The 56,119-nt window shown below is 70.4% G+C and carries 54 protein-coding genes and 1 pseudogene (1 of these 55 cut by a window edge); 36 read left to right on the top strand and 19 right to left on the bottom strand.

Features of this window, described 5'->3' with window-relative positions:
- From Q9G87_RS48745 to Q9G87_RS48710, 8 genes are all read left to right on the top strand, one after another.
- Positions 1-1,144 carry the 3' portion of an alpha-L-fucosidase gene (locus Q9G87_RS48745; RefSeq protein ID WP_305923501.1) on the top strand. Its footprint begins 167 nt before the window's first position, so only the last 1,144 of its 1,311 coding nucleotides appear in the window; its start codon lies off the left edge, out of view; its stop codon occupies positions 1,142-1,144.
- A 25-nt stretch (positions 1,145-1,169) separates the two neighbouring features.
- Positions 1,170-2,588, top strand: a complete 1,419-nt coding sequence (locus Q9G87_RS48740) for an ABC transporter substrate-binding protein (RefSeq protein WP_305923500.1) — start codon at positions 1,170-1,172, stop codon at positions 2,586-2,588.
- Positions 2,585-3,475, top strand: coding sequence for a carbohydrate ABC transporter permease (locus Q9G87_RS48735; protein WP_305923499.1), 891 nt, complete (start codon positions 2,585-2,587; stop codon positions 3,473-3,475). The genes Q9G87_RS48740 and Q9G87_RS48735 overlap by 4 nt, the downstream gene beginning before the upstream one ends.
- A gap of 8 nt (positions 3,476-3,483) precedes the next feature.
- Positions 3,484-4,386 carry a carbohydrate ABC transporter permease gene (locus Q9G87_RS48730; RefSeq protein WP_305923498.1) on the top strand — a complete coding sequence of 301 codons (903 nt, stop codon included), beginning with the start codon at positions 3,484-3,486 and terminating at the stop codon, positions 4,384-4,386.
- A 49-nt stretch (positions 4,387-4,435) separates the two neighbouring features.
- Entirely contained in the window at positions 4,436-4,732 is a 297-nt protein-coding gene (locus Q9G87_RS48725; RefSeq protein ID WP_305923497.1) for a cupin domain-containing protein, read from the top strand.
- Positions 4,729-5,613 carry an aldo/keto reductase gene (locus tag Q9G87_RS48720; protein WP_305923496.1) on the top strand — a complete coding sequence of 295 codons (885 nt, stop codon included), beginning with the start codon at positions 4,729-4,731 and terminating at the stop codon, positions 5,611-5,613. Before Q9G87_RS48725 ends, Q9G87_RS48720 begins: the two co-directional genes overlap by 4 nt.
- A gap of 79 nt (positions 5,614-5,692) precedes the next feature.
- The gene (locus Q9G87_RS48715; RefSeq protein WP_305923495.1) at positions 5,693-6,175 is read left to right on the top strand and encodes a hypothetical protein; all 483 of its coding nucleotides are present in this window, start codon (positions 5,693-5,695) and stop codon (positions 6,173-6,175) included.
- Positions 6,176-6,283: 108 nt separating this feature from the next.
- Entirely contained in the window at positions 6,284-8,014 is a 1,731-nt protein-coding gene (locus Q9G87_RS48710) for a cytochrome c oxidase assembly protein (RefSeq protein WP_305923494.1), read from the top strand.
- Here the strand turns inward: Q9G87_RS48710 and Q9G87_RS48705 are convergent.
- The 3 genes and pseudogenes from Q9G87_RS48705 to Q9G87_RS48700 all read right to left on the bottom strand — a co-directional run.
- Positions 7,996-8,082, bottom strand: a complete 87-nt coding sequence (locus tag Q9G87_RS48705; RefSeq protein WP_371825939.1) for an arginine deiminase family protein — start codon at positions 8,080-8,082, stop codon at positions 7,996-7,998. The genes Q9G87_RS48710 and Q9G87_RS48705 overlap by 19 nt on opposite strands.
- A 96-nt stretch (positions 8,083-8,178) precedes the next feature.
- Positions 8,179-8,556, bottom strand: coding sequence for a zinc ribbon domain-containing protein (locus Q9G87_RS60995; RefSeq protein ID WP_452452119.1), 378 nt, complete (start codon positions 8,554-8,556; stop codon positions 8,179-8,181).
- Positions 8,557-8,564: 8 nt separating this feature from the next.
- Positions 8,565-9,443, bottom strand: a pseudogene (locus Q9G87_RS48700) (RNA-guided endonuclease InsQ/TnpB family protein); the annotation flags it as partial.
- A 22-nt stretch (positions 9,444-9,465) separates the two neighbouring features.
- Here Q9G87_RS48700 and tnpA point away from each other — a divergent pair.
- Complete coding sequence (gene tnpA / locus Q9G87_RS48695) at positions 9,466-9,882, top strand: IS200/IS605 family transposase (protein ID WP_305923493.1); 417 nt, start codon at positions 9,466-9,468, stop codon at positions 9,880-9,882.
- 51 nt (positions 9,883-9,933) lie between these two features.
- On the opposite strand, the gene Q9G87_RS48690 is transcribed toward tnpA, so the two are convergent.
- Positions 9,934-10,290 (bottom strand): amino acid permease, encoded by a 357-nt coding sequence (locus tag Q9G87_RS48690; RefSeq protein ID WP_305923492.1) that lies wholly within the window; start codon positions 10,288-10,290, stop codon positions 9,934-9,936.
- A gap of 141 nt (positions 10,291-10,431) precedes the next feature.
- Between Q9G87_RS48690 and Q9G87_RS48685 the strand changes: the two genes are divergently transcribed.
- Positions 10,432-11,253, top strand: coding sequence for an SAM-dependent methyltransferase (locus Q9G87_RS48685; protein ID WP_305923491.1), 822 nt, complete (start codon positions 10,432-10,434; stop codon positions 11,251-11,253).
- 127 nt (positions 11,254-11,380) lie between these two features.
- Here Q9G87_RS48685 and Q9G87_RS48680 read toward each other — a convergent pair whose 3' ends face one another.
- Both Q9G87_RS48680 and Q9G87_RS48675 read right to left on the bottom strand, forming a co-directional pair.
- Entirely contained in the window at positions 11,381-13,114 is a 1,734-nt protein-coding gene (locus Q9G87_RS48680) for an RNA polymerase sigma factor (RefSeq protein WP_305923490.1), read from the bottom strand.
- 156 nt (positions 13,115-13,270) lie between these two features.
- The gene (locus Q9G87_RS48675; protein WP_305923489.1) at positions 13,271-14,722 is read right to left on the bottom strand and encodes a hypothetical protein; all 1,452 of its coding nucleotides are present in this window, start codon (positions 14,720-14,722) and stop codon (positions 13,271-13,273) included.
- Between the two features lie 225 nt (positions 14,723-14,947).
- Between Q9G87_RS48675 and Q9G87_RS48670 the strand changes: the two genes are divergently transcribed.
- Together Q9G87_RS48670 and Q9G87_RS48665 are read left to right on the top strand one after the other, a co-directional pair.
- Entirely contained in the window at positions 14,948-15,403 is a 456-nt protein-coding gene (locus Q9G87_RS48670; protein WP_305923488.1) for a hypothetical protein, read from the top strand.
- Between the two features lie 11 nt (positions 15,404-15,414).
- Positions 15,415-16,959, top strand: coding sequence for a multicopper oxidase family protein (locus tag Q9G87_RS48665; protein ID WP_305923487.1), 1,545 nt, complete (start codon positions 15,415-15,417; stop codon positions 16,957-16,959).
- A gap of 14 nt (positions 16,960-16,973) precedes the next feature.
- Here Q9G87_RS48665 and Q9G87_RS48660 read toward each other — a convergent pair whose 3' ends face one another.
- Entirely contained in the window at positions 16,974-17,906 is a 933-nt protein-coding gene (locus Q9G87_RS48660) for a sulfite exporter TauE/SafE family protein (protein WP_305923581.1), read from the bottom strand.
- A gap of 68 nt (positions 17,907-17,974) precedes the next feature.
- Between Q9G87_RS48660 and Q9G87_RS48655 the strand changes: the two genes are divergently transcribed.
- A complete protein-coding gene (locus Q9G87_RS48655; protein WP_305923486.1) occupies positions 17,975-19,336 on the top strand; it encodes a sensor histidine kinase in 1,362 nt (453 codons plus the stop codon).
- Between the two features lie 186 nt (positions 19,337-19,522).
- The gene (locus Q9G87_RS48650; RefSeq protein ID WP_305923485.1) at positions 19,523-21,190 is read left to right on the top strand and encodes an HAL/PAL/TAL family ammonia-lyase; all 1,668 of its coding nucleotides are present in this window, start codon (positions 19,523-19,525) and stop codon (positions 21,188-21,190) included.
- Positions 21,191-21,252: 62 nt separating this feature from the next.
- Here Q9G87_RS48650 and Q9G87_RS48645 read toward each other — a convergent pair whose 3' ends face one another.
- From Q9G87_RS48645 to Q9G87_RS48635, 3 genes are read right to left on the bottom strand one after another with little or no spacing between them, the layout of a single operon-like run.
- The gene (locus Q9G87_RS48645) at positions 21,253-22,080 is read right to left on the bottom strand and encodes a carbohydrate ABC transporter permease (RefSeq protein WP_305923484.1); all 828 of its coding nucleotides are present in this window, start codon (positions 22,078-22,080) and stop codon (positions 21,253-21,255) included.
- Entirely contained in the window at positions 22,080-23,033 is a 954-nt protein-coding gene (locus tag Q9G87_RS48640) for a carbohydrate ABC transporter permease (protein ID WP_305923483.1), read from the bottom strand. Before Q9G87_RS48640 ends, Q9G87_RS48645 begins: the two co-directional genes overlap by 1 nt.
- A gap of 7 nt (positions 23,034-23,040) precedes the next feature.
- Positions 23,041-24,321: an ABC transporter substrate-binding protein gene (locus tag Q9G87_RS48635; RefSeq protein WP_305923482.1), complete on the bottom strand. Its 1,281-nt coding sequence runs from the start codon at positions 24,319-24,321 to the stop codon at positions 23,041-23,043.
- A gap of 144 nt (positions 24,322-24,465) precedes the next feature.
- On the opposite strand from Q9G87_RS48635, the gene Q9G87_RS48630 reads away from it, so the two are divergent.
- Together Q9G87_RS48630 and Q9G87_RS48625 are read left to right on the top strand one after the other, a co-directional pair.
- Positions 24,466-25,509: a LacI family DNA-binding transcriptional regulator gene (locus Q9G87_RS48630; protein ID WP_305923481.1), complete on the top strand. Its 1,044-nt coding sequence runs from the start codon at positions 24,466-24,468 to the stop codon at positions 25,507-25,509.
- A 109-nt stretch (positions 25,510-25,618) separates the two neighbouring features.
- Positions 25,619-26,233 carry a helix-turn-helix domain-containing protein gene (locus tag Q9G87_RS48625; protein WP_305923480.1) on the top strand — a complete coding sequence of 205 codons (615 nt, stop codon included), beginning with the start codon at positions 25,619-25,621 and terminating at the stop codon, positions 26,231-26,233.
- A 75-nt stretch (positions 26,234-26,308) separates the two neighbouring features.
- On the opposite strand, the gene Q9G87_RS48620 is transcribed toward Q9G87_RS48625, so the two are convergent.
- The 3 genes from Q9G87_RS48620 to Q9G87_RS48610 all read right to left on the bottom strand — a co-directional run bounded on the left by Q9G87_RS48620 (position 26,309) and on the right by Q9G87_RS48610 (position 29,580).
- Positions 26,309-27,124, bottom strand: coding sequence for an IclR family transcriptional regulator (locus Q9G87_RS48620; protein ID WP_305923479.1), 816 nt, complete (start codon positions 27,122-27,124; stop codon positions 26,309-26,311).
- Between the two features lie 134 nt (positions 27,125-27,258).
- Positions 27,259-28,602, bottom strand: a complete 1,344-nt coding sequence (locus Q9G87_RS48615) for an MFS transporter (RefSeq protein WP_305923478.1) — start codon at positions 28,600-28,602, stop codon at positions 27,259-27,261.
- 168 nt (positions 28,603-28,770) lie between these two features.
- The gene (locus tag Q9G87_RS48610; protein WP_305923477.1) at positions 28,771-29,580 is read right to left on the bottom strand and encodes an SAM-dependent methyltransferase; all 810 of its coding nucleotides are present in this window, start codon (positions 29,578-29,580) and stop codon (positions 28,771-28,773) included.
- A gap of 182 nt (positions 29,581-29,762) precedes the next feature.
- On the opposite strand from Q9G87_RS48610, the gene Q9G87_RS48605 reads away from it, so the two are divergent.
- Positions 29,763-30,590, top strand: a complete 828-nt coding sequence (locus Q9G87_RS48605; protein WP_305923476.1) for an intradiol ring-cleavage dioxygenase — start codon at positions 29,763-29,765, stop codon at positions 30,588-30,590.
- 103 nt (positions 30,591-30,693) lie between these two features.
- Here the strand turns inward: Q9G87_RS48605 and Q9G87_RS48600 are convergent, their stop codons facing one another.
- The 3 genes from Q9G87_RS48600 to Q9G87_RS48590 are packed head-to-tail and all read right to left on the bottom strand — an operon-like array spanning position 30,694 to position 33,394.
- A complete protein-coding gene (locus tag Q9G87_RS48600; RefSeq protein WP_305923475.1) occupies positions 30,694-31,413 on the bottom strand; it encodes a maleylpyruvate isomerase family mycothiol-dependent enzyme in 720 nt (239 codons plus the stop codon).
- Complete coding sequence (locus Q9G87_RS48595; protein ID WP_305923474.1) at positions 31,413-32,249, bottom strand: fumarylacetoacetate hydrolase family protein; 837 nt, start codon at positions 32,247-32,249, stop codon at positions 31,413-31,415. The genes Q9G87_RS48600 and Q9G87_RS48595 overlap by 1 nt, the downstream gene beginning before the upstream one ends.
- Positions 32,246-33,394 (bottom strand): cupin domain-containing protein, encoded by a 1,149-nt coding sequence (locus Q9G87_RS48590; protein WP_305923473.1) that lies wholly within the window; start codon positions 33,392-33,394, stop codon positions 32,246-32,248. Before Q9G87_RS48590 ends, Q9G87_RS48595 begins: the two co-directional genes overlap by 4 nt.
- A 106-nt stretch (positions 33,395-33,500) precedes the next feature.
- On the opposite strand from Q9G87_RS48590, the gene Q9G87_RS48585 reads away from it, so the two are divergent.
- Positions 33,501-34,277 (top strand): IclR family transcriptional regulator, encoded by a 777-nt coding sequence (locus tag Q9G87_RS48585; protein ID WP_305923472.1) that lies wholly within the window; start codon positions 33,501-33,503, stop codon positions 34,275-34,277.
- A 40-nt stretch (positions 34,278-34,317) separates the two neighbouring features.
- Here Q9G87_RS48585 and Q9G87_RS48580 read toward each other — a convergent pair whose 3' ends face one another.
- On the bottom strand, positions 34,318-35,169 hold the full coding sequence (locus tag Q9G87_RS48580) for a glutamate ABC transporter substrate-binding protein (RefSeq protein WP_371825935.1): 852 nt from the start codon (positions 35,167-35,169) through the stop codon (positions 34,318-34,320).
- Between the two features lie 253 nt (positions 35,170-35,422).
- On the opposite strand from Q9G87_RS48580, the gene Q9G87_RS48575 reads away from it, so the two are divergent.
- The 11 genes from Q9G87_RS48575 (at position 35,423) to Q9G87_RS48525 (ending at position 45,228) form a co-directional block, all read left to right on the top strand.
- Positions 35,423-35,770 carry an NADH-quinone oxidoreductase subunit A gene (locus Q9G87_RS48575; RefSeq protein WP_305923470.1) on the top strand — a complete coding sequence of 116 codons (348 nt, stop codon included), beginning with the start codon at positions 35,423-35,425 and terminating at the stop codon, positions 35,768-35,770.
- Entirely contained in the window at positions 35,761-36,846 is a 1,086-nt protein-coding gene (locus tag Q9G87_RS48570; protein WP_305923469.1) for a hypothetical protein, read from the top strand. The genes Q9G87_RS48575 and Q9G87_RS48570 overlap by 10 nt, the downstream gene beginning before the upstream one ends.
- Positions 36,839-37,714 (top strand): complex I subunit 1 family protein, encoded by an 876-nt coding sequence (locus Q9G87_RS48565; protein WP_305923468.1) that lies wholly within the window; start codon positions 36,839-36,841, stop codon positions 37,712-37,714. Before Q9G87_RS48570 ends, Q9G87_RS48565 begins: the two co-directional genes overlap by 8 nt.
- The gene (locus tag Q9G87_RS48560; protein WP_305923467.1) at positions 37,714-38,223 is read left to right on the top strand and encodes an NADH-quinone oxidoreductase subunit J family protein; all 510 of its coding nucleotides are present in this window, start codon (positions 37,714-37,716) and stop codon (positions 38,221-38,223) included. The genes Q9G87_RS48565 and Q9G87_RS48560 overlap by 1 nt, the downstream gene beginning before the upstream one ends.
- Positions 38,220-38,525 carry an NADH-quinone oxidoreductase subunit NuoK gene (gene nuoK / locus Q9G87_RS48555; protein ID WP_305923466.1) on the top strand — a complete coding sequence of 102 codons (306 nt, stop codon included), beginning with the start codon at positions 38,220-38,222 and terminating at the stop codon, positions 38,523-38,525. Before Q9G87_RS48560 ends, nuoK begins: the two co-directional genes overlap by 4 nt.
- Positions 38,522-40,315, top strand: coding sequence for an NADH-quinone oxidoreductase subunit 5 family protein (locus Q9G87_RS48550; RefSeq protein ID WP_305923465.1), 1,794 nt, complete (start codon positions 38,522-38,524; stop codon positions 40,313-40,315). The genes nuoK and Q9G87_RS48550 overlap by 4 nt, the downstream gene beginning before the upstream one ends.
- Positions 40,312-41,775, top strand: coding sequence for a complex I subunit 4 family protein (locus Q9G87_RS48545; RefSeq protein ID WP_305923464.1), 1,464 nt, complete (start codon positions 40,312-40,314; stop codon positions 41,773-41,775). The genes Q9G87_RS48550 and Q9G87_RS48545 overlap by 4 nt, the downstream gene beginning before the upstream one ends.
- Positions 41,772-43,148, top strand: coding sequence for an NADH-quinone oxidoreductase subunit N (locus Q9G87_RS48540; protein WP_305923463.1), 1,377 nt, complete (start codon positions 41,772-41,774; stop codon positions 43,146-43,148). The genes Q9G87_RS48545 and Q9G87_RS48540 overlap by 4 nt, the downstream gene beginning before the upstream one ends.
- A gap of 89 nt (positions 43,149-43,237) precedes the next feature.
- The gene (locus tag Q9G87_RS48535; protein ID WP_305923462.1) at positions 43,238-43,636 is read left to right on the top strand and encodes a VOC family protein; all 399 of its coding nucleotides are present in this window, start codon (positions 43,238-43,240) and stop codon (positions 43,634-43,636) included.
- 18 nt (positions 43,637-43,654) lie between these two features.
- Positions 43,655-43,993 (top strand): YciI family protein, encoded by a 339-nt coding sequence (locus tag Q9G87_RS48530; protein ID WP_305923461.1) that lies wholly within the window; start codon positions 43,655-43,657, stop codon positions 43,991-43,993.
- Between the two features lie 8 nt (positions 43,994-44,001).
- Positions 44,002-45,228 carry an RNA polymerase sigma factor gene (locus Q9G87_RS48525; RefSeq protein WP_305923460.1) on the top strand — a complete coding sequence of 409 codons (1,227 nt, stop codon included), beginning with the start codon at positions 44,002-44,004 and terminating at the stop codon, positions 45,226-45,228.
- A gap of 10 nt (positions 45,229-45,238) precedes the next feature.
- Here Q9G87_RS48525 and sigJ read toward each other — a convergent pair whose 3' ends face one another.
- Positions 45,239-46,126, bottom strand: a complete 888-nt coding sequence (sigJ, locus tag Q9G87_RS48520) for an RNA polymerase sigma factor SigJ (protein ID WP_305923459.1) — start codon at positions 46,124-46,126, stop codon at positions 45,239-45,241.
- Positions 46,127-46,208: 82 nt separating this feature from the next.
- On the opposite strand from sigJ, the gene Q9G87_RS48515 reads away from it, so the two are divergent.
- The 7 genes from Q9G87_RS48515 (at position 46,209) to Q9G87_RS48485 (ending at position 54,881) form a co-directional block, all read left to right on the top strand.
- Positions 46,209-46,661 carry a nuclear transport factor 2 family protein gene (locus tag Q9G87_RS48515; protein WP_305923458.1) on the top strand — a complete coding sequence of 151 codons (453 nt, stop codon included), beginning with the start codon at positions 46,209-46,211 and terminating at the stop codon, positions 46,659-46,661.
- Positions 46,658-47,203 (top strand): YceI family protein, encoded by a 546-nt coding sequence (locus Q9G87_RS48510; RefSeq protein ID WP_305923457.1) that lies wholly within the window; start codon positions 46,658-46,660, stop codon positions 47,201-47,203. The genes Q9G87_RS48515 and Q9G87_RS48510 overlap by 4 nt, the downstream gene beginning before the upstream one ends.
- Positions 47,204-47,512: 309 nt before the next feature.
- The gene (gene kdpF, locus Q9G87_RS48505) at positions 47,513-47,602 is read left to right on the top strand and encodes a K(+)-transporting ATPase subunit F (protein WP_305923456.1); all 90 of its coding nucleotides are present in this window, start codon (positions 47,513-47,515) and stop codon (positions 47,600-47,602) included.
- Complete coding sequence (gene kdpA / locus Q9G87_RS48500; protein WP_305923455.1) at positions 47,602-49,263, top strand: potassium-transporting ATPase subunit KdpA; 1,662 nt, start codon at positions 47,602-47,604, stop codon at positions 49,261-49,263. The genes kdpF and kdpA overlap by 1 nt, the downstream gene beginning before the upstream one ends.
- 3 nt (positions 49,264-49,266) lie before the next feature.
- Positions 49,267-51,498 (top strand): potassium-transporting ATPase subunit KdpB, encoded by a 2,232-nt coding sequence (gene kdpB / locus Q9G87_RS48495; protein WP_305923454.1) that lies wholly within the window; start codon positions 49,267-49,269, stop codon positions 51,496-51,498.
- A complete protein-coding gene (locus Q9G87_RS48490) occupies positions 51,499-52,353 on the top strand; it encodes a potassium-transporting ATPase subunit C (RefSeq protein ID WP_305923453.1) in 855 nt (284 codons plus the stop codon). It abuts the gene before it with no gap.
- Complete coding sequence (locus tag Q9G87_RS48485; RefSeq protein WP_305923452.1) at positions 52,350-54,881, top strand: DUF4118 domain-containing protein; 2,532 nt, start codon at positions 52,350-52,352, stop codon at positions 54,879-54,881. Before Q9G87_RS48490 ends, Q9G87_RS48485 begins: the two co-directional genes overlap by 4 nt.
- A gap of 20 nt (positions 54,882-54,901) precedes the next feature.
- Here Q9G87_RS48485 and Q9G87_RS48480 read toward each other — a convergent pair whose 3' ends face one another.
- On the bottom strand, positions 54,902-55,882 hold the full coding sequence (locus Q9G87_RS48480; RefSeq protein ID WP_305923451.1) for a threo-3-hydroxy-L-aspartate ammonia-lyase: 981 nt from the start codon (positions 55,880-55,882) through the stop codon (positions 54,902-54,904).
- Positions 55,883-56,119: the final 237 nt, after the last annotated feature.

Below are 56,119 nucleotides of genomic sequence, written 5' to 3'. Positions count from 1 at the left end.
GGACGAGCAGTATCAGCCGTACTTCGACCATTTCGCCCCCGACCTGTTCGACCCGGACGCGTGGGCGGAGGCGGCGGCCGGCGCCGGCATGCGCTACATGGTGCTGACGACGAAGCACCATGACGGCTTCTGCCTGTGGGACTCGGCCTACACCGACTACTCGGTCGCGCACACGCCGTACGGCAAGGACCTCGTCGGCCCGATCGTGGAGGCCTTCCGCGCCCGCGGGCTCGGGGTGGGCTTCTACCACTCGCTGATCGATTGGCACCACCCGCACTTCCCGATCGACGGCCTGCACCCGGCGTACGTCGAGGGTGCGACTACTCCCGATGACCGAAATATCGGGCAATACCAGTCCTATTTGCACAACCAGGTTGAAGAGCTGCTTACCCGCTATGGCCGAATCGACACTATGTGGTTTGACTTCTCCTACTCGAAGCGGGTCAGGAACGGCACGCGCACACCCGGCGGCAAGGGCGCCGCGGACTGGCGGTCGGAGGAGCTGGCGGCCATGGTCCGCAGGCTGCAGCCGGACATCCTGATCAACGATCGCCTGGAGATCCCCGGCGACTTCACCACGCCCGAGCAGTTCCAGCCGCCCGCCCCGCCGGCCGAGGTCTGGGAGGCCTGCCAGACGCTCAACGGCAGCTGGGGCTACGACCGCGACAACCTCGACTACAAGCCGGTGGACCTGCTCGTGCGCATGCTGATCGACACCGTCGCCAAGAACGGCAACCTGCTGCTCAACGTGGGGCCCAACGGGCGCGGCGCGTTCGAGGCGCGGGCGCTGGAGTCGCTGCGCGGCATCGGCGCGTGGACGCGGCTGCACGGCCGCTCCATTTACGGCGCCGGTCCGAGCACGTACGAGGCGCCGCCGGACTGCCGCTACACCCAGCGCGGCGACCGGCTCTACGTGCACCTGTTCGCCTGGCCGTACAAGCATCTGCACCTGCCCGGGCTGGCGGGCAAGGTGCGCTACGCGCAGTTGCTCAACGACGCCTCGGAGATCCGCGTCCTGGCCCCCGACCCGGCCGTGGACAGCGGGCACACGAAGCTGGGCGCGCTGCCGCCCGGCACCCTGACCCTGCAGCTCCCGGTGCAGCGACCCGACGTGGCCGTGCCGGTGCTCGAGCTCTTCCTGTGAAAGACCCCCCCACGGAGATGACCCCATGGAGATGAACCGTCGGCAGATGCTGGCCCTGGCGGTGGCCGCCGCCGCGCTGTCCGCCTGCGGCGACAGCCGCCAGCAGAAGCAGGCCGCGGCCCCGGTCAAGTCCGGCGCCCAGGTGATCGACCCCAACCGTCCCAGCAGCGACGACTGGCCGTTCGAGGAGGCCGAGCAGCTCAACAACTCGCTGACCTGGCCGAAGACGAACGTCCCCGACCCGGCGTCCAAGGTCGTGATCACGCTGGCGTTCACCACGGACGCCGTCACCGAGGTACGCAACGCGCAGTTCGACTTCTTCTTCAAAAAGCGCCATCCGAACATCGAGATCAAGCGCGAGTCGGCGACGTTCGATCAGTTCCTCACCAAATACATGGCGCAGGCGGCCGGCGGCACGCTGCCCGACGTGCTCTACAACCACTACTCCTGGACGCAGAACCTCATCGCCAACAAGGTCCTGCAGCCGCTGGACGACTACATCGCCAAGACGCCCGATTTCGACATGGACGACATCCCGCAGCGCGGGCTGGGCTACTTCCAGCGGGACGGCGCGCTGTACGGATTGCCCACCGACATGGCGCCCAAGCTGCTCTTCTACAACAAGGACCTGTTCGACAAGGCCGGGCTGGACTACCCGGACGAGACCTGGACGTGGGACAAGCTCTTCGAGACGGCCAAGAAGATGACCAGCGGGTCGGGCGTGGAGAAGATCTACGGCGTCTCGCCGATGCCGAAGCCGTCGCCCGACCTGAGCTCCGTTTACCTGCTGCCGTTCGGCGGGCGGTTCCTGGACGCGGCCGAGTCGAAGGTGACGATCGCCGAACCGGCCGCCAGGGACGTCATGGCCCGCTGGCTGGACCTGCTGCTCAAGGACAAGGCGACGCCGAGCCTGGCCGAGCTGCAGCTGCTGGAGAAGGTCGATCCGTTCAAGTCCGGGCACGCGGCCCTGTTCGTCAACGGCGCGTGGGTCATGCTGGAGCTGTCCAAGCAGAAGGCGTTCAAGTGGGGCGCCACGCAGGTGCCCAAGGGGCCGGAGGGCCGCACCACCCCGGCCGTGGGCAGCGCGCTGGTGATGGCGGCCTCGTCGCAGAACAAGGACGCCGCCTGGATCTACATGCACGAATACCTGTCGGCCTCCGGCTACAAGTTCCGCCAGATCGCCGCGCCGGCCCGCCAGTCCGCGTGGGAGGACACCGCCAAGGCGCTCGGCATCCCGGCGGAGGAGGCGGACCTGGTCAAGAAGATCATGGCCGACTACGCCTCCGACGACGGCGTGCTGCGGCTGCCGGCCAACAAGAAGGTCGTGGACACCGCCCTGCCGATCTGGGAGCGGGCGCAGCTCGGCAAGATCAGCGTGGACGACGCGCTGAAGGAGATGGTCGACAAGGTCACGCCGGTCCTGAGCGAGAACAAGATCGCATGACCGCCGTCAGCCCGCTGGCGCGTCGTGAGGCCCGGCGTTTTCACCTGTTCGTCTCGCCGTGGCTGATCGGGTTCGTCCTGTTCAGCGCGGGCCCGATCGTCGCCGCCGTGGTCCTGAGCTTCATGAAGTGGAACCTGCTGCAGACGCCGGCGTGGGTGGGGTTCGGCAACTACGAGCGCATGTTCAACGATCCCGAGTTCTGGGAGTCGATCGAGAACACGGTGCAGTACGGCCTCGGCGCGGTGGCGCTCGGCGTGACGTTCACGTTCGTGCTGGCATTGCTGCTCAACCAGCCGCTGCGGTTCCAGGGCCTGTTCCGGACCGTGATGTACCTGCCGTCGGTGGTGTCGGGCCTGGCCACCGCGCTGCTGTGGATCAACATCCTGCACCCCGACTACGGGCTGATCAACAAGCTGCTGGCCTCGGTCGGCATCGACGGACCCGGCTGGCTGGCCTCGCAGGAGTGGGCCATCCCCGGGCTGGTGCTGATGAGCGTGTGGGGCGCGGGCAACACCATCGTCATCTACCTGGCCGGCCTGCAGGGCATCCCGAAGACGTTGTACGAGGCGGCGGAGATCGACGGGGCCGGGTGGTGGCGCAGGTTCTGGAACGTCACGGTGCCGATGATGTCGCCGGTCATCTTCTTCAACGTGGTGACCGGGTTCATCGCCGCGTTGCAGAGCTACGTGCTCATCCTCGTCATGACCGAGGGCGGACCCGGCAACGCCACCATGGTGCTGGGGCTCTACATCTACCGGCAGGCGTTCGTCTACTTCGACATGGGCTATGCGGCCACGCTGTCGTGGGCCATGTTCGTGCTGGTCATCATCGTGACCGCGATCCAGTTCAGCCTGGCCAGGCGCTGGGTGCACTACGAGTTCAAGTGAGGTCCCCGATGCTCCTCGAGACCGCGGCCCGGCCCGCGCGTACGAAGCCGGGCCCGTCCCTGACGTCCGAGCAGGCCGAGCACATCAGGCGGATCCGGCGCAGCGGGGCGTACGTCCTGCTGATCATCAGCTCCGCGGTGTTCCTGCTGCCGTTCTTGTGGATGCTGACGACCTCGCTCAAGTCCGACGCCGACAACCTGGCCTTCCCGCCTCAATGGCTCCCGGACTCCTTCCACGTCGAGAACTACGTCAAGGGCTGGACGGGGTCGCTGCCGTTCACCAGGTTCCTGCTGAACACGATCCTGATCACCGCGCTGTCCATGGCCGGGAACCTCATCTCGTGCGTGTTGCCCGCCTACGCCTTCGCGCGGATGCGGGCGCGGGCGGCCGGCATCATGTTCACGGCGCTGCTGGCCACGATGATGATCCCGCGTGAGATCACGCTGGTGCCGAAGTTCATCATGTTCTCGAAGCTCGGCTGGGTGGATACGTATCTGCCGCTGGTCGTGCCGGAGTTCTTCGGCGTGGCGCTCTACATCTTCCTGCTGCGGCAGTTCTTCACCACGATCCCGCAGGAGCTCATCGACGCCGCCCGCATCGACGGGGCCTCGGAGCTGCGCATCCTGTGGAGCGTCATGCTGCCGCTGGCCAAGCCCGCGATCGCGGCGATCTGCCTGTTCTCCTTCGTCGGCAACTGGAACCAGTATCTGGAGAACACCCTTTACCTGCGCTCGATGGAGAAGATCACGCTCGCGCAGGGCCTGGGCATGTTCAGCGGCCAGTACGTCACCCAGTACAACCAGATGATGGCCGTCGCGCTGCTGTCGATGCTGCCCATCCTCATCGTCTTCTTCCTGGCTCAGAAGACGTTCATCCGGGGCGTCACGCTCACGGGTATCGCAGGAAGGTAATCCGACGACCTCACCGCCATCGACCAAACCGCGAAGGAGACGGACGTCCATGCGTAGGAGCACACTGGCGGCCATGGGAGCAGGGCTGTCCCTGCCCGGGTACCGAGTCGAGTCCGGCGGGGTCTCAACGATGCCGCCCGGCCGGATCAGCCACGCCAAGGGCCCGCACACCCATCCGGATCCGGAGATCTTCCTCATCCTCTCCGGCACCGGAAAGATCCACATAGACGGTGAAATTTCGGATTTCGCCGGGGGTGATGTGCTCATCGTGGAGGCCGGTGAGGACCACCACCTGGAGGCGCTCTCGGACGTGGTCACCGCCTGGCTGCACGTGGAGCCCGCGTGACGTCGCCCGTCCCGCTCCCCCGCGTCGGCCTGGGCGGGGGCCCGCTCGGCAACTACCTCCTGACCATCTCCGACGCCGAGGCCCAGGCGGTGATGGACACGGCCTGGGAGTGCGGCATCCGGTACTACGACACCGCTCCGTTCTACGGGCTCGGGCTGTCGGAGCGGCGTATGGGCCGCGCGTTGCGCGAGCGCCCACGTTCGGCGTTCATCCTGTCGACCAAGGTCGGACGGCTCGTACGGCCGGGGCCGGGCGACAACGGCGGCTTCGCCGTGCTCGGCGACCGTCACGTCGAGTGGGACTTCAGCCGCGACGGAGTGCTGCGCAGCGTCGAGGAGTCCCTGGACCGCCTGGGCCTCGACCACGTGGACATCCTGTTCATCCACGATCCCGACCGCCACTGGCCCCAGGCGCTCGACGAGGCCTATCCCGCGCTGGCGGAGCTGCGGTCGCAGGGCGTCGTCCACGCGATCGGCGTGGGCATGAACCAGTCGCCCATGCTGGTGGACTTCGTCAAGCTCACCGACCTGGACCTGCTGCTGGCCGCCAACCAGGCCACGCTGCTGCGCCGGACGGCATTCGACGAGCTCCTCCCGCTCTGCCAGGACCGCGGCATCTCGGTCATCGCGGCGAGCCTCTTCCACCGCGGGCTCCTGGCCGCCGCCGAGCCGCCCGCGGACGCTCCCGCCGAGGTCCGCACCCTGGCCGCGGCGTGCGCCCGGCATGACGTGCCGTTGCCGGCCGCGGCCCTGCAGTTCCCGCTGCGGCACCCGGCCGTGCACACGGTCCTCGTCGGCGCCCACGCCCCGGCGCAGGTCACCGCCAACCTCCAGGCCCTGGACCGGCCCGTCCCCGTCGCCCTCTGGGACGAGCTGGGCTGATCTCGCGCGGGGACCTGACCTTCAGACCGCCTGAAGCTTGCGCTAGGCTTCAGGCGAACTGAAGGTTGGAGGAGTTCCCATGGATCATGTCCTGCTGTCGATACACGTGCTCGCAAGCATTGTGTTCGTCGGCGGCTCGGCCGTCGCCGCGAGCCTGTTTCCTCGCTACGCGCCGCTCGCCCCGGCCGCGGGCCCGCCGGATGAGCCAAGTCCGGCCGCGGGCCCGCCGGGTGAGCGGAGTCCGGCCGTGGCCGCCTTGCTGCACCGCATCACCGGCGGCTACGCCGCCTTCGGCCTCATCGTCCCGGTCGCCGGGATCGCGCTGGCCCTCGTCCAGGGCCGGATGGGCGAAATCTGGATCAACGTCGCCATGGTCCTCACCATCGTGGCGGGCGGCCTGCTGGCCACGCAGATCTACCCGCGCCAGCGCGCGGCGCTCAGCTCGCCCGATGACGGCCGGAGGCTCCGGACGCTGTCGATGCTCGCCGGCGTCTACAACGTCGTGTGGGCGGTCGTCGTGGTCCTCATGATCGTCCGCCCCGGCGCGGCGCCGCCCGCCTGACCCGCACGCAGCACACCTCCGCCCCTCTCCGAACGATCCGCGCCACCGCCGTGGGCGGGTGAACCGGCGGGGCCGGCCCTGCGTACCCCTCGTATGCGGTGGAAGACGGTGTATGCCGGGTTCGCGGTCGGTGTGGTGGTCGCGGTGCTGCGGTTCGGCGGCGGCGCGGGTGCGCCGGCGATCCCCGGCCTGCCCACGGCGGGTCCGCTGACGGACTGGGGGCTGCCGCTGACGCGGTTCCTCCACGTCGTGTGCGCGGTCGCCTGCGTGGGCACGCTGCTGGCCGCCGTGCTGGCCCCCGCCGGGTCGGCCGAGCCTGCGCGGTGCCTGCGCGCGGCGGGCTGGTGGGCGCTGGGCTGGGCGTTCACCACGCTGCTGAGCTACGTCCTGACGTTGTCGAGCTTCATCCCGATGCCGGTGGCGGAGCTCCTCGCCACGCCCGGCCGGCTGAATATCGGCACGCTGCTCCCCCAGACCCAGGCCCTGCTGGTCGTGCTGGGCGTGACCTTCGTGGTGGCGGCGGCCACGTACGCACGGCGGCTGCCCCGGTGGATCCCGCTGGCGATCGCCGTGTTCGGGCTGCTGCCGCCCGCCTACGTGGGCCATGCCGCCTCGGCCGCCGACCACGACCTCGCGGTGTCGGCGCTGATGGCGCATCTCGTGGCGGCCTCGTTGTGGGCCGGCGGCCTGGGCGCGCTGCTCGTCCACTTCCGCCGCTCGGACGACCTGCCGGTGGTGCTGCCCAGGTTCAGCACGATCGCCTTGTGCTGCTTCGCCGCGGTGGCCTTCTCCGGCCTGGCCGGCGCGTGGGTGCGGCTGGGCGCGCCGTCCGATCTGTGGCGGACCCCGTACGGCCTGCTCCTGCTGGCCAAGGTGGCCACGCTGGCGGTGCTCGGCTGGTTCGGCTGGAACCACCGGCGCCGCACCGTCATGGGCGTCGCCGACCGCGGGGTACGCGGCACGTTTGTCAGGCTCGCGGCAGGTGAGGTCGTTGTGATGGCGGCGGCGGCGGGCCTGGCCGTGGGCCTGTCACGTACTCCCCCGCCGGCAGGCGGCGAAGGATCGGGGCATGGCGCGCTGGGGTACGACCTCGCGCCGTTCTCCCCTGGCGCGCTGATCAGCGAGGTGCGCCTGGACGCGTTGATCATCCTGCTGCTGGCGTTGCCCGCGGCCGCGTACCTGGTCGGCCTGCGCAAGGTTGCGGCGTGGCCGTCCGGCCGCACGTTCGCCTGGTACGCCGGGCTGGCAATGGCCGCACTGGTCCTGGTCGGCGGGGTCGGCGGCTACGCGCGGGCCATGATGTCGGTGCAGGCGCTGCAGCATGTCGTGCTCGCCGTCGTCGTTCCGCTTCTGCTGTGCGCGGGCGCGCCTGTCACGCTGGCCGGCAGGACCGTCATGGGCTTCAGCAGGCCTGCCGTTCTGACGGTCGCCTACCCGGCGCCGTTCCTGCTGCTCTACGCGACGGGGTGGCTGCCCTGGTCGCTGGACGAGTACGCCGTGCACCTGGCCACCGGTCTGCTATTCCTCGGGCTCGGGCTGGCGGTGTCGTGGGTGCTGGCCGGCGCGGACCCGTTGCCCGGATCGCTCTCCTGGGCGGCGCGGGTCCGGCTGCTGGCGGTGGTGGCCGGCACGCACCTCGTTGTCGGGACGTACCTGCTGGCCGGGCCGCCGATCGCGGCGGACTGGCTCACCCTCGCGGCCCCGCCGGGCGCGCCGGACCTCCTCGCCGACCAGCGCCTGGCAGGGGCGGTCTACCTGCTCGTCCCGCTGCTCGCCCTCACACCGGTGGCGGTGCGGCTGGGCGCGCGGGCGCGGGCGTCTCAGATGGCGTCGCGTTGAATCGGGCAGGTCATGCAGTGGGTGCCGCCGCGCCACTTGCCGAGTTTGAAGCACTCGATCTCGATCACCTCAACGCCGTGCTCGCGGAGTTTGCGGTGAACTGGTTCTTGTGTTGACGCGCTCCTCGGTCTGAAGCCCGGGGATTCGGCCTGCGCCTTCGCCGTTCAGGCGGCGGCGCTTCCGTGGCTTCCTGTTTCATCGACCGTGCCCCACCGTCCACGCCGAAGTGTGGATGGCGGGGTCTTACCGGTCTCCGCAGGCGTTTTGAGTCCCCGCTTCCCGCCCGTCTCAGGTGCGGGTTTCCGTCCAGCGGCGACCAGCCGTCTGCCCTCCTGCTGGAGGTTGATGGCAGAGTTGACGTCCCGGTCGTGGAGGGTGACGCATGCGCTGCACGTCCACGATCGGACGTGCAGCGGCAACGCGGCGACCACGGTGTGGCAGGCCGAGCAGCGTTTGCTGGAGGGGAAGAACCGGCCGGCCTTGACCAGCGTCCGCCGTGCAGCTTGGCCTTGTACTCCAGCATGCCGACGAACTGGCCCCACCCGGCGTCGTGCACGCTCTTGGCCATCTTCGTGCGGGCCAGTCCCTTGACCGCCAGATCCTCCACGTAGATCGCTTGGTTTTCGCGGATCAACGTCGTGGACAACTGGTGGTGGAACTCGCGGCGCGCGTCGGCGACCTTGGCATGCTGGCGGGCCAGCGCGTCCCGGGCCTTGGCCCGGTTGGCCGAGCCTTTCTCCTTCCTGGACAGCGCCCGCTGCAGGCGCTTGAGCTTCTTCTCCGCGCGGCGCAGAAACCGCGGAGAGTCGATCTTTGTGCCGTCCGGCAGGACCGCGAAATGTCCCAGCCCCAAGTCGATGCCGGCGTCTGCCTCCACCGGGGGCAGCGGCTGGGGGGCGGCCTCGACCACGAACGAGGCGAAGTACCGACCGGCCGCGTCCTTGGTGATCGTCACCGACGACGCCGGCGCGGGCAGGTCCCGGGACCAGCGCACCGCCACCTCGCCGATCTTCGGCAGGCGCAGCCTCCCGCCTGCCGTGATCTTGAACTTGGCGTTCTTGGTGAAACGGATCGCCTGCCGGTTGTCCTTGCGGGACCGAAACCGAGGCGGCCCCAGCTTCGGGCCCTTGCGCCGACCGGCCAGCGAGTCGAAGAAGTTGCGGAACGCGGTGGTGCAGTCGGCCAGCGCCTGCTGCAGCACCACCGCCGACACCTCACCCAGCCAGGCCCGCTCCGGCGTCGCCTTCGCCTTCGTGATCACCCGCACGGACAGTTCGGCGTCGGTGATGAACGGCTCCCCGTTCTCGTACGCCTGGTTACGCAAAGCCAGAGCGTCGTTGAACACCACCCGGGCGCACCCGAACGCCCGCGCCAGCGCGATCCGCCGGCTTGGGGTCGGGTCGAGCCGGTAGGCGTAACACAGCCGCACACCATGCTCCTATCATTGGTTTATGGCCGAAGATGGAGACATCAGGACCGGTAGGCACTGCATTTTCGTACTCCACGCACATTTGGTCTTCATCACCAAATACCGGCACCAGGTGTTCACCCGAGCCCACCTGGAACGCATGGAGCAGATCATGCGGGACGTGTGCGCCGACTTCGAGACCGAACTGGCCGAGTTCAACGGCGAGGCCAACCACGTGCACCTGCTGGTGACCTTTCCACCCAAGGTCGCCATCTCCCGGCTCGTCAACAGCCTCAAGGGCGTCTCCTCCCGCCGGATGCGGCAAGAGTTCCCTGAACTGACCCGCCACTACTGGCGGGCCAACAAGCTCTGGTCAGGCTCCTACTTCGCCGGATCGGTGGGCGGGCCCCCGCTTTCGGTCATGCGCCAGTACATCGAGCTGCACAACCGGCCAGTGTGATCCGCGCGGACGCCGTTCCGCCTTGGTTGCGCAACGGCTGTTCGTGCCCGGCTACGCGGGCCGGTCCGCTTCACGCCCGGCCTGAAGCTGAAGGCCGGAGCACTGCGGACGATCCCGGTACCCGAACACTGAGAAGAAGCCGGGGAACTGGCCGAACCCGGCCTTGGCGTAGGCATACACGCCGGCGTCCAGCTGCGGCTTGCGTACGGCGAGCGTCTGGAACACCAGGGCCAGCATGAGCATGCCGACGCCGGCGATCAGCCACGCGACCAGAGTCCCGAGGACGCCGGTGGCCTGGGCGAAGTCACGCGGCAGCGAGAACACCCCGGCGCCGACCATCGACCCGACCACCATCGCGGTCAGCACCGGCAGCGGCATCTTGCGTACGGCCTCGGTCTGCGTGGTCACCTTCGCGGCGTACCCGGACACAAACGACGAGAGTGTCGGGAAACCGTCAAGTTCCTCTCTGCCGGCGCACCTACCAGATGCACCCATGGAGTCCGCGCTATCTTGAAAGCCCGCAAACGCCGTATATGAGGTGGAGCGCTCGTGACGGAAGACTCGTCCCCTCCGGACCCGGACCTGCTCGCCAGGATCGACACCACCCGGCCGCATCAGGCCAGGGTCTGGAACTACTGGCTGGGGGGGAAGGACAACTATCCGGTCGACCGGGAAATGGCCGCCAAGCTGAAGGAGGCCTACCCCGGCATGGAGGACATCGCCCGGCACGCCCGGGCGTTCCTCGGGCGGGCGGTCCGGTTCCTCGCCGGCGAGGCCGGCATCCGGCAGTTCCTGGACATCGGCACCGGATTGCCGACCGTGGACAACACCCATGAGGTGGCGCAGGGCGTGGCCCCGTCCAGCCGCGTCGTGTACGTCGACAACGACCCCCTCGTGCTGGTGCACGCCCGCGCCCTGCTCACCAGCGACCCCCAGGGCGCCTGCGACTACATCGAGGCCGACGTGCGCGACCCGGACGCCATCCTGGCGGCCGCGGGCAAGACGCTGGACTTCGCCCAGCCGACGGCGGTCATGCTCTTGGGCGTGATGGGCACCATCATGGCCGACGATCAGGCATACGCGCTGGTGAAGCAGCTGATGGACGCGCTGCCGTCCGGCAGCTACCTGGTGTTCGAGGACGGCACCAACGTCATCAAGCCGGAAGCGGCGGCCGAAGCCGAGCGGCTGCGCGAGCGCGGCGAGGGTTACCAGTACCGGCTGCGCTCCCCCGCCGAGATGGTCCGGTTCTTCGACGGGCTGGAGCTCGTGGAGCCGGGCGTCGTGTCCGTTTCCCGCTGGCGGGTGGAGTCGGACGTGTTCGGCTTGCCCGCCGAGGTGGACGCGTTCTGTGGGGTCGCCCGCAAACCGTGACGGCCGCGCAGGTCACCGCCGTGGCGTGGCCCGCTTCCTCCCCCGTCGGAAGCGGGCCACGCGGACGGTCAGGCGGCCGTCGTCACAGGAGACGTCCGGCGGAGGTCGCGGATAACACAAAATCGGGTCATCGGCTCGTCGAGACCTGGCTGCGCTGCGGAACCAGGGCCGGATCCGCGGGTCGTTTCCTGGTGACGTACTGCGGGACGGGGGCTCGATCGTCGCCGGTGTCGCGGGTCAGGCCGTAGCGGAGGATCCCCCTGGCGCGGTCAGGCTTGGCCGAGAGGTCGGCCCAGACGTCCTCCCAGGTCTTGGGCACGACGGTGAAGTCGACGTCCGCGTTACCGCCGCCGGCGTCGTTGTTGTGCACGGTGACGCTGCCGTCGATGTAGTAGAACTCGTTCTGCCATCTCTGCTGGTGTCCGCTGGGCAGCTGGACGTAACCGGTCTGCGGGGAGCCCATCCAGGTGACGCCCGGCGCCTGTTCGTCATCCATGCGGCGCCCGCCGCCCGAGGCCACGTGGAACAGCTTGCCCTTCAGCCCGGTCCAGGTGACGGGCGGGAAGGGGCCGACCCGGTTGTGGTAGAGGATCCCCAGGCGGACCAGGAAGTAGCCCCTTCCGGTGATCGTGAGGTAGTGGCCCCGCTTGGTCAGCCCGGGTCCGCCGAACCGGGCATGCCCGTACTCGCCGGCGAAGGCGACCTGGCCGGCGCGGCGCCGGGGCAGCGGGGCCGGGGGGCGGTTCTTGGGCGGGGCCTGATCCACCGCGTCGACGGTCCTGCCGTACGCGGCGGCCGGAGGGCTCGGCGTCGGCTTCGGGCTGAGCGGGCGCGCGGAGACCGCGGGCGCCGACGGGCCGGTGGTCCGCGGGGCGGTCGCGGGCGACGACGTGGCGATCACCGGCGCGGCCCGCTCGGGAGCCTCGGGCCTGATGGTCTGGACGACCATCGCTCCCCCGGCGATCACCGTCGCGCCGGCGGCGGCGACCGCGACCGGCTTGGCCGCCAGCAGGGAGCCGGCCGCCGCTTTGCCCTTGGCCAGCAGGCCGCCCTTCAGCGCCGGCACGGCGGCGGTGCGGGCGAGCTCGACGAGGCCGATCACGGTGCCCGCGGGGATGGTCACCAGGCCGATCCCGGCCAGCAGCCGGTCGGCCGGCACCAGATCGGACGCCTGGGCGCTGCATGCCGGGCATTCACGCACGTGCCGGAACAGCCGCTTGCGCCACAGGTCGGACGGCGCCCCGTCCCAGCGCGCCGCCGCCGCGGCCAGCTCCGGGCAGGTGCCGGTGAGGGCGCGCACCACGGCGCGGGCGCTCTCCAGGCGGCGTTTGGTGCGCTGCACGCGGACGGCGGCGTGCTGCTCGTTCGCTCCCAGCCCGGCGGCCAGCTCGGCCCTGGTGAGCTCCCCCGCGACCTCCAGCCACCACAGCGCGAGCACCTCGCGGTCGTCGGCGTCGAGCCAGCGGGCGGCCTCCGCGGTCTCCCTGCGCTGCCCGGACAGGCGGAGGCGGGTGATCGTGACGGCGGCGAAGTCGGCGCCCGGGTCGGGCAGGCCCAGGGCCTCGTCGAGGGCGGACAGGGTGGCGGCCGTGGCCCGGCGCCACTCCCGTACCTGGTTCATGGTGATGGCGACCAGCCAGGAGCGGTAGCTCTCCGGGTCGCGCAGCCCGGACAGGCCGGTCACGACCCGGGCCATCGTCTCCTGGACGACGTCGTCCACGTCCGGATGGCCGTTCATGGCCCGGCCGGCGATGTTGTACACAAGCGGCAGGTGGCTTCTGACCAGCTCGTCGACGGCGGCGCGGTCGCCCGCTCGGGCCGCGAGCACCGTTTCGATCTCGTACGTCGGCCGTGCGTACATCCATTACCTCGATCCGGAGCCTCCGTAGCTCCGGATAGGAGACGGGAGAATCACCACTCGCATAACACAAACACGAAATTGTTCCATTCGTCGCTTATGATCGGGTCCGGCCTGGATCAGCCGGCGATGTGTTTCCGCTCACCCACCGCGCCGGGCTTACGAGTGCGGCGGGGGCAGGTACGCCTGCCACGTACCGGGCCGTGCCTCCGGCAGCGGCCTCCATTCCCAGTCCAGCAGGAAGGGCGCGGCGGTCTGCCGGCCCCTGTCGACGGCGACCACGTGTTTGCCCGCGCTCTGGGCGGCGCGTATCGGGGCGGGCGCCGCCGACTGCTGCGGCCAGCGCAGGATCGTGTACGACTCGCAGCCCACCCGGTAGGCGATCATCGCCGCGTGCTCGCCGTACACCAGGCAGGGCGGGCGCAGGTCCAGGGCGCTCAACGCGCGCGCGACCTCGACGTCGGCCTGGCGTTTGGCCAGCCTGGGGGCGACGATCTTGTCCAGCGTGAGCCCCTGCAGGGTGAACTGGGCGAGGAAGCCCGCGGCCACGAGGCCGGCAAGGGCCCGTCGCGCCCGGTGGTCCAGCAGCCGGAGGACGCCGTACGCGATCGGCAGCGCCAGCAGCGCGTACGCGGGAAGCAGGAAGCGGGGCGCCGCGTACCCGACCAGGAAGACGTAGGGCAGGCCCATCAGCAGGCCGGCGAGGGCCGGCACCGCGCAGGCGGTCAGGTGTCCGCGCCGCCGGGCCGCGTACAGGCCGAGCAGGACGAGAACCGGGATCGCGCTTGCCCACAGCAGCCAGGACGGCGGGACGGGCCCGCAGTGCGCGGGAGGGCGACAGAGCAGCGGGCCGTTGAGGGCGCGGGCGTGTTCGAGCAGGGTGACATGCAGACCGGTCTCGTTCGCCGCGCCGGCGGCCTGCCAGCGGGCGGCGAGCCCGCCGAAACGCGCGTACGCCTCGACGATCCAGTCAGCCCAGCCCACGACCAGCCCCGCGACCAGGGCGGCGGTGACCTTGGCCTGCCGCCACGCCGGCCGGGCGAGTGCCGCCGCGAGCGCGAGCACGAGCCACAGGCTGTCGGGCGGCCGCAGCAGGGCCACCGCGGCCACGCTCAGCGCCAGTCCGATCACCGGGCCGCGCCCGCTGTCCGGCCGCACGCAGCGCAGAAAGCAGCCGACGGCGGCCACCGCGCCGAAGGCGACCCACAGGTTCGGCATGACCTGGCCGCCGTAGAACAACGACAACCACAAGGACGCGAACAGCAGGGCGGCGAGCGGCGCCATCGCCCCGGCCCGCACCCGCAGCCAGATCCCGAACGACGCGTACAACGCCAGGGCGGACAGCAGGCAGAGGTAGACCCGCAACGCCTCCGTCGAGGAGGTGACCAGCACCACCGGAGCGACCAGCAAGGTGATCCCCCGGGCGCGGGGCGCGATGAACTCGGCCGCGGGCGCCCGCGGATCCACCTGGCTGACATAGATCGACTCGTCCCACCCCAGCCCCATCCCGGGGGTGACGACGATCAGTTGCGCGATCCCGTAGCAGCAGGCCACCAGGATCAGCAGCGCCCGCCACGGATCGGCGCGCCACCACGACATGTTCGATGCCACCGGATCTTCTTAGCGCGCCCGCCCCGAGCGCGCGGGCGACCCCACGACAACTTGCCGGAAGGTATGCCCGCCCGTGAAGCTCGGCCACGGTCGCGACTTCCCGGCTCGCCGACGCGACCGGGGCCCCCGCGCCAAGCACGTTCCAAGTCGCCCACCATTCCTCCCCAAGTGGCGCTCCCTACCGTGACACGCGAGACAAGCGGTCTCTTGAGAGGGGAGGGCGTGATGAAACACGTCTACAAGGTCTTGGCCTACCTGGTGGCGATCGAAGTGGCCGTGCAGGCGGCGGTCATGGTCTGGGGTGACGCCGGGATGGGCAAGTGGGTCAGCGAGGGCGGCGTGCTCGACAAGACGCTCGGCGAGAGCGGCGAAATGCCGTTCCCCGAGTTCGTCGGCCTCATCATCCACGGCATCAACGGGATGATCGCCATCCCCGTCATCGCGCTCCTCCTGCTGATCAGCTCCTTCTGGGCGAAGGTCCCGGGGGCCGTGAAGGCGGCCGGCCTGGTGGTCCTGCTCGTCGTCCTGCAGGTCACGTTCGGCATCCTCGGCCACGACATTCCCCTGATCGGCGCCGTGCACGGGCTCAACGCGCTGCTGCTGTTCACCTCCGCGCTCTACGCGGCACGTCGCGGCGCGGCGGTGCGCGCTCCGGAACCGCAGCTCGCGGCTCGCGGGTGACGGCGGGTTCCATGCAGCGCAAGGGCTGGAGCGGTGGCCGCGTGCGCCTGGCCGTCGCGGGCGCCGCGACCCTGGCCGTGCTGGGGCCGCTGATCTGGCTGTGGCAGGACAGCCTGCTGCCGGAGACGTACGCGGTCACGGACATGGGGCACGCCGACTACGGCGGCGGGCCGCGCGGCGCCATGGAGCACGCGGAAGAAGGCGTCTCGGCCCATGGTGCACACGCCGGCCGGGGGGCCTCGGCCCAGGGAGCGCACGCGGGCGCGAGGCGGGACGTCAGGCGGCTGGTCGCCGACCCGGGCCGCCGCGCCGACGTGGCAGTGACCATGGTCGCCCGAAAGCAGCGGTTCCTGCTGCCCTCGGGCCGCGCTTTCGAGGGGTATACGCTCAACGGCCAGTCGCCGGGGCCGGTCATCAAGGCCACCAAGGGCCAGCTGGTGCAGGTGCGGCTGATCAACGAGTCGGTGCCCGGCGGGATCACGCTGCACTGGCACGGTGTCGACGTGCCCAACGCCGCGGACGGTGTCGCCGGGGTCACCCAGGACGCGGTCGGCGTCGGCAAGGAGTTCACCTACCGCTTCGTCGCCGACCAGGCGGGCACGTTCTGGTATCACTCGCACCAGATGTCGCACGAGCAGGTTCGCGGGGGCCTGCTCGGGGCGCTGGTGGTCGCGCCGGTGACGCAGGAGAAGGCCACGGACGTCGTGGCGCTGGTGCACCTGTACAACGGGGTGCGCACCGTCAACGGGCGTGAGGGCGACGTCCCCGTCCAGGTGCCACCCGGGGCGCGGGTGCGGGTCCGGGTGATCAACACCGAGTACGGCCTCATGCCGACCTGGGTCAGCGGTGCGCCGTACCGGCTGGTGGCCGTCGACGGCACGGAGATCAACGGGGCCGCCCACGTCCAGGACAAGGCCGTGGCGGTGGCCGCGGGAGGACGCGCGGACTTCGAGGTGACCATGCCCGCGGACGGCTCACCGGTCCGGATCCACCTCGGCGGCCCGACCGGCGTCGTGCTCGGCTCCACGTCGCACGCCTTGCCTCCGGTCCCCCGGCCGGGGCCGACGCTGGACCTTCTCACGTACGGCGCCCCTGCGCCGCTCGCCTTCGATCCCGGCAGGCCCGATCGGCGGTTCGCGTACGACATGGGACGCCGCCCCGGCTTCCTCGACGGGGTGCCCGGGTTGTGGTGGACGATCAACGGGCACCTCTATCCCGACGTGCCGATGTTCCACGTGGCCGAGGGCGACGTGGTGCGGATGCGGATATCCAACGACAGCGGCGAGGCCCACCCCATGCACCTGCACGGCCACCACGCGGTGGTGCTCAGCCGCGACGGCGTGGCCGCCTCGGGCAGCCCCTGGTGGGTGGACTCCCTCGAGGTCGCCGCCGGCGAGTCGTACGAGATCGCCTTCGTCGCCGACAACCCCGGCATCTGGATGGACCACTGCCACAACCTGCCCCACGCCTCGGAAGGGCTCACCGCCCACCTGATGTACGAGGACGTCACCACACCGTTCACCGTGGGAGGCCCCGCCGCGAACGAGCCGGAGTGAGCCGCCAGCGGCCCTCATGCGGAGGCCTGCTCCTCCTCGGGGGTCCGGCCGCGTAGCTCGGTCTCGACCGCCTCGACCGACTCGGTGGCCTTGTCGCGGCGGTATTCGCGGACGGAGTAGGCGATGGCGGCGGCCCAGACCACGGCGATGGCGATGTAGGCGACGGTCTGAACACCACCGGAGGCGTCGATCCAGTCACTGCGCAGCAGGGTCCGCACGTTCGTCAGGATGATCACACCGCCCACGGCCGAGCCGAGGATGCGTGGCGGGATGTGGCGGACCAGCCAGGCCGCGATCGGCGCGGCGATGACGCCGCCGAGCAGCAGGACGGCGACCCACGCGAAGTCGATGCTTTCGGAGCCGATGCCGACGAAGAAGCCGACGCTCGCGGCGATCGCGACGAGGAACTCGCTGGCGTCGACGGACCCGATCACCTTGCGCGGCGCCAGCCGGCCGCTGGCCAGGATGGCGGGGGTGCCGACCGGCCCCCAGCCCCCACCGCCGGTGGCGTCGACGAAGCCGGCCAGGACACCGAGCGGGGCCAGGAAGCGCCGGCGCAGCGGCTTGCCGAGATTGCCGCGCGGCAGCCCGAAAGCGGTGAAGCGGACCAGGATGTACGCGCCCAGCACCAGCAGGATGATCGACATGACCGGCGCGGCGATCTCGGTCGACAGGCTGGACAGGAACGTCGCCCCGGCGAAGGCGCCGACGGCCCCCGGGACGCCGATCCTGGCGACCACCTTCCAGTCCACGTTGCCGAAGCGCCAGTGGGAGATGCCCGAGGCGAGCGTGGTGCCGATCTCGGCCAGGTGCACGGTGGCCGAGGCCGCGGCCGCGTTGGTGCCGACGGCCAGCAGCAGCGTGCTGGAGGTGACCCCGTAGGCCATGCCGAGGCTGCCGTCGACGAGCTGGGTGGACCGGCCTTCTTGCCTTCTGGTCGTATTTATTGGGGAATCTCCCAAAGTTAGCGGCGAGCGCGACAACCGTGATCTTCTGATCGCCGGGGGGAAGACGCGTGAGAGCACGCTTGCGCCGTTCACTGCGGACGCGGCTGGCACTGCTCGCCAGCATCGCCATGGTCCTGCTGAACATCGTCGTCAGCGCGTTCGTGCTGTACGGCACGCGGGACGAGGCCCGGGACATCCGGTCGCTCGAGGTGTCCGGCAAAGCCCTGCGCGTGCTCATGCTGGTCAAGAAGTACCAGTTGCCCCGGCTGCTGGAGCCGGACGGGCTCGACGGCATCCAAGTGATCGACCCGGACGGGCATCCGGTCACCTGGACGCAGAGCCTGGCCGGCGCGCCCCGCCAGACCACCGCGATCCCCCGCCCGGACCAGGCCAACGACGACGCGGAGCTCTGCGATCTGCCGGCCTTTCCCGGCACGTGCAAGATCGTGGTCGCCTTGCGCGCGTACCAGCCGGACGGCACCTGGGTCATCTACGCCTTCGAGCCGACCGTGCCCTGGTACGTCAGCCCGCAGGTGATCCTGTTCCTGCTCGGCATGACGGCCGGGCTGGCCGCGGTGACCTGGTTGGGGGTGTCCCGGGTCGTGCACCGGACGCTCGCGCCCGTGGGCAGCATCACGACGCGGCTGGCCGAGATCACCGCGGGCGGCGGCGGGATGCGGGTTCCCGTGCCTGACACCGACGACGAGCTCAGGGCACTGGCCGAGACCGCCAACGAGACGCTGGAGCGGCTGGAGGCGGCGATGCGGCAGCAGGAGATCGCGATAGAGCGGCAGCGCAGGTTCGCCGGCGACGCCTCGCACGACCTGCGCAGCCCGATCACCGCGATGCGTACCCAGGTCGAGGAGGCGATGCTCCACCCCGAGGACACCGACTGGCAGGCGACGGGCACGGAGGTGCTCGCCAGTCTGGACCGGCTCCAGGCCATCGTCTCGGACCTGCTCACGCTGACCAAGCTGGACGCCGACGCCCCCAGCCGCCGAGAGCACGTGGACCTGGGCGAGCTCGTCGTCACCGAGACCACCAGGCCGCGCACCAAGCGCGTCATCACCCACGCGCAGGAGAGCGTGGTCATCATGGGCGACCGCCTGCAGCTGGTCCGCCTGCTGACGAACCTGCTGGACAACGCCGAGCGGCACGCCGAGACGCGGATCGACGTGACGGCGCGGCAGGAGGGCGGGGAGGCCGTGCTCGAGGTGCTCGACGACGGCGCCGGCATCGCCCCCGCCCAGCGCGAACTCGTCTTCGAGCGCTTCACCCGCCTGGACGACGCGCGTAGCCGCGACATCGGCGGCACCGGGCTCGGCCTGCCGATCGCCCGCGAGATCGCGACGGCCCACCAGGGCACCCTGACCATCGAGGATTCCGACACCGGCGCCCGGTTCGTGCTGCGCATTCCCGTCTCGGGATGACGGAGCCCGCTGCCCTCTGGCACAGAAGGGGCATCGCACTGCATAGGACCGGTCGAGACCAGGTCAGCACTCGTCTCTGCGGTGTCGAGCCGTCCCCGGCCCTGTCTGGCCCCACCGCTATAACGGAGCAGCATCGCTCTTGATCGCGAGGGCAGGGGGACCACCTTGATGACCACCATCGGACGAATGGCGACCGTCGTCGGCCTGCTGGCCGCCCTGTGCGCGCCGGGGCAGGCAGTCGCCGAACCCGCCCCGCCCCCTGCGGCAGCGGCGCCTGCGCCGGTGCTGAGCCTGGTGCTGGACGGCGGTTCGCTCTCCCTCCAGGACGCGCTCGCCATCCTCGATGGCCGTCCGGTCTCCGCCCAGCTCGCGCCGACCGCGCGGGCGAACATGATCACCACGCGGGCAGGAGCGCTGAAGGCCCTGGAGAACCAGCGGGTGTACGGCTGGAACCAGGCGCTCGGGCCGCTGAAGGACCGTCCGCTCACACCCGAGCAGGCCGAGCAGTTCCAGCGCAACGTCCTGCGCTCGCACGCCGCGGGCGTCGGCGAGCCGCTGCCCGACGACGTGGTCCGGCTGGTCATGATCCTCAAGGCGAACCAGATGGCCAGGGGAAAGGTCGGGGTACGACCCGAGGTGCCCCAGCGGCTGCTGGACATGGTCAACGCGGGCGTCGTGCCGCGGATGCCGCAGATCGGCTCACTGGGCACCGGGGACCTGCAGCCGCAGGCGGCGGCCGGGCTGGCGATGATCGGCGAGAACGCGCCGGTGCGCTACCAGGGGGTCGAGGGGCCGGCCTCCGAGCTGCTGCCGAAGGCCGGGCTGCCCAGGGACTTCACCCTCCAGGCCGGGGAAGCGCTGCCGATCGTCAGCGGAAGCACGGTCCTGGCCGCCACCCTGCTGCACGCCGTGCACCGGGCCACTGTGCTCGCCGACCAGGCGGAGGGCGCCTTCGCCCTGTTCATGGAGGCGACCAGGGCCGAGCGGGGATCGCTCGACGCGCGTACGCACAAGGAACGCCACATCCCCGAGGAGGACGCGGTCGCCGCGCGGCTGCGGGAGATGGTGGCGGGCTCGGGCTGGATGACGGAGGAGGGACGCAAGCGCCTCGACCCGGCCAACTACGAGCCGCGCATCCAGGACGCGGTGTCGGTGCGGGCGGCGCCGCACATCATGGCCGGCCTACGGCACGAGCTCGCCGACGCGCACCGGACTCTGCTGCGGGAGGCCAACTCCTCGACCTCCAACCCGCTGATCTTCAAGCGGGATGAAGGGCCAGGCTACGAGTTCGTGATGGGCGGCAACTGGGACGGCTCCATCATGGGGCATCTGGCCGACACCATCAACGCGGAGATCGCCGACATCGGGGTGCTGTCGCAGGAACTGTCGGGACGGCTGCTGTCGCCCCGGTGGAGCTACGGCCTTCCGGCGAACCTCGCCGGTGGCACGGTCGGGCTGAACTCCGGGATGGTGCAGGTGCAGACGGTGGCCGCGGCGCTGGTCCCGGAGATGCAGGTCAGGGCCGCGCCTGCGGGGACGCTGTCCCGGCCGGTCAAGGACGGGCAGGAGGACCACAACACGATGGCGATGGCCTCGGTCCGGCACCTGCACGAGAACCTGGACCGGCTGGAAATCGTCCTGGCGGTCCAGTATCTGATGGCGGCCCAGGGCATCGACCTGATCGCCCAGAAGATGGCGGGCCTGCCGCTCGGCGCCGTCACCCAGGGCCTGCACACGGAGATCAGGAGGTACGTCACACCCCTGGGCGACGACCGCTATCTCACCCCCGACCTGGAGAAGGCCATCTGGCTGGTGCGCAACGGGCACTTGCGCCCCTCTGTGTCCAGCGCTTGATCGCGAAGCCTCCACCGGCGCGCCCGTGCGCGATGCACAGGCGGCGCCGGCGAGGGGAATGATCAGCCCTTAAAAGCGCCGTCCATGATCCCGGCCACCATCCGCCTGCCGACGAAGATGAACAACACCAGCAGCGGCAAGGTCGCCAGGAACGAGCCGGACATGGCGAGCCCGAGGTCGATGTCGAAGCTGTTCTGCAGCGCCTTGATGGCGATCTGCGCGGTGTACATCTCGGGCGACTTCAGCACGATGAACGGCCACAGGAAGTCGTTCCACGCGGTGACGAAGCCGAGCAGGCCGAGCACGAACGCGGCCGGCCGTACCAGCGGGAACGCGATCCGCCAGAAGATCTGCCAGGTCGTGGCCCCGTCGATGCGGGCGGCCTGGAGGAGCTCGTCGCTGATCGTGGCACCGATGTGCTGACGCATCCAGAAGATGCCGAACGCGCTGGCCAGGCCGGGCACGATGAGCGCCTGCAGGGTGTCCACCCAGTTCAGGTTGGATATGATCATGTACTGCGGGATGACCGCGAGCTGCGTCGGCACGGTCATGGTCAGCACCACGATCAGGAACAACATGTTGCGGCCGCGGAAGCTCAGCTTGGCGAAGGCGAAGCCGGCCAGCGAGCAGAGCACGGCGTGCCCGACCCCGATGGCCCCGGCCACGATGAGGCTGTTGACCATAGAGCTGATGAACGGCACCGTCTCGAGGACCAGCCCGGCCAGGTGGAAGAAGTTGCCGCCGGGCACGATCTCGGGCGGCATCTGGGTGGCGGTCGCGCTGTCGGTGCTGGCGACCACGAACATCCAGTACAGCGGGAACAGGCAGGCGAAAACGGCCAGGCCGAGGAGGAGATAGGTCCACCAGCGGACGCGGTTGGCCTTGTTCATCAGCGCTCCGGGCGGACGCGGGTGGACAGGAGGTAGTTGAGCGTGGCGAAGACGATGATCAGGACGAACAACGCCACGCCGATGGCGGCGCCGTAGCCGAACTGGAACTGGCCGAAGCCCTGCTCGTACAGGAAGAGTGCGAGCGTCTGGCACTGGCGGACCGGCCCGCAGGTCACCGCCGAGACCCGGGAGATGAGCAGCGGCTCGGTGAAGATCTGCAGCCCGCCGATCGTGGAGGTCACGATCGTGAACACGATGACCGGCCGCAGGGACGGGATGGAGATGTGGCGGAACTGCTTCCAGCTGCCCGCGCCGTCGACCGCCGCGGCCTCGTACAGCGAGCGCGGGATCGCCTGCAGCGAGGCCAGATACAGCAGGGTCGTGTAGCCGAACCAGCGCCAGGTGACCATCGCCGCGATGAGCAGGTGGCTGCCCCATACCGACTGCTTGAAGTCGATCGGCTCCACCCCCACCAGCCCGAGCAACCAGTTGAGCAGGCCGTAGTCGCGGTCGAACATCTGGGCGAAGACGATAGCGGTGGCCGCGACCGAGGTGATGTACGGCACCAGCATCGACATCCGGAAGAACACCGCGAACCGCAGCCGGGCGTGGTTGAGAAGGTGCGCCAGAACCAGCGCCAGCAGCAGCTGCGGCACGGTCGACCACAGCCAGATGCTGATGGTGTTCCAGGCGGCGTTCCAGAACCGGGCGTCGTCGAGCAGGCGGGTGAAGTTGTCCAGGCCGATGAAGACGTGCTCGCCGATCGGGTTCCAGTCGAACAGCGCCACGTAGAACGTGAACAGCAGCGGCACCACGCCGAACACCGCGAAGATCAGGAAGAACGGCGCGATGTAGGCGTACGGGGCGACGCGCTCGCGGATGCTCTGCCGGACCCGGGTGGGGACCGCGGGCGGCGTACCGGCCGCCCGCGACGTGCTGAGAGTCGTCGTCACGCCGGCCCTACTTACCGATGGCGGTCTTGATGTTGGCCAGCGCCGCGTCCCATGCCTTGGTGGCGTCGCCCTTGCCCTGCTCCACGTTCTCGAGCGCGTTCAGGAACTCCTGACCGATGGCGGCGCTGTCCGTGCCGACGTGGAACGGCTTGAGCCCGAGCAGCGAGTTGGTGTAGATCGTCCCGGTCGGCGCGTCGGAGAAGAACGCGTCCTTGTGCGCGGTGAGCTTCGGGTCCTTGTAGACCGACGGGGTGGTGGGCAGCGACCCCGAGTCGACGAAGTGCTCCAGCTGGCTCTGCGGCGACTGTGTCTTGGTGATGTAGTCCCAGGCGGCCTTCGGGTTCTTGGCGCCCTTGGGGATGGCCAGGTAGCTGCCGCCCCAGTTGCCCGCTCCGCCGGGAATGGCGGCGATGTCCCACTTGCCCTTGGTGTCGGGGGCGTTCCGCTCGATCTGTCCCAGCAGCCACGCCGGCGCGGAGACCACCGCGAACTGGCCCTTGCCTATGCCCGCGCTCCAGCCGTCGGAGAACGAGCTCTGCTTGGCCGTGATCCCGGCCTGCGCCGCCTTGATCGCCAGGTCGAAGGCGGTCTTGACCTGGGGGCTGGTGCTGTAGACGACGTTGCCCGAGGGGTCGTAGTACTTCATCGGCCCCTGGTTGACCGCCTGGTAGAACACGCTGGTGGCGGCGTTGTCGACGAACGCCTTCCCGGTAGCCGCGGTGTACTTCTTGCCGGTCTCGATGAAGGCGTCCCACGTCGGCCAGAGCTTGCCCACCTCCTCCCGGTCCGTCGGCAGCCCGGCCTCCTTGAACAGGTCATGGCGGTACGCCACCGCCATGCCGCCCACGTCCGTCGGAATGCCGATGATCTCGCCGCCCTTGGCGGTGCTCTGGCTCATCACCCAGTCCAGGTAATCGCCCTTGATCTTGTCCGCGCCGAGCTGCCGCAGGTCGTAGAAGTTCTGCGGCTGCTGCACGAACTTGGGCAGGTCGTCACCCTGGATGAGGACGAGGTCCGGCACCTTGCCGCCGGCCAGCGCCGTGGTCAGGGCCTGTGCCGTCTCCGTGGAGCCCCCTACCTCGGTCAGCTTGACCTGCACACCCGGGTTGTCCTTCTGGTACTTGTCGACCGACGTCTTCTGGTCGATCCCGGTGAACGACCAGAACTCGAACGACTTGCCGTCGCCTGACGGCGGGGCCGAGGTGCTGCTGCCGCCGCCTCCACAGGCGGATGCGGTCAGGGCGATGGCCGCGGCGAGCACGACCGGTGTTGCGATGCGGAGCTTCACGGTTACCTCAAAAGTTTCGTAATTAATTCCGATCGTTAACCCCGGGACTGTAGGGGGATTCTCGGAAATCCGTCAAGAACCGTGTGGTAAGTTCCACGAAACAGTTAAGGCAAGCTGCCGAAAGCATCCCATTAGACTGCCGCCATGACCGCGACCGAAGAGCCGTCCGCAGGCGATGGCGCCCCGCCCCAGCCACTCACCATCGCGCAACTCGCCGAGCTGGCCGGGGTGTCCACGGCAACCGTCTCCAAGGTCGTCAACGGTCGCACCGAGGTGGCGCCCGAGACCCGCGCCCTCATCGAAGGGCTCATCCGCGAGCACGGCTATCGCCCGCAGCGGCGGCGGGCCAGCCCGGCCCCGCTGGTGGAGCTGGTCTTCCACGCCCTGGAGGGCGACTACCCGGTGGAGATCGCCAAGGGCGTCGAGCAGGTGGTCCGCGAGCACCAGCTGGCCGTCGTCCTGTCGGAGCTGCAACACCGCCACACCCCCGGCAAGGGCTGGATCGAGGCCGTGCTGAGCCGCCGCCCCACCGGCGTGATCGCGGTATTCGCCGACCTGACAAAGGAGCAGCGCGACCAGCTCGCCACGCGCGGCGTCCCCCTGGTCCTGCTCGATCCGTCAGGCGATCCGGGGCAGCAGGTGCCCACGGTGGGCGCAAGCAACTGGAACGGCGGGCTGGCGGCGACGCGCCACCTGCTCGACCTCGGGCACCGGCGCATCGCCATCATCACCGGCCCTGACTACGCGCTGTCCAGCCGTGCCCGACTCGACGGCTACCGCACCGCCCTGGACATGGCCGGGGTGCCCGTCGATCCGGACCTGATCGGCCGAGGCGACTTCGTCGTCGAGGGCGGCCTGGCCCAGGCGCACCGGCTGCTGCGCCTGCCCGACCCGCCGACCGCCGTCTTCGCCTGCAACGACGGACAGGCCATGGGCGTCTACCGTGCGGCGCACCAGCTCGGGCTGCGCATCCCGCACGACCTGAGCGTGGTCGGCTTCGACGACCTGCCCTCAACGCAATGGATGACCCCGCCACTGACCACGATCCGCCAGCCACTCGCCGAGATGGCGGCCACCGCCGCGACCATGCTGCTCAAGCTCGCCCAGGGCGAGCCGCTGGCTCAGCCCCGCATCGAGCTCGGCACCGAGCTCATCGTCCGGGAAAGCACGACGAAGCCTTCCCGATGACCGAAACTTTCGGGCAATTTAACCGAACGTAAGGCGGCGGCCGAGGGCTGTCGCCCGCCTAAGGAGGCCCTCGCCACCGCGCTCGGACGGCTGCGCCTACAGTGGTGCCGTGTCATCGGGAAATACCGTGGTCGCGCGCAATGTGCGGCTCCTCAGAGAGCAGCGGGGCATGTCACTGGCCGAGCTGGCCCGGCAGGCCGGGCTGGCCAAGCAGACGCTGTCCACGATCGAGCAGGGCACGGGCAATCCGACCGTGGACACGCTGTTCTCCGTCGCGGAAGCGCTCGGAGTGCCGGTGACGCGGCTGGTGGCCGAACGCGAGCAGGTCATGGTCGTCCAGCGCGGCGACGACGTGGCGTGGCGTCAGCATGGAGGCTACGAGTCCCGCTCGCTCGACCACGTCTACGGCTCCGGCGTGATCGAGAACTACCTGCTCCGCATCCTTCCGGCGGCCGGTGACGACGCCGGCGAGCCGTCCGCCCCCCATCCGGTCGGCACCCTGGAGCACCTGTACGTGATCAGCGGCCGGGTCCGGGTGGGACCCGTGGACTACGCGGTCGAGCTGAGCACCGGCGACTTCGTCCGCTATCCGGCCGACCGGCCGCACCTCTACGAATCGCTGGACGGAGAGAGTCTGGTCCACGTCGTGGTCAGCGTGCCCCGTGTCCAGCCGGGCACCGGGGCGATGGGCGTGGCCCGGACCCACGACGGCCAGCCGCGCTGACCGGTCGATGGGCCCGGTAACCTACTCCCGCTCACCGGGGTTCCGCCGCTCGCCGTCCGCCGCGCGCGCCGCGGTTCAGCCGCTCGCCGCCTGCCGCTGGGCCGCGACGATCGCCCGTGACGCCTCGTACGCGACCCGGCGCAGCGCCGGGGCGAAGCGGGCGGGATCGAACCGATGGTGAGCACCCGCCACCGACAACGCGGCCACCGGCCTGCCCGCCCCGTTCATGATCGGCACGGCGACGCAGACGAGACCCGGGACGGCCTCCTGCCGGTCGTAGGCGACCCCGTCCACCCTGATCCGCCGCAGCTCAGCGCGGAAATGGGCCGGGTCGGTGAGCGTGGAGCCAGTGCGCGGCGCCAGTCCCTCCGCGATGGCCGCCTCGGCGGCGTCGTGATCGAAGGCGAGCAGCGCCTTGCCGACCCCGGTGCAGTAGGCCGGCAGGCGGGCGCCGATCTGGGAGGGGCATCGCGCCGGCCGATGACCGTGGATCTTGTTGATGTACACGATCCCGGTGTCATGGAGCACGGCCAAGTGCACCGTCTCGTGGGTCAGCTCGTACAGGTCGGCGAGATACGGCAGCAGGCGCTCCCGCAACACCAGCGAGGTCGGGCCGTAGACCCGGGCGCCCATGTCGAACAACCGTGTGCCCAGCCGGTAATCGCTGCCGACGCGCTCGACGAGGTCGTTGCGGTGGAGGATGCCGAGCAGGCGGAAGGCTGTGGACTTGGTCAGTCCGGTGCGCCGCGCCAGCTCGCTGACCCCGATCTCGCGGTCGTGGTCGGCGAGCGACTTCAGCAGGACGAGCGCCTTGTCGACGGCCGTGGGCTGCCGCTGGTCCGGGTCGGCGAATTCCAGGTCGGCGCCTGGATCGCGGTGGGACGTAGCCATGGAGGTCTCCTGGGGTTCCTTCAAGCGACCACCATGATGGACGCGAGTCCACTTTAAGGGACAGTTTCGGCGATGTAAACGCCCGGGATCGGCCATATCGGCAGGTCCCGGGCGTGATGAGCAGGGAGCAGTGGTCAGGCGGCGAATGCGTGGTCGCGGGTCTCCGGCAGCGCGAGCACGCAGAGGAGGCTGAGCAGGCACAGCGCCCCCGCATAGGCGCCGAGCACCAGGGGTGACGCCCAGTGGGTGTTCAGCCAGGTGGCGACGACCGGGGCGAAGCCGCCGCCGAGCGTGTTGGCGAGAATGAAGGCCGCCGACGCGCCGGTGTACCGCAGCCGCGCGGGGAAGAGCTCGGGCAGGAAGGCGGCGATCGGCGCGAAGCTCAGTGTGAACAGCACCAGTCCCAGCGTGAACGCTCCCGTGATCACCAGGCCGTTGCCGGTCTGCAGCGAGCCGAACATGGGCAGCGCCCAGAGCACGCAGCCGACGAGGCCCGCGAGCATCACGGGACGCCTGCCGACCTTGTCGGCCAGCCGCGCCACCGGAACGGTCGCCAGGGCTCCGGCCGTGGCGGCGATGCTCGCGGCGGTGAGCACCGCGCCCTGCGAGAGGCCGAGCGCCTTCGGCCCGTACTGCAGGCTGTAGACGGTGGTGAGGTAGTAGACGGACGAGCCGCCGATCGCCGCGCCGATGCCCAGCAGCAGCCGGCGGGGGTGTTCCTTGACCAGCGTGCCGAGGGGGAAGCGGGAGGCCGTACGACGGGGTGCGGAGGTGAACACCGGGGACTCGGTCACCTGGCTGCGCACCCAGAGGCCGATGATGATGAGCGCGGCGCTGAACAGGAACGGAATCCGCCACGCCCCGGCGGCGAACCCGTCACGCCCGGCGATGGCCAGCGTGGGCAGGATCACCGCGCTGGACAGCAGGAAGCCCAGGGGCGGCCCGGCCTGCGGGATGGAGGCGAACATCGCCCGGCGGGCCGGCGGCGCGTGCTCGGCGGCCAGCAGAACGGCGCCGCCCCACTCGCCGCCCATGCTCACGCCCTGGAGCAGGCGAAGGGCCACCAGCAGGACGGGGGCGAGCAGTCCGGCGCTCTCGTACGTCGGGAGCAGCCCGACCCCCACCGTGGCCGTTCCCATCAGCAGCAGTGACAGGACCAGCGCCCGCTTGCGCCCCAGCCGGTCGCCGATGGTCCCGAACAGCACCACCCCGAAAGGCCGCGCCAGAAACGCCCCGGCGAAGGTGAGGAAGGCGGCGAGGGTCTGGACCGTGGGGCTGCCCGACGGGAAGAACGCCGGGCCCAGGACCAGGGCGGCGGCGGTGCCGTACACCGCGAAGTCGTAGTACTCGACCACGGTGCCGATCAGGCTCGCGGCGACGACTCGCGACACCGTGCGCTTGTCACTCGCGGGAGCCGGCGTGGGCGGAGAGGGGGCGGCGATATCGGACATCGTGCCGGACTCGGGCACATTGGACATGGAGGGACTCCCTCGGCTGGACCCGGACCTGTCGATCCACAGACCACGGGGTGGACTGGGGGTTACAAGAGAATGGAAGGGCCGGCGGAGGAGGAGAGCACGCGTCCGTGCCACTCCGTGGCACGGCTTCGCGGGCCTAGCCCACCGAGGAAACCGCCGAAGGGGCGGCTAGGGCTTCCGGCCGACTCCCACGACCACCCAGGCCTTCTCCGACCTCTCCGGCAGGAACGAGGTATCGGGCCGCCAGTCCCGGACGTAGACCAGCCCGGGCTCGACCAGGTGCAGGCCGTCGAAGAAGGGCGCCACCTGCTCCTTGGTGCGGGCCCCGCCGTCCGTATCGCCCAGCATCTTCTTGTAGAGATCGACGAGCGGCTCCGCGATCTCCGGGCGCGCGTCGAAGACGACGTGCGTGATGACGACGTGGCTGCCGGCCGGCAGCGCGTCACGCAATTCGGCCACGCGCCGGAAGGGATCGCTGCCGTCCGGGATGTACTGCAGGACGGCGAACAGCAACACCGCCACCGGCTGATCGAGGTCGATCGTCTGCTGGAGAAGGGGGTCGGCGAGCAGTTCGGCAGGATGCATGACGTCGCCCTCGACGACGACGACCCCGGGCTCCCTGGCGAGGATCGCCCGGCCATGGGTCAGCACCACCGGATCGTTGGCGACGTAGACGACGCGGGCGTCAGGGGCGAGCGAGCGGGCCAATTGGTGCGTATTGTGCTCGGTAGGCAGCCCTGAGCCGAGGTTGACGAACTGGGTGATGCCCTGCTCGGCGAGAAAGCGGACCACCCGTACGTGGAACGCCTGATGCTCCAGCGCCATCACCCGAACCTCCGGGGCGATGGCCAGCACCGCCTCGGCCGCCTCCCGGTCGGCGGCGAAATTGTCCTTCCCACCGATGAAGTAGTCGTGCATGCGGGCGAGGTTGGGGGTGCTGGTGTCGACTCCTGCGAACCGCCTGCCCTCGTCACCCATGCCATGCCCCTCAACCGATCGATAGCTCATTGATTATGACCGAAAACTATGAGCTATGCCGGAAAGATGTGGGCTTGTCGGACAAACGAGGTGCTGGCTGCTTGAATGAGGACCCCCAACGCGCCGCCGCCCCCGCTCCGAGCCGGCCTGCAGCGGCGCGTGTGCTCAGCATGGAGTGAACAGTGCACCACCATCACGACGACATCTTCGACAGAGGGCTGCAGTTCGACGTGTCAACGCTGCTGGAACGCCGGCGGATCCTGGGCCTGTTCGCCGGCGCGGGCCTGGCGACCCTGGTCGGCTGCAGCAGCGACTCGACCGGCGCCCCGTCGACGGCGGCGTCCACATCCACCGGCTCGGAGAGCGCGGCGGCGACGAGCGGGAGCTGCGCCGAGATCCCGGAAGAGACCGCCGGCCCGTACCCGGGCGACGGATCGAACGGCCCGAACATCCTCAGCCAGAGCGGCATCGTCCGCAGTGACATCCGCGCCAGCTTCGGCTCGGCGTCAGGCACCGCGCAGGGCGTTCCCCTGACCATCGACCTGACCATCCAGGACACCTCGGCCAACTGCTCGGCGCTGTCAGGGGCCGCGGTCTATCTGTGGCACTGCGACCGCGACGGCAACTACTCCATGTACTCCGAGGCCGTCACCAACGAGAACTACCTGCGCGGGGTCCAGGAGACCGACAGCAGCGGAAAGGTCACCTTCACGAGCATCTTCCCGGCCTGTTACCCGGGCCGGTGGCCGCACCTCCACTTCGAGGTCTATCCGAGCCTGGCCAAGGCGACGACCGCCGACAACAAGATCGCAACGTCTCAGGTGGCGCTGCCCAAGGACACGTGTGAGGCGGTGTACGCGAGCGAGGGCTACAGCGAGAGCGTGCGCACGCTGAGCGAGGTGTCCCTGGAGAGCGACAACATCTTCAGCGACGGGCACACGAGCCAGCTCGGCACGGTGACGGGCAGCGTGTCCTCGGGTCTCACCGTCACCCTGTCCGTACCCGTGTAGGACCGGCCGGGCCTTTGGAAAGTTTTGGGCCTCAGCTCCCCCGGCTGAGGCACGCCAAGATTATCCCTCAAAGTCCGATTTGTATAGCTTTTGCACCGTAAAGCTAGAGCCACCGCGGAAGCTCGGGCGCCGGCCCGCCCCCCGTGCCGGTGACGCCGTCCGAGCGGCGGCCGGACAGGTAGGCGGCGAGGCCGCCGAGGGTGCCGGTGACCGGAGCGGGGTCGCCGTCGCCGGAGACGGTCCACGTGCCGCCGTGGTCGGTGGCGGTGAGGGCGAGCGCGGGCCCGGCGGCGCCGGACCGCTTGGCGGCGATGTCGTCGATCAAGGCGGCGAGGAAATCGTCCGGAAGATCGTCGAACTCCACCCCGGCGCCGAGGTCGACGGCGTGCACCATGACCTCGCGCGCACGCATCCAGGGCACCTCTTCGGCGGGGACGGTGCGGCCCTGGGCTGTGCGGACCTCGTGGTTCCACTGCTGCTCGTCCAGCTCGGCGAGCCGCGCGTCGAGGGTCTCGGCGGCCTGTGCGGCCCAGGCGCGCAGCTCGTCGGCCGGCCGCCTCGCGCCTGCCTCGATGTCGGCGTCACGCTGCGCCGGGGAGGAGTACATCGGCCGCTCCTCACCGGTGCGGGCCCAGTGCGCCAGGTTGACCAGCGCGTCGGCGTTGGCGGCGACGTGGGCCAGCAGATGCCTGCCGCTCCAGCCGTCGAGCGCCGTCGGCCCCTCCAGCCGGTCGTCCGGCAGGGCGGCCAGGGCGCCGAAGAAGATCGCGGTGCCCTGCGCCACCCATCGCAGGCTGTCGGCGCGGCTCCGGTCGGCGGCCATCACGCAACCGGCTCGGCGACGGCCTTGACCTCGGACCGGCCGAGCCCGGTGATCTCGGTGGCCAGGACACTCCCGTCGGCGAGGTAGCGGGCGGGCTTGCGTGCGTGGCCCACCCCGCCCGGGGTGCCGGAGGCGATGACGTCGCCGGGGCTGAGCGTGAGGATCGTGGAGATGTACCGCACCAGGGCGACGGGGTCGAATACGAGGTCGGAGGTGTCGGCCTGCTGCACCACCTCACCGTCGACGGAGCCGGTCAGGGTGAGCGAGGGACGGCTGCCGCCGTCCAGCTCGTCGGGGGTGACCAGGTAGGGACCGAACGGTGTGCTGCCCTCCCAGGTCTTGCCCTGCAGCCACATCGGGGAGCGATACTGCCAGTCACGCATCGTGACGTCGTTGAGAACGGCGAACCCCGCGATGGCCGCGGCGGCGTCGGCCTCGCCGGCGCGCCGCACGGTCCTGCCGATGACGATCGCGAGCTCGGCCTCCCAGTCCACCTCCTCGGACTCCGGCGGGAGCCTGATCTCGTCGTACGCCCCGACGAGCGCCTCGGGATACTTCGCGAACAACGTCGGGTACTGCGGGAGCTCCCGGCCCATTTCGAGGATGTGGTTGCGGTAGTTCAGCCCGACACAGATGATCTTGCCAGGGCGGGGCACGACGGGCGCGTAGCCCGCGGATTCGACCGCCGGCCCCTCCGTCCGCGCGGCGTGTTCCGCCCAGTCCGGCCGGGCCAGCAGCTCACCGAGGTCGGCGAGGCCGAGGTCGACCAGGGTCTCCCCCTCGACGCGCACGGCCCGGGTGGCGCCGTCGGCGGTGCGGATGGTGGCGAGCTTCATGCGTTGATTCCTTCTACGTGGGCGCGGTTCAAGTGCAGCGTCTCGAAAATCGGCCCGTCGCTGAACCTGAAGAGATCGAGGGCGGCGGAGTCGGAGTCGGACGCCGAGGCCTCGGACTTCGCCGAGAACGGCATCCAGGACGGGACGACGAACAGATCACCCCGGGTGACCGACCAGGACTGGTCGCCGACCGTGACCCGCCCGCTGCCGTCGAAGACCTGGTAAACCGAGGAGCCGGTCTCCCGGCGGGGAGCGGTCTCGGCGCCCCTGCGGATCCGGTGCATCTCGACCCGGATGGTCGGCAGCACGTCACCTCCGGTGGTGGGGTTGATGTAACGCACCGCCGCGTGACCGGGCTCGAGCGTGCCGGCGTGGCCCTCGGCCTCGAGCTCGAGCTGGTCCGTCAGCGCGCGGTCGGTGTCGGCCCACCGGTAGGCCAGCAGCGGGGTGCCGGGCTGCGCGCCGAGGGACGAAACCGGGTGCAGGCCGGGGTGGCCCCACAGCCGCTCGGATCGAGAGCGTTCGGGGGTGGTGCGTTCTTCGTCGCTGATCCGGTCACGGCCGAACTCGAAGAACTGCGACTCTGTGACGTACTGGAAGGGAATGTCCAGGCCGTCGATCCACGCCATCGGCCGGTCGGCCGCGTTGTGGTGGGCGTGCCAGTTCCATCCTGCCTGGGGCAGGAAGTCACCCCGGCGCATCGGCACGGGATCACGGCCGACCACGGTCCACACCCCCTCGCCCTCGACGACGAAGCGGAAGGCGTGCTGGGTGTGCCGGTGCTCCGGAGCGTCCTCGCCCGGCATCAGATACTGGATCGCCGCCCAGAGCGTCGGAGTCGCGAACGGCCGGCCGCCGAGCGCCGGGTTCGCCAGGGCGATCGCCCGCCGCTCCCCGCCCCGGCCGACCGGCACGAGATGCCCGGCCCGGTCCGCCAGGGCCACCAGGCTCTCCCACCGCCACAGATGCGGGGCCGCCTTGGAGCGTGGGTGCAGCGGCATCAGGTCGCCGATCTCCGTCCACAGGGGTACCAGCAGCTCCTTCTCGAAGCCGCTGTACAACTCCGCCAGCGCCGCCGACGGCGTCGGCTGATCCGGCGAGTCGACCACAGCGAGGCGAACAGGGGAGTTCGCGGTCTCGGTCATGTCTGCTCCTGATCCTTCAACCTGCGGCGTGACAAGCGGATATCCGCCCGCCCGCCGGGTTTCCAGCTTGTATCGTGGGGGCCTGAAAAGAACAGGAGATTCTGCTATGAAGAATCCCCCTAACTACTCCGTGCGGAGTGTCGACCACGCGCTCCAGCTGGCGGTCATGCTGCAGGTCGAGGGGCCGTTCGGCGTGGGCGAGGCTGCGCGGCGCCTCGGGGTGGCGCCCTCCACCGCGCACCGGCTGCTGGCCATGCTCGTTTACCGGGACTTCGCGGTCCGCCGCGAAGACCACCGATACGCGGCCGGGCCGGTCCTGTCGCTGGGCGGGAGCTCGCAGTCGCGTACGGCGCTGCTGCGCTCGGTCGCCGTGCCGCACCTGGCCGGCCTGGTCGAGCGGGTCCGGGAGAGTGCGAACCTGCAGATCCTGTCCGGTGACCACGTGCGGTTCATCGCGTCGGTCGAATGCACCCAGGCGCTGCGGGTCGGCAACCGGGAGGGCATGGTCTTCCCCGCGCATCTGGCCTCGGGTGGCAAAGTCATGCTCGCCGACCTGCCGCCCGAGCGGCTCGACGCGCTCTACAGCGAGGCGAAGTGGGCCGAGCGCCTGGACCGGCGGCCCAATCTGGCGGCACTGCGTCGCGAGCTGCGCACCGTCCGCGAGCGAGGCTTCGCCATCAACGCCGGCAAGACCGAATCGGGCGTCACCGCCATCGGCCGGGCCGTGCGGGGCGAGGACGGCCGGGCTCAGGCAGCCGTGTCGGTGTCGATGCCCACCAGCCGCTTCTCGCGAGACGGCCTGCCGGGTCTGGTCAGCGCCCTGACCCTGACCGCCCGCGACATCGAAGAGGAGATGCGGGGCGCCGGCGCTCCCCGCCCCTAGTTCTGAGGCCTCCGTGCGGGCGGGCCGGCGCTCGCCCGGCTCAGCTGCACTTCTCGGTCGCCGGTGGCGTGGTGGGGAGGTTGAGACCGGTGTTCCCGAACCACTTCTGCAGCAGCCGTGAGGCCGTGCCGTCCTGCCACATCTTGGCGACCGCCCGGTTGACCGCCTCGCACGTGGCCGTGTCGCCCTTCTTCAGCCCGACGGCGTACCTCTCGTCCGTGAACGGATTCTTCAGCAGCTTGTACTGGCGCGGGTTGTGGCTGGCCAGGCCGGCCAGGATCATGTCATCGGTCGTCACCGCGTCGAGCTCACCGCTGCTGAGCTTCTGCAGGCACTCCGCGTAGGAGTCCGCGCCGACCAGCGCGGCGCGCAGGCCGAGCCGGCCGTCCGGGGGCGGCTCGGTGATCCGCTTGTAGGAGTTGGAGCCCGGCACCTGGCAGATGCGCCGGTCCTTGAGGTCGGTCGCCATGACGATCTGGGCGGCGTCGGCCCGCACCAAGGTGTCCTGGTGAGCGACGACGTACGGCCCGGCGAAGGTCACGTAGTTCTTGCGCGCCGCGGTGATGGAATACGACGCGACGACCATGTCCACCGTGCCGTTGTGGAGCAGCGCCTCACGGTTCGCCTGTCGCGACTCTCGCCAGGTGATCGTGACGTCCCGGCCGCCGGCCAGCTCCTTCACGATGTACTTGGCGACGTCGATGTCGAAGCCCTGGGGATCGCCATGCCCCTGCTTCAGACTCAGGTTCGGCTGGTCCCACTTGGTGCCGATGGTGACGACCCCGGCCTCCCTGATCTTCTGCTCGACGCTGGAGTACGCCTTCGCGTCACCACATGCGGCCAGGCCGATCGCCATGGCCGCGGCGGCGAGCACCGCTCCTGTTCGACGCATCAGCATGGTGGTGGCCCTATCCGATCTACGAGGGGAGTCGCCAAACGCAAGGCTGAATCAGTCGAGCCTGCCACACGCGACGTAAAGAGAAACCTGGGTATTTGTATGCCTATGTCCATTTGTCGTGATTTGTTGCGGAGCTGCTCCACCTCGGCCTGCTGCACGCGCAAGGACCTGGCGGAATCTCCCCCACCGGTTGATGGTGGTGCATGGGGGAACTACGGATCGTAGTAGCTATGTCAGGAGAATGATCATGGCGCCATGGGCGGCGGTGACGGGTCTGCTGAGCCTGGTGCTCGCCGGCGTGCTCAGCGTCTATCTGCTGGCCCGGCTCATCGCCCCCTCCGGCATCGCCGAGGTCGGGCCGTTCCTGTCGGGCGCACGCCCTCACGAGCACGCGCTGTCGCGCTTCCACGTGCGCTGGTACGCGGTGACGCTGGTGTTCCTCGCCTTCGATATGGAGATGGTCTTCATGTATCCGTGGGCGCTCGTCGTCGCCGAGGTGGGGGCGGTCGCGGTGGTGGAGATGTTCCTCTTCCTCGGCCTGCTCATGGTCGGCGTGATCTACGCGTGGCGGGAGGGCGCGTTCCGGTGGGCTTGACCGAGTGGCTCATGCGCAAAGCCGCCCAGGCCGCCCGCCCGCTGGTCGTGGCCGTCCCGTACGGCACCCGAACACGGCTCCACGTCGAGGCCGAGCTCGCCGGGCGTGGCTGGATCACGGCCCGGACGCCGGCCGAGGCCGACATGCTCGTGGTCTGCGGTGACCCGGGGCCCGATCTGAACCGGGCCGTGCAGCGGATATGGGCTGACCTGCCCAGTCCGCGGGCACTGGTCGAGCTGCCGTCGGTGTCGGATCCCGCACGCGTGGCCCAGGCCTTGGACGAGGCGACTGCCAGGCTGGCCGATGCGCAGGCGCAGCGGCGGGACGCAGCCCGACGACTCACTCAGCCCTGGCGGCCGGAGCCGGCCCACGACGGGCTCACGATGGCCGAGCGGGCCGATGACCGGGACGGCCTGAAGCTCGACCGGCTTCACCTGCCGCTCGGGCCCGTTCTCGCCGATTGGCCCTGCGGGCTCATCGTGGAGACCACGGTGCAGGGCGACGTGATCCAGCAGGCCACGGTCAAGGTCGCCGACGGGAGGTCCCAGGGCGGCGAGGGATCGTTCTGGGACGGGCCGTGGCTGGCGGCCATGCGAGGCGAGCGGATCGTCCAGGGCGAGGCGGACAGACGCAGGGCCGCCTCCCACCTCGACAGCCTGGGCCGGCTGCTGGCCGTGGCGGGGTGGCCGGCCGAGGCGGCACGGGCGAGACGGCTACGCGACCGCGCCCTGGCAGGAGCCTCCCCAGCTGAGCTGGGGGCCGGGTTCAACCGGTTCGCCGGCCGCGTCGGCGGGTCGTGGATCCTCCGGTGGATGCTCCGCGACCTGGGCGGCCCCGGCTCCGACGTGTGGCAGCGCGTCCAAGGATGGCTGGCCCGGGCCCGGATGGCGCTCGACGCCCTGGAGGACCGCTCGCCCGTCACGGACGATCAAGGCCCGCGCGGGCCGGTGAGCGAGCGGCCATCGGCGGGCCTTCTGGCCGCGCTGCCCGATCTGCTGGCCGGTGCGGAGCTCGCCGCGGCCCGGCTGCTCGTCGCGAGCCTGGATCCCGACGTCGAGCAGGTGCTCCATGCCTGAGCTCACGCCCGTCTGGACACTGGTCGCCTACCCCGCCGCCCTGGGCGCGTTCACCGTCGCCGCCGCGGCCTTCGACACCGGGCGCCCGCTCAGCCGGGTGGCGCGGCTGCTCGTGCAGCAGCGACGGCTCACCCTGCTGCCGGACACCCTCCTGATGCGGCTCGGCGTGGTCAGTCTGCTCGCCGCCGCCGTCCTGGCGGGGATCGTGCTGCCGCTGGGCGACGTCCCGCTGCTCGACCTGGACGTCGGCATCGTGTGGTTCAACGCGATGGAGGTGTGCGTCTGGGGCTCGCTCTGGCTCACCGGCTGGGGCGTCAACGCGATCCACCCGCTGGTCGGCGGCTACCGGTTCATCGCCCAGGGCCTGGCGTACGAGTTGCCGCACATGTTCGCGCTCGTCACCGTCGCGCTGGGCGCGGGCTCGCTGCGGATGACCGACGTGGTGGCGGCCCAGCAGGGTCTGTGGTTCGCCGTCTGGATGCCCGCGGCCTTCGGCGTCTACCTGATCTCCGCGCTGGCGATCGCGTTCTGGGGGCCGATGAGCCAGCCGCTGGGCCAGGACCTCGCCGGAGGGGTGACGGCCGAGCTGGCAGGCGCCGATCGGCTGCTGTTCGAGACCGGCCGCTACGCCCTGCTCACCGTCGTCGCGGCGGCGGCCGTACCCCTTTTTCTCGGCGGGGGCGCCGGGCCTTGGCTGCCTGACTGGCTGTGGACGGCGCTCAAGACCGCGGCAGTACTGGCCGTGCTGATCGGGGCGCGGCACCGGTTCCCCGCGGTCAGGATGGACCGCTTCATGACGGCGTCCTGGGTCGCCCTGATCCCCGTCATGCTCGTGCAACTGCTGATCGTCGGAATCGTGGTGTTGTGATGGCCGTCGCCTTCTGGATTCTCGCCGTCATCGCCGTGGCCGCCGGGGTCACGGTGTTCGTCGTCGACTCGATGGCGCGGGCGACGTTCGCCCTGCTGGCGTCGCTGCTGGCCGTCGGGGTGACGTTCCTGCTGATCGACCTGCGCTATCTCGGTGTGCTGATCATCCTCATGATGGTCATGGAGATGCTTGTCATGGTCGTTTTCATGATCATGTACATGATGAACCCGGCTGGGCTCATGCCGATGAAGATGGTGCACAACACCACGGGCGCCGCCGTCATCGCCGGGACCGTGTTCGTTCTGCTGGCGGCCGGGGCGCTCCTCACCCGGTGGCCGGAGCGCCGGGGGACGGCGCCGGCGGACCCGACGCAGCAGCTCGGGATGGCCATCATGGGCCCGAAGATGCTGGTGATGATGGTCATCGGGGTCGCGATCCTGGCCACGATGATCGCCGGTGTGGTGCTGGCCACGCACCGGGGGCGGTACAGCAGCGAGGAGGGGTCGTGACGCTCGAGGCGTTCCTGCTCCTGGCCGCGGCGCTCTTCGCCGTGGGCCTGTACGGCGTGCTGTCCCAGCAGTCGATCGTCATGCTCATGATGGGCCTGGAGCTCATGATCAACGGCTTGATCGCGGCGGGCGGCGCCTTCTGGTACTTCCTGGCGCCCGGCTCCGCGGACGGCCAGGTGCTGGTGCTGGTCGCGGTGACCGTGATGGCACTGGAGATGGCGATGGGCTTCGCCGTGGTCACCGCCCTCTTCCGCGCTCGCGACGTCGACATGACCGATGAGGCCGGGGACCTGAAGGGATGAGCGCGCTCCTGTGGTCGCTGCCCGGACTGCCGATCGTCTCCGGCGGGCTGCTCCTGCTGGTGCGGTGGCGCCCCGCGGTGGTGGCCACGGTCATGGCGGCCGCGACGCTCGTCCTCGCGGTGTCCGCCGCCGTGACGCGGCCCTCGGCTCGCACCGTGCTGTTCGCCGGGATCGAGTCGGGGGCCGCGATCGACGGCCTGTCGGCCGTCATGGTGGTCACGGTGGCGGCGGTGTCGCTGGCCGTGCTGGTGTTCGCCGCGGGCGAGATGCGCGAGGCCCGCTTCTTCGGCCTCATGCTGATCTTCGTCGGCGCCATGCTGCTGACCGTCATCGCGACGGACCTCGTCCTGCTGCTCATGGCGTGGGAGGTCATGGGCGCGATGTCGTACGCGTTGATCGGCTTCTGGTGGCAGGACCCGGACCGGGTCCGCTCGGCGAGCATCGCGTTCGTCACCACCCGCGCCGGCGACCTGGGCCTCTACCTGGCGGCCGGGTGCGCCATGCTCGGCGGCCAAGGGCTGGCCCTGAGCGGCCTGGCCGCGTCTTCGTGGCGTGACCTGATCGCCGCCGGGCTCGTCGCCGCCGCACTCGGGAAGTCGGCCCAGCTGCCCTTCTCCTTCTGGCTCTCCCGCGCCATGGCCGGCCCCAGTCCGGTCTCGGCGTTGCTGCACTCGGCGACCATGGTCGCGGCCGGGGCGTACTTGCTGCTGCGGGCGCAGCCGTTGCTGGCCGCGACCGGCTGGGCGGCCACCCTGGTGGCCTGGGCGGGCGCGCTGACCGCGCTCCTGCTGGGCGGCGTGGCGGTGGCGCAGCGGGACCTCAAGCAACTGCTCGCCGCGTCGACCTGCGCCCAGATCGGATTCATGGTGCTGGGGGCGGGGGTGGCGGCTGTGGCGGGCGGGACCGCGCACCTGGTCGCGCACGCCGCGGTCAAGAGCCTGCTGTTCCTCGGGGCGGGCGCCTGGTTGACGGCTCTGGGCACCAAGGACCTGGCCGAGCTCCGCGGCGCCGCCCGCCGCTACCGCCTGGTCGGGATCACCTTCGGGGTCGGTGGCCTGGCGCTGGCCGGGCTGCCGCCCCTGTCCCTGTGGGTCACCAAGGACGCCGTGCTCACCGCGGTGCACTCACCCCCGCTGTACGTCGTCTCGCTCGGCGGCGCGTTGCTGGCCGCGGCGTACGCGGCGAAGGCCGTGGTCGCCGTCTGGCGGCCGGGTGAGGTCGAACGACGCCGCGTGCGTCTTCCCGAGTTGATCCCGTTGCCGGTGCTCGCCGCCGTCGCCGCCGCGTTCGGGGTTGTCGGGCTGCCCGGGGTGTTCGACGGCTGGTCCCGGCTGGTGGGCGAGCCGGCCGCACCGCCTCCCGGCGCCGGTGAGCTGGCGTTGTCGGGCGGCCTGGCCGCCGCCGTGGTGCTGACCATGGTGGTTGTACGGCCCCGCCACGCGAAAATCCCAGGCCGGGACGCATGGGCGGGTTGGCTGCGCCTGGAACAGGCGGCGGTCACCTTGGTGTGGCGGCCACTGGAATCGGCCGCCAAGGCCGCGGCGTGGTTCGACGACCGGGTCATCGACGGCGCCGTACGTGCCGTGCCCCGCCTGGGGATGGCCGCGGCCCGCGTGGCCAGGAGGCCCTTCGAGACCGGAGTGGACGGCGTGGTGGCCGGCATCGTCGCGGGCGCGGCCAGGCTCGGCACGCTGGCCCGTCGCCCCCAGACCGGGCAGGTCCACACCTACTTCGCCCAGGCGGCGGTGGTGTTCGTCCTGCTCGCCCTGGTCATCGTGCTGGTGAGGTGAGCGTGCTCTCCGTCGTGATCTTCCTCCCCCTGCTGGCGGCGACCCTGCTGGCCCTGCCGCGGCTCGGCACGCGGGCGATCCCGTGGATCTGGATCGGCGCCGCCGCCCTGGACCTGGCGCTCGTCGTGGTCATGTGGCTCGGCTACGACGGCGGCATCGCCTTCGAGACACGCCTGCGGTGGATCCCGTCCATGGACGCGGGCTACCACGTCGGCGTGGACGGCCTGTCGCTGCCGCTCATCGCGATGACGGCGCTGCTGTTCCTGGTCTGTGCGATCTACTCGATGGGCGCGAGCGAGCGGGTCCGGTCCTACGCCGCGCTCTTCCTGTTCCTGCAGACGGTCTCGATCGGTGTGTTCGCCGCGCTCGACCTGCTGCTGTTCTTCGTCTTCTTCGACCTGTCGATCGTCGGCATGTACTTCGTGATCGTCGGCTGGGGGCACGGCGACCGCGCCCGGTCGGCGCTGAAGTTCTTCCTCTACACCTTCCTCGGCTCGCTGGTGCTGTTGCTTGGCTTCATCGGCCTGTTCCTGGCCGGCGGGACGTTCGACATGGTCGAGCTGACCCGCACTCCCCCGGCGGCGAGCGCGCTGGTGCTGCTGGCGATCGGCGCCGGGCTGGCGGTCAAGACGCCGGCGGTGCCCGTGCACACCTGGTTGCCGCCCGCCCACACCGACGCGCCCGCCGCCGGCTCGGCGATCCTGGCGGGCGTGCTGCTGAAGATGGGCACGTACGGCTTCGCGAGGATCGCGATGCCGATGCTGCCGGACGCGTGGCGCACGTACGCCTGGGTGATCATCGTCGTCGGCGTGGTCAGCGTGCTCTACGGCGCCCTGGTCGCGCTCGCCCAGGAGAACCTGAAGCGGCTCATCGCCTACACCTCGGTCAACCACATGGGCTACATCATCCTCGCCCTCGGCGCCGCGGGCCTGGCAGCGGGCGACCCGCGGGCCAGGGAGCTCGCCGTGAGCGGTGCGGTCACCCAGATGGTCAGCCACGGCCTGATCACCGGCGCGCTGTTCCTGCTGACCGGCGTGCTGTGGGACCGGGCACGCAGCTACGACCTCGGCCGCTTCGGCGGGATCGCCGCCAACGCGCCGATCTTCACGGCACTGACCGCGGTCGCCGCCTTCGCCTCGCTCGGGCTGCCGGGACTGTCCGGCTTCATTGCGGAGTTTCAGATCTTCACCGGGGTGATCGGGGCGGGCGCGGTCCTGGCGGGCGCGCTCAGCATCGCCGGCATCCTCATCACCGCCGCCCTGTTCCTGAGGGTCCTCCATCGGGCCTTCCTGGGCCCGCCCGGCGAGCTCACCGGGCGCATGATCGACGTGCGGCGGGGCGAGCTCGCCGCCGTGGCGCCCTTGCTGCTGCTGTCCCTGGTCATCGGCATCGCCCCCCGATGGTTGCTCGGCCTCATCGAGCCGGCTTCGGCCCTGCTGGTGTCGCTGGTGAGCCGATGACCGGGATGGCGGAGAACCCGCTCGACCTGCTGCCCGAGCTGCTGATCCTGGCGGGGGCGGTGGCCGGGCTGCTCGTGGGGCTGTTCGTGCCGCGGGAGCGGCAGCGGGTCGTCGCGTGGATGTGCGGGGCGGCGCTGGCGGGCGCGATGGTGGCCGGCGCCGTCGCGACGACCCGGCAGGACGTGATGGCGTTCGAGGCCTTCGCGGTGGACCTGCCGACGAACGTGACCCGGCTGACGGTGGCGGGCGCGGCCCTGCTCATCGTCGTGCTCGCCGCCGGCTGGGCGCGCGCCGACAGCCGGGAGACCGAGGTCTACGTCCTGCTGCTGCTCGCCGCGCTGGGCACGATCGTGCTGGCCGGGGCGAGCGATCTGCTCGTCTTCGTCGCCGCGTATCTGCTGGCGAGCATCCCCGCGTACGCGCTGGCCGGGTTCGCCAAGGACTCCCACGGCACCGAGGCCGCGCTCAAGTACTACCTGATGGGCGCCTTTCTGGGCGTGCTCATGCTCGCCGGCGTCACGCTGGCGTACGGCCTTTCGGGTACGACCACGTATCGATCGCTGTCCGACGCGCCTCCGGCCGCCGCCGGCTGCGCGGTGCTGCTCCTGCTGGCCGGCGTGCTGTTCAAGGTGGGCGCGGTCCCCGCCCACTTCTGGGTGCCGGACGCCACCGAGGGCTCGTCGGCGGTCGTGGCCACGTTCATCACGACCGTGCCCAAGATCGGGGCGTTCGTCGGCCTGTACCGGCTGGCCACCGAAGTGTTCGGCGGGACGTGGCGGCCGGTCGTCGCGCTGATCGCGGTCGCCACCATGACGCTGGGCAACCTGGCCGCCTTCTACCAGGACAACGTCCGCAGGCTGCTCGCGTACTCGACGATCAGCCAGGCGGGATACCTGCTGCTGCCCGTCGTCGTCGCGGGGCAGAGCGACCTGGCCCGGCCCGCCCTGCTCTTCTACGTCGCCGCCTACGCGATCACCAACATCGGCGCCTTCGCGGTCGTGGTGGCCGCCGGACGCGACCGCCTGGCGGACTACACCGGCCTGAGCCGCCGCTCGCCCCCGCTGGCGCTCGCCCTGGTGGTCTGCCTGCTCGGCCTCGTCGGCACCCCGCCGACGGCGGTCTTCGTGGCCAAGCTCCTCGTCTTCGCCGCGGCGTGGGACGGGGGGTACGCATGGCTGGCCGCGGTCGCCGTGGTCAACACGGTGGCCAGCGTCTTCTATTACCTCCGGTGGATCCTTCCGCTCTTCCGGCCGGGTGACGGGCCCGCCGAGATCCGGCCCGTCGCGGCACGGATCGCCGTGGCGGCCGCCGCCCTGTCACTTCTGCTCGGCCTGGCCAGCGGGACAGTCCTGGCCATTTCTTCGCCATTTTGACGGACTGCCTGGCGGGTGTCGTATCGGCCGAGTCACCGATCGTCTTACTGGTGAAGGGCCGACGCCGGCCCGGGAAAGGGAGCGACATCATGAAGCCGACACTCAACACCATCGACATCGTGGTCTCCGACATGGACGCCTCGATCGCCTTCTACGCCCGTCTCGGGCTGGAGTTCAAGCTCGACCCGCACACGTCCGAGCACGCCGGCTGCGATCTGCCCGGCGGGCTGCACGTCATGCTCGACACCGAGCCGTTCCGCACCCCGTTCCTGCCCGGCTGGACCGCGCCGCAGGGTGGGCCGCGCACGCTGCTGTGCTTCGAGTTCGACTCCCCCGCCGGGGTGGACGCCACGTACGCTGAGCTGGTCGAGGCGGGGTACCGGGGCATCAAGGAGCCGTTCGACGCATTCTGGGGCATGCGGTACGCCACGGTGGCCGATCCGGACGGCAACGGTGTGGACCTGTACGCCGCGCTCCCGGCAAGCTGACGGCAGGGAGGTCGCTCAGTGAAATACGTGCTGATGTTCGTCGAGACCGAGAAGTTCGCCAAGGAGCTCGAGGCGATGGGCGAGCTGGAGCGGGAGGCGGCGTATGAGGCGGTGGGCCGCTGGTTCGCCGAGAACGCCGACAAGATCACGCATCATACGCACCTGCATCCGGTCCACACCGCGACCACGGTGCGGCTGGGCGAGGGCGAGCCGGTCGTCACCGACGGGCCGTTCGTGGAGGGCAAGGAGGTGGTCAGCGGGTTCGCCGAGGTCGAGGTGGCCGACCTGGACGAGGCGCTGAAGCTCGCCCGCTCGTGGCCCGCCTGCCCCATCGTGGAGATCCGTCCGGCCCAGTGAATGAGCACGTGAGTGAGCACGTGAACGACCAGGCGAGCGGGCAGGCGAGCGCGGACGTGCTGGCCCGCGTGGTGCGTGAGCACGCGGGCCGGCTGGCCGCGTCCTTGGTGTCGCTGCTGGGCGATTTCTCCGCCGCCGAGGACCTGGTGCAGGACGCGATCGAGACGGCGCTGCGGCGCTGGCCGGTCGAGGGCGTGCCGGAGCGGCCGGACGCCTGGCTGTTCACCGTGGCCCGGCGGCGCGGCCTGGACGTGCTGCGCCGCGAGACGAACTACCGGGCCAAGCTCACCCAGCTCACCTGGCCGGAGCCCGCCGTCCCTGACGACCGGCTGCGCCTGGTCTTCACCTGCTGCCACCCCGCGCTGTCCCGCACCGCGCAGATCGCGCTGACATTGCGGGTGGTGTGCGGGCTGAGCACCGCCCAGATCGCGGCGGCGTTCGTGATTCCCGAGACCACGGTGGCGCAGCGCATCACGCGGGCCAAGCGGAAGATCGGCGAGGCCGGGATCCCGTACCGGGTGCCGGCCGAGGAGGATCTGCCGGAACGGCTGAGCGAGGTGCTGGCCGTCATCTACCTGCTGTTCAACGAGGGCTACCTGTCCAGCACCGGCGAGCGGGCGCATGCTCGCGACCTGGTCGAGGACGCCGAATGGCTGGCCGCGCTGGCGGCGAACCTGATGCCGAAGGAGCCGGAGGTGGCCGGGCTGCTGGCGTTGATCCGGCTGCACCGGGCACGCGGGGCGGCCCGCTTCGACGCCGCGGGCCGCCTGGTGCTGCTGGCCGACCAGGATCGCTCGTTGTGGGATCGGCAGGCCATCGAGGAGGCGACCGCGCTGCTGACCCGGACCGCGCGCACGTACCACCGGCCGGGGCCTTACCAGGTGCAGGCGGCGATCGTGGCCTGTCATGCCGAGGCCGGCAGCTTCGCCGACACCGACTGGCCGCAAATCGTGATGTTGTACGACATGCTGCTGTATCTCGCCTCGTCGCCTGTCGCCCGGCTGCACCGGGCGATCGCGCTGCGCTACGCCAAGGGGGCGGAGGCGGCCCTGGCCGAGCTGAAGGAGCTCGGCCAGGCACTGGCGCACTACCCGTTGTTCCACGCCACGCTGGCCGCGCTGCTGCGGGATCTGGGACGGCGGCAGGAGGCGCGGCAGGCCGACGCGCGAGCGCTGGAGCTGACCGCCAACCCGGCCCAGCAGGCGCTGCTGGAGGAGCGCATCAGCTGGGGGTGAGCCGGCATCGTCAGTCATCAAGGACGGCCAGGTCGAGCCGGAGGAGGCGCTCGGGGTCGGCGACCGCGTCGATTCCCACGATCTTGCCGCGCGAGACGGTGAACCCGATGACCGCGAAGGGCTGCCCGCCCATGGTCAGGACCACCCCCACGGCCCCGTTCACCAGTGCCGGACGCGCCACTGCGGAGGGCTGGTGGAACCTGAGCACTTGACGGGCGACGCCCGCCGCACCGTGGACCACCACGGAAGCATCCGGACGCGCCGTCCCCCCGTCGGACCTCAGCACGACATCCGGGTCGAGGACCGCGACGAGCGCGTCAAGGTCGCCGCCGCGCGCCGCGGCGTAGAAGGCATCGACCACTTCCCGCTGACGGGCGACATCGGGGTCGGGAGTTTGGAGGTCGGCTCCTCGCACCCGGCGCCGGGCCCTGCTGGCGAGCTGCCTCGCCGTGGCCGGAGAACGGCCCACCATGGGGGCGATCTCGTCGAAGGGCAGGTCGAACATGTCGTGCAGGACGAACGCCAGCCGCTCGGCGGGGGTCAGTGTTTCGAGCACCACGAGCAGCGCGAGCCCGACCGAGTCGGCCAGCAGCGCCTCCTCCTCGGGGTTCGTCCCGTCCAGACGGCTGATGACCGGGTCGGGCACGTGCACGCCCATGGGCTCCTCACGCCGCGTTCTGCGCGAGCGCAGCACATTCAGGCACACTCGGGCGACGATGGTGGTCAGCCAGGCGCCGACGTTGTCGGCGGCGCCGGTGTCTGACCGGCTGGCGCGCAGCCAGGCTTCCTGGACGGCGTCGTCGGCCTCGGCGAACGAGCCGAGCATCCGGTAGGCCACCGCCCTCAGGCGGGTCCGGTTCTTCTCGAAGCCCTCCGTCAGCCAGTCGGACTCGGTCATCGGTCACGTTCCTCCGTCGCTGGGTGTCGTATGGGTGACCCCTCTGATCCCTTTGATGTGACAAGGAGACAGATCAAATCCGATGAGCGACATACAGACCATCGTGGACCGCGTCGAGATCGAGGCGCTGCGCGGCGAGTTCACCGACGCGGGAATGATGCACGACTACGACCGTTTCGCGTCGCTGTTCACCCAGGACGGCGCGTGGCGGATGCCCCACATCAACGTCGAGTTCGTCAGCCGGGAGGAGATCCGCGCCGCGATCGAGCGGCTGCAGGGTCTCTGGGAGTTCTTTGTGCAAACCGTGCACCCGGGCACGATCCGGCTTGAGGGCGACACGGCGGTCGGCCGTGCCTACACCGCGGAGTTCGGACGTATGCACGACGGACACTCCAACCTGAATTACGCCATTTACCACGACCGCTACCAGCGCACCTCGGACGGCTGGAAGTTCGCCGAGCGCGTGTATGAGGTCAGATACCTCGACGCCACTCCGCTGGCGGGCTCGGCGCCGGGTCCGGTGCGCGAAGCATGACGACCACGACCGACCTCGGCGAGCTGACCGGTGACTACCTCCTCGACACCGCCCACACGCGGATCGGGTTCGTCGCCAGGCACACGATGGCCACGAGGGTGCGCGGGCAGTTCGAGGAGTTCGAGGGCAGCGCGCGCCTGGACGGCGACGACCCGTCGAAGTCGAGCGCCCGGCTCACGATCCAGGCGAAGAGCCTCCAGACCCGCAACCGGCAGCGTGACGACCAGCTGCGCGGCACGTTCCTGGACACGGACGACCACCCGGCCATCACCTTCACCTCGACAAAGGTGAGGCAGGTCGACGACACCGCCTTCAACGTCACCGGTGACCTGACCATCCGCGGCGTGACCAAGCCCGTCACCGTGGACTTCGAGCTGACCCGCGCCGCGCACGATCCGCGGGGCGCCTTCCGTGTCGGCTTCCAGGGCAGCGTCACGATCAACCGCATGGACTGGGGCGTGAACTGGAACGCCGCCACCGGGGTCCTGGTCAGCCAGAAGGTAACACTGGAGTTCGACGTCGCCGCGATCCGGCGGTCCTGACCGCTGGCCGGGTGACGGCCGCCCGACCGCGGGATAGGTTGCTCCCGCGGCCGGCGGGCCCGGCTCTGTGGCGCTCGCGGAGCGGGGCGTAGAGAGCGCGTCAATATTCAGGTTGCGGCCGTATGAAAGCCGTCAAGAACGGCAAAACCGCCCAACTCTCGGGATTTGCTTGCCTCGAGGCCGCCTGTTCGGGCGGCACATCATCATGTCCCGGAGTTGAGGAGTGGGGATGACCGACGTCATCTTCGTGGCCCTGACCATCGCGGTTTTCGTGGTCTTGGGGCTGGTCGTCAAGGCGGTGGAGGGCCTGTGAGTGCTGTCAATGCCGCAGGTCTGGTCGTGGTCACCGGCCTGGTGGTCTTCATGGTCGCGGCGCTGCTGTTCCCGGAACGGTTCTGATGTCCCCTGCCTTGGCCGGAATCCTGTTCATCGCGTCCCTGCTGGTGGCTCTGGCCGTGTGTTACAGGCCGCTGGGCGACTACATGTACCGCGTCTACACCGCTACCAGGCACAACGCCGCCGAACGGGTGATCTACCGCCTGGTCGGCGTGCAGCCCGGCAGCGAGCAGCGCTGGGGCGTCTACGCGCGGAGCGTGCTGGCGTTCTCGGTGATCTCGATCCTGTTCCTGTACGGCCTGCAGCGGCTGCAGAGCCATCTGTTCCTGTCCCTGGGCATGGAGCCGGTGGAGCCGGCGCTGGCCTGGAACACCGCGGTCAGCTTCGTCACCAACACCAACTGGCAGGCCTATTCGGGCGAGTCGACGATGGGGCACCTGGTGCAGACCGCGGGTCTGGCCGTGCAGAACTTCGTCTCCGCCGCCGTCGGCATGGCGGTGGCCATCGCCCTGGTCCGCGGGTTCGCCCGCAGCAAGACCGACACGCTGGGCAACTTCTGGGTCGACCTGGTCCGCGGCACCGTCCGCATCCTGCTGCCGATCTCCTTCGTGGCGGCGCTGGTGCTGGTGGCAGGTGGAGCGATCCAGACCCTCGGTGACCATCATGTGTGGTCGACGCTGACCGGCGGCGAGCAGACGTTCACACCGGGCGCGGTCGCCTCGCAGGAGGCGATCAAGGACCTGGGCACGAACGGCGGCGGCATCTTCAACGTCAACTCGGCCCACCCGTTCGAGAACCCCACGTCGTGGACGAACTGGGTGGAGATCTTCCTGCTCCTGGTGATCGCGTTCAGCCTGCCGCGCACGTTCGGCCGCATGGTGGGCGACCACCGGCAGGGGTACGCCATCGTCGCCGTCATGGCGAGCATCTTCCTGATCAGTGTGACCCTGACCAACTGGGCCGAACTGTCCGCGGGCGGCACCGTGCCGCAGGCCGTCGGCGCGGCGATGGAGGGTCGCGAGACCCGCTTCGGCACCTCCGACTCGGCCATGTTCGCCTCGTCCACGACCCTCACCAGCACGGGTTCGGTGAACTCCTTCCACGACTCCTACACGGCGCTCGGCGGCGGCATGCTGATCTTCAACATGCTGCTCGGCGAGGTCGCGCCCGGCGGGGTCGGCGCCGGCTTGTACGGCATGCTGATCCTGGCGGTGATCACGGTGTTCGTGGCGGGCCTGATGGTCGGCCGCACCCCGGAATACCTGGGCAAGAAGATCGGCGCCCGCGAGATCAAGCTCGCGTCGCTGTACTTCCTGGTCACCCCGATGCTGGTGCTGATCGGCACGGCGGTGGCGATGGCCACCGAGGTCGGCCGATCGGCGATGCTGAACAGCGGCCCGCACGGCCTGTCGGAGATCCTGTACGCCTACACCAGCGCCTCCAATAACAACGGCTCGGCGTTCGCCGGGGTCAGCGTCAACACCGCCTTCCACAACACCACGCTCGGGCTGTGCATGGCCTTCGGCCGGTTCGTGCCGATCGTGCTGGTGCTGGCGCTGGCCGGTTCGCTGGCCCAGCAGGCGCCGGTGCCCGCCTCCGCCGGCACCCTGCCCACCCACCGGCCGCAGTTCGTCGGCATGGTGGTCGGCGTGACGATCATCCTGGTGGCGCTCACGTTCCTCCCGGCGCTGGCGCTCGGACCGCTCGCAGAAGGAATCCACTAGAACATGTCCACCCAGACACTGAAGGCACCGGGCCGTACCCCGTCCGGCCAGGGCGGGAAGGTCGGCGGCGGGCTGCTCGACCCCAAGCAGATGATCAAGTCGCTGCCGGACGCGCTGAAGAAGCTCAATCCGGTGACCATGTGGCGTAATCCGGTGATGTTCATCGTGGAGATCGGCGCGGTGTTCACCACCCTGCTGGCGATCGGTGACCCGTCGTGGTTCGCCTGGGCGATCGTGGTGTGGTTGTGGCTGACCGTCGTGTTCGCGAACCTGGCCGAGGCCGTGGCCGAGGGCCGTGGCAAGGCGCAGGCCGCCACGCTGCGCGCGGCCAAGCGGGAGACCACCGCCCGCCGGCTGAAGAGCCCGACGTCGCGGGAGTGGGACGTGGTCGGCGCACCGGAGCTCCAGCAGGGCGATGTCGTGATCGTCGAGGCCGGGGAGATCATCCCCGGGGACGGCGACGTCATCGACGGCATCGCGAGCGTGGACGAATCGGCCATCACCGGCGAGTCCGCCCCCGTGATCCGCGAGTCCGGCGGCGACCGGTCCGCGGTGACCGGCGGCACCAAGGTGCTCTCCGACAAGATCATCGTGCAGATCACCCAGAAGCCCGGCGAAAGCTTCGTGGACCGGATGATCGCCCTGGTGGAGGGCGCGAACCGGCAGAGGACGCCGAACGAGATCGCGCTCAACATCCTGCTCGCCGCGCTGACCATCATCTTCCTGGTGGCCACCGCGACGATGCAGCCGCTGGCGATCTTCTCCAAGTCCATCAACCCGGGCGTGCCGGACTCGCTCGCCCTGACCGCCGACGGTGTCACCGGGATCGTGCTGGTGTCACTGATCGTCTGCCTGATCCCGACCACGATCGGGGCGCTGCTGTCGGCCATCGGCATCGCCGGCATGGATCGCCTGGTGCAACGCAACGTGCTGGCCATGTCCGGCCGCGCGGTCGAGGCCGCCGGGGACGTGTCCACGCTGCTGCTGGACAAGACCGGCACGATCACCCTGGGCAACCGGCAGGCGAGCGAGTTCGTCCCCGTGAACGGCGTGAGCCAGGCCGCGCTCGCCGAGGCCGCGCAGCTGTCCAGCCTGGCCGACGAGACACCCGAGGGCCGCTCCATCGTCGTCTACGCCAAGCAGGCGCACGGGCTGCGCGAGCGCCGGCCGGGCGAGCTGGCGCATGCCGCGTGGGTGCCCTTCACCGCGCAGACCCGCATGTCGGGTGTCGACTTGGCGCCGGACTCGGGCGCTTCGGATGCTGCGCCGGACTCGGGCGCTTCAGATGCTGCGCCGGACTCGGGCGCGTTGGATACAGCGCCGGACTCCGACGCCGTCGGCCGCAAGGTTCGTAAGGGCGCCGCGACCGCGGTGATGAAGTGGGTACGCGATCACGGCGGCCACCCCACCGACGAGGTCGGCCACCTGGTCGACGGCATCTCCGGCTCCGGCGGCACGCCGCTGGTCGTCGGCGAGATCAAGGACGGCGTCGCGCACGTCCTGGGCGTCATCCACCTCAAGGACGTGGTCAAGGCGGGCATGCGGGAACGCTTCGACGAGATGCGCCGCATGGGCATCCGCACCGTCATGATCACGGGTGACAACCCGCTGACCGCCAAGGCCATCGCCGACGAGGCGGGGGTGGACGACTTCCTGGCCGAGGCCACGCCCGAGGACAAGCTCGCGCTGATCAGGAAGGAGCAGGAGGGCGGCCGCCTGGTCGCGATGACCGGCGACGGCACCAACGACGCCCCCGCCCTGGCCCAATCCGACGTCGGCGTGGCCATGAACACCGGCACCAGCGCCGCCAAGGAAGCCGGGAACATGGTCGACCTGGACTCCAACCCGACCAAGCTGATCGAGATCGTCGAGATCGGCAAACAGCTGCTCATCACCCGGGGCGCGCTGACGACGTTCTCCATCGCCAACGACATCGCCAAGTACTTCGCGATCATCCCGGCGATGTTCGCGGCGGTCTATCCGGGCCTGGACGCGCTGAACATCATGCGCCTGTCCAGCCCGCAGTCGGCGGTCCTGTCGGCGGTGATCTTCAACGCGCTGGTGATCATCGCGCTGATCCCGCTCGCCCTGCGCGGGGTGCGTTATCGGCCCTCCAGCGCCTCCAAGCTGCTCTCGCGCAATCTGTACGTCTACGGCCTGGGCGGGATCATCGTCCCGTTCATCGGCATCAAAATCATCGACCTGCTGATCCAGTTCCTTCCGGGGATGTCATAAATGAACCGCATACCCAGCTGGGTCCGCCAGCACCTGGCCGCGCTACGCGCGCTGCTCGTGCTCACGGTGGTCACCGGCGTCATCTACCCGCTCCTGGCCACCGGGGTGGCTCAGGCGCTGTTCACCGGCAAGGCCAACGGCTCGCTGGTGGAAAAGGACGGCAAGACCGTCGGCAGCGCGATCGCCGGCCAGTCCTTCACCGACGCCGCCGGCAACCCGGTCAGGACGTACTTCCAGTCCCGCCCGTCGGCCGCCGGCGACGGCTACGACCCGACCTCCACCGCGGCCAGCAACCTCGGCCCCGAGGACGTCATCGACACGCTGCCGGACCCCGGCGGCGCCGATGAGGCCGCCAAGGAAGGCAAGCAGTCGCTGCTCACCCAGGTCTGCGCCCGCTCCAAGGCGGCCGGCGAGCTGGAGGGCGTCAGCGGCGCCCGCCCGTACTGCACCCCGGACGGGGCCGGCGCGGTGCTCAAGGTCTTCCCCGACCGGGCCGTCAGCGTCAACCAGGCCTGCCCCGCCACCCCCTTCATCGCCACCTACGAGGGGCTGAGGGTGGAGTGCGCCCAGCCCGGCGCGGACTACGCGGCCGGGAAGACCGTGCCCGTGCGCGGGAACGTGACCACGGTCCCGGTGCCGGCGGACGCGGTCACGGCCAGCGGCTCCGGCCTGGACCCGCACATCTCCTCCGCCTACGCCGAGCTGCAGGCCCCCCGGGTGGCCAAGGAGCGCAGGCTGCCGCTGGAGCGGGTGAAAGCGCTGATCGCCGAGCACACCACGGGCCGCGCCCTCGGCTTCATGGGCGAGCCCGCCGTCAACGTGCTGGAGCTCAACCTGGCGCTGGACCGCTCATGAGAAGGGGCCGCCTGCGGGTCTACCTCGGGGCGGCCCCCGGGGTGGGCAAGACCTACGCGATGCTCTGCGAGGGCCGCCGTGGCCTGGAGCGCGGCCGGGACGTGGTCGTGGGGTTCGTCGAGACCCACGGCCGCCCCCGCACCGCCGCTCTGCTGGAGGACATGGAGATCATCCCACGCGAGACGCTGACCTACCGGGGAGCGACCTTCACCGAGCTCGACACCGATGCCGTCATCGCGCGCAAGCCGAAGGTGGCGCTGGTGGACGAGCTGGCGCACACCAACGTGCCCGGCTCGAAGAACGTCAAGCGCTGGCAGGACATCGAGGAGATCCTGGACGCCGGCATCGATGTGATCTCCACGGTGAACGTCCAGCATCTGGAGTCCGTCAACGACGTCGTCCAGCAGATCACCGGCATCCCGCAGCGCGAGACCGTGCCGGATGAGGTGGTGCGGCGGGCGAACCAGATCGAGCTGGTCGACATGTCCCCCGAGGCGCTGCGCCGCCGCATGGCGCACGGCAACGTCTACGGCCCCGAGAAGGTCGACGCGGCGCTGTCGAACTACTTCCGGGTCGGCAACCTCACCGCGCTGCGCGAGCTGGCCCTGCTGTGGGTCGCGGGCAAGGTCGACGACCAGCTCGACCGCTACCGGGCCGAGCACGGCATCGCGGGCACGTGGGAGGCGCGCGAGCGCGTCGTCGTCGCGCTGACCGGCGGTCCGGAAGGCGACACCCTCGTCCGCCGGGCCGCCCGCATCGCCGCCCGCAGCAAGGGCGCCGACCTGCTGGCCGTCCACGTCACCAGCGCCGACGGGCTGGCCGGCGGCGACCCGGCCAGTCTGGCCCGGCAGCGCTCGCTCGTGGAGAGCATGGGCGGCAGCTATCACCAGGTGGTCGGCGACGACGTCCCGCGGGCGCTGCTCGACTTCGCCCGCGGCGTCAACGCCACCCAGCTCGTCCTCGGAGCCTCCCGGCGCGGTCGCTTCGCGCAGATCCTCTCCCGCGGGGTGGGCGTGGAGACCACCGCCCTGTCCGGCCCCATCGACGTGCACCTGGTCACCCATGAGGAGGCAAAGAAGGGCCGCCGCCCCGAACGCTCCCGGGCGGCGCTCACGAGAAAGCGCCGGCTGACCGGCTGGGCGGCCGCGGCTATGGGGCTGCCGCTGCTGACCGCCGCGCTCGCCCCGTTCCGCGACGTGATCTCGCTGCCCAGCGAGATCCTGGTGTTCCTGTGCCTGGTCATCGCCGTCGCGCTGATCGGCGGCACCTGGCCGGCGATCAGCGCGGCGGTGGCCGGCTCGCTCCTGCTCAACTGGTTCTTCACCCCGCCGGTCGGACAGCTCACCATCGCCGACCCGGAGAACCTGCTGGCGTTGATCGTGTTCGTGCTGGTCGCCGCCGCGGTCAGCACGATCGTCGACCTGGCGGCACGGCGTACCAGGGAGGCGGCGCGGGCGCGCGCCGACGCCGAGGCGCTGTCCACGCTGGCCGGGCACGTGCTGCGCGGCGAGGCGGCGCTGCCCACGCTGCTCAGCCGCCTGCGTGAGACGTTCGCCCTGGAGTCCGTGACGCTGCTCGAACGCCTCGGCGAGCCCACCCCCGACGACACCTCCGAACCCGCCGCTTGGCGCATCATCGCCACCTCCGGTGCCGCCCCCTGCACCGCTCCCGCCACGGCCGACACCGACGTCGCCATCGACGACCGGCTCGTGCTCGCCGCCCGCGGCCGGCTGCTGGACGCCAGCGACCGGCGGGTGCTGGAGGCCTTCGCCGCCGAAGCCGCCGTCGCGCTCCGCCAGGAACGCCTCCAGCAGGAGGCCGACCAGGCCAAACCCCTGGCCGAAGCCGACAAGATGCGCACCGCGCTGCTCGCCGCCGTCAGCCATGACCTGCGCACCCCGCTGGCGGCCGCCAAGGCCGCCGTCGAGAGCCTGCGCAGCCGCGACATCACCTGGAGCGCCGAGGACCGCGAGGAACTGCTGGCCACCGCCGACGAATCCCTGGCCCGCCTCGACCGGCTGGTGGAGAACCTCCTCGACATGAGCCGCCTGCAGGCCGGCGTGCTCGGGCTGTCCCTCCAGCCCACCGCCCTGGACGAGATCATCCCCCGCGCCATCGACGACCTCGGCCCGCTCCGCGACCGCGTCGACGGCGATGTCCCCTTTGACCTCCCGGAGATCGTCGCCGACCCGGCGCTGCTCGAGCGCGTCCTGGTCAATCTCATGAGCAACGCCGCACGCTTCAGCCCGCCCGGCCAGAGGGCGCTGATCAGCGCCAGCCGGCACGACGACGTGGTGGAGATCCGCGTCGTCGACCGCGGCCCGGGTATCCCGCCCGAGGCCCACCAGCGGGTCTTCCAGCCGTTCCAGCGGCTCGGCGACCGCGATCCGCATTCCGGGGTCGGCCTCGGGCTTGCGCTGTCACGCGGGCTCGCCGAGGCCATGGGCGGGACCCTCACACCCGACGAGACCCCGGGAGGCGGCCTCACCATGATCGTGACCATGCCGATCTCCTCGCTCGCGCAGTGACGGCACGACAACCGGCGCCTCTATCCCTGAGGCAGGCCCGCGCACAGCTCGGCGAAGCGGCGGACGTCGATGTTGCCGCCGGAGACGATCAGGCCGATCCGGGGCGGCACGCGGTCCAGACGGCCGGCCAGCAGCGCGGCCAGCGGGGTCGCGCCGCTCGGCTCGATGACGATCTTCATGCGCTCGAACGCCATCCGCATCGCCTCCCGGATCTCGTCGTCGGAGACCAGCACGATCTCGTCGACCAGATGCCTGTTGATCGAGAAGGTCAGCTCGCCCGGGATTTCCGCCGCCTGGCCGTCGGCGATCGTGCGCGGGACGGGGATCGACACCCGCCGGCCCGCGCTCAGCGACCGCTTGGTGTCGTCGCCCGCCTCGGGCTCGACGCCGATCACCCGGATGCCGGGGTGCAGGCCCTTGGCCGCCGTGGCGCTGCCGGCGATCAGGCCCCCGCCCCCGATGGGCACCAGCAGCGCGTCCAGCTCGCCGACCTCCTCGAGGAGCTCCAGCGCGGCGGTGCCCTGCCCGGCGATGACGTGCGGATGCTCGTACGGAGGGATCAGCGCCAGCCCGCGCTCGGCGGCCAGCGCCTCACCGATGGCCACCCGGTCGCCGGTGTAGCGGTCATAGGTGACGATCTCGGCGCCGTACGCGGCGGTGGCCTCCACCTTGGAGCGGGGCGTGTCCTCGGGCATGACGATCAGCGCGGTGCTGCCCAGCTCGCGGGCGGCCAGGGCGACGGCCTGGGCGTGGTTGCCGGAGGAGTAGGCGGCGATGCCCCTGGTCAGCTGTTCGGGTGAGAGCCGGGAGACGGCGTTGTAAGCGCCGCGGAATTTGAACGCGCCGATGCGCTGGAAGTTCTCGCACTTGACGAAGACCTCCGCCCCGGCCAGGGCGTCCAGCGTGCGGGAGCGCAGGACGGGCGTGCGGTGGGCGACGCCCTTGAGCCGGGCGGCGGCGTCGTGGACGTCGTCCAGGGTGACCGGGAGTGCGGTGGTCATGCGTGCTCCTCATGCGCGGGGTCTTCGGCTGGGCGGTGACGGTCAGGGCCCGGGCAGGATCACTCTGCCAGGCGTCGACGTCGTCGCCAAACGTCATGGGCGGCGCATTCAGCTTGTTCTTTATCCTCCGGATTGTTGTAGGGCTGCGAGAGTGCGGCCGCGTTTGACGGTCTTGCCAACGTCGTAGCGGGGTGCGGGCCGGCGATTGGGGATCCCGGGTGGACGTCCTGGGCCGGG

The sequence above is a fragment of the Nonomuraea turcica genome, from assembly GCF_030718205.1.
GTDB lineage: Bacteria > Actinomycetota > Actinomycetes > Streptosporangiales > Streptosporangiaceae > Nonomuraea.
The sequence above is the reverse complement of the archived record's forward strand: the minus strand, read 5'-3'. Positions and strand labels throughout refer to the sequence as shown.

What these genes read in the sequence shown, in the direction of transcription:
- Q9G87_RS48670 (WP_305923488.1), top strand. Translation starts at nt 14,948, where the DNA reads ATGAAACACGTCTACAAGGTCTTGGCCTACCTGGTGGCGATCGAAGTG.
- Q9G87_RS48715 (WP_305923495.1), top strand. Translation starts at nt 5,693, where the DNA reads ATGGATCATGTCCTGCTGTCGATACACGTGCTCGCAAGCATTGTGTTC.
- Q9G87_RS48680 (WP_305923490.1), bottom strand. Translation starts at nt 13,114, where the DNA reads ATGTACGCACGGCCGACGTACGAGATCGAAACGGTGCTCGCGGCCCGA.
- Q9G87_RS48725 (WP_305923497.1), top strand. Translation starts at nt 4,436, where the DNA reads ATGCGTAGGAGCACACTGGCGGCCATGGGAGCAGGGCTGTCCCTGCCC.
- Q9G87_RS48735 (WP_305923499.1), top strand. Translation starts at nt 2,585, where the DNA reads ATGACCGCCGTCAGCCCGCTGGCGCGTCGTGAGGCCCGGCGTTTTCAC.
- Q9G87_RS48730 (WP_305923498.1), top strand. Translation starts at nt 3,484, where the DNA reads ATGCTCCTCGAGACCGCGGCCCGGCCCGCGCGTACGAAGCCGGGCCCG.
- Q9G87_RS48645 (WP_305923484.1), bottom strand. Translation starts at nt 22,080, where the DNA reads ATGAACAAGGCCAACCGCGTCCGCTGGTGGACCTATCTCCTCCTCGGC.
- Q9G87_RS48560 (WP_305923467.1), top strand. Translation starts at nt 37,714, where the DNA reads ATGGCCGTCGCCTTCTGGATTCTCGCCGTCATCGCCGTGGCCGCCGGG.
- sigJ (WP_305923459.1), bottom strand. Translation starts at nt 46,126, where the DNA reads ATGACCGAGTCCGACTGGCTGACGGAGGGCTTCGAGAAGAACCGGACC.
- Q9G87_RS48490 (WP_305923453.1), top strand. Translation starts at nt 51,499, where the DNA reads ATGAACCGCATACCCAGCTGGGTCCGCCAGCACCTGGCCGCGCTACGC.
- tnpA (WP_305923493.1), top strand. Translation starts at nt 9,466, where the DNA reads ATGGCCGAAGATGGAGACATCAGGACCGGTAGGCACTGCATTTTCGTA.
- Q9G87_RS48595 (WP_305923474.1), bottom strand. Translation starts at nt 32,249, where the DNA reads ATGAAGCTCGCCACCATCCGCACCGCCGACGGCGCCACCCGGGCCGTG.
- Q9G87_RS48585 (WP_305923472.1), top strand. Translation starts at nt 33,501, where the DNA reads ATGAAGAATCCCCCTAACTACTCCGTGCGGAGTGTCGACCACGCGCTC.
- Q9G87_RS48665 (WP_305923487.1), top strand. Translation starts at nt 15,415, where the DNA reads ATGCAGCGCAAGGGCTGGAGCGGTGGCCGCGTGCGCCTGGCCGTCGCG.
- Q9G87_RS48590 (WP_305923473.1), bottom strand. Translation starts at nt 33,394, where the DNA reads ATGACCGAGACCGCGAACTCCCCTGTTCGCCTCGCTGTGGTCGACTCG.
- Q9G87_RS48550 (WP_305923465.1), top strand. Translation starts at nt 38,522, where the DNA reads ATGAGCGCGCTCCTGTGGTCGCTGCCCGGACTGCCGATCGTCTCCGGC.
- Q9G87_RS48565 (WP_305923468.1), top strand. Translation starts at nt 36,839, where the DNA reads ATGCCTGAGCTCACGCCCGTCTGGACACTGGTCGCCTACCCCGCCGCC.
- Q9G87_RS48480 (WP_305923451.1), bottom strand. Translation starts at nt 55,882, where the DNA reads ATGACCACCGCACTCCCGGTCACCCTGGACGACGTCCACGACGCCGCC.
- Q9G87_RS48650 (WP_305923485.1), top strand. Translation starts at nt 19,523, where the DNA reads ATGGCGACCGTCGTCGGCCTGCTGGCCGCCCTGTGCGCGCCGGGGCAG.
- kdpB (WP_305923454.1), top strand. Translation starts at nt 49,267, where the DNA reads ATGTCCACCCAGACACTGAAGGCACCGGGCCGTACCCCGTCCGGCCAG.
- Q9G87_RS48535 (WP_305923462.1), top strand. Translation starts at nt 43,238, where the DNA reads ATGAAGCCGACACTCAACACCATCGACATCGTGGTCTCCGACATGGAC.
- Q9G87_RS48630 (WP_305923481.1), top strand. Translation starts at nt 24,466, where the DNA reads ATGACCGCGACCGAAGAGCCGTCCGCAGGCGATGGCGCCCCGCCCCAG.
- Q9G87_RS48620 (WP_305923479.1), bottom strand. Translation starts at nt 27,124, where the DNA reads ATGGCTACGTCCCACCGCGATCCAGGCGCCGACCTGGAATTCGCCGAC.
- Q9G87_RS48740 (WP_305923500.1), top strand. Translation starts at nt 1,170, where the DNA reads ATGGAGATGAACCGTCGGCAGATGCTGGCCCTGGCGGTGGCCGCCGCC.
- Q9G87_RS48485 (WP_305923452.1), top strand. Translation starts at nt 52,350, where the DNA reads ATGAGAAGGGGCCGCCTGCGGGTCTACCTCGGGGCGGCCCCCGGGGTG.
- Q9G87_RS48540 (WP_305923463.1), top strand. Translation starts at nt 41,772, where the DNA reads ATGACCGGGATGGCGGAGAACCCGCTCGACCTGCTGCCCGAGCTGCTG.
- Q9G87_RS48610 (WP_305923477.1), bottom strand. Translation starts at nt 29,580, where the DNA reads ATGGGTGACGAGGGCAGGCGGTTCGCAGGAGTCGACACCAGCACCCCC.
- Q9G87_RS48515 (WP_305923458.1), top strand. Translation starts at nt 46,209, where the DNA reads ATGAGCGACATACAGACCATCGTGGACCGCGTCGAGATCGAGGCGCTG.
- Q9G87_RS48615 (WP_305923478.1), bottom strand. Translation starts at nt 28,602, where the DNA reads ATGTCCAATGTGCCCGAGTCCGGCACGATGTCCGATATCGCCGCCCCC.
- Q9G87_RS48575 (WP_305923470.1), top strand. Translation starts at nt 35,423, where the DNA reads ATGGCGCCATGGGCGGCGGTGACGGGTCTGCTGAGCCTGGTGCTCGCC.
- Q9G87_RS48600 (WP_305923475.1), bottom strand. Translation starts at nt 31,413, where the DNA reads ATGGCCGCCGACCGGAGCCGCGCCGACAGCCTGCGATGGGTGGCGCAG.
- Q9G87_RS48580 (WP_371825935.1), bottom strand. Translation starts at nt 35,169, where the DNA reads ATGCGTCGAACAGGAGCGGTGCTCGCCGCCGCGGCCATGGCGATCGGC.
- kdpA (WP_305923455.1), top strand. Translation starts at nt 47,602, where the DNA reads ATGTCCCCTGCCTTGGCCGGAATCCTGTTCATCGCGTCCCTGCTGGTG.
- Q9G87_RS48510 (WP_305923457.1), top strand. Translation starts at nt 46,658, where the DNA reads ATGACGACCACGACCGACCTCGGCGAGCTGACCGGTGACTACCTCCTC.